The 55208-nt window shown below is 70.9% G+C and carries 49 protein-coding genes (1 of these 49 only partly in view); 39 read left to right on the forward strand and 10 right to left on the reverse strand.

The features are described 5' to 3' along the window. Positions 1-821 carry the 3' portion of a hypothetical protein gene (locus ACIHIX_RS15790; RefSeq protein ID WP_399955421.1) on the forward strand. 868 nt of this gene lie to the left of the window's left edge, so 821 of the gene's 1689 nt are visible here — the last part of the coding sequence; its start codon lies beyond the left edge, outside the window; it ends in the stop codon at positions 819-821. Position 822: 1 nt separating this feature from the next. Here ACIHIX_RS15790 and ACIHIX_RS15795 read toward each other — a convergent pair whose 3' ends face one another. Further along, positions 823-2148, reverse strand: a complete 1326-nt coding sequence (locus ACIHIX_RS15795; protein ID WP_399955424.1) for a hypothetical protein — start codon at positions 2146-2148, stop codon at positions 823-825. 128 nt (positions 2149-2276) lie between these two features. On the opposite strand from ACIHIX_RS15795, the gene ACIHIX_RS15800 reads away from it, so the two are divergent. The 9 genes from ACIHIX_RS15800 to ACIHIX_RS15840 all read left to right on the forward strand — a co-directional run bounded on the left by ACIHIX_RS15800 (position 2277) and on the right by ACIHIX_RS15840 (position 12120). After that, positions 2277-3101, forward strand: coding sequence for an SDR family NAD(P)-dependent oxidoreductase (locus tag ACIHIX_RS15800; protein ID WP_399955427.1), 825 nt, complete (start codon positions 2277-2279; stop codon positions 3099-3101). A 766-nt stretch (positions 3102-3867) separates the two neighbouring features. Continuing rightward, positions 3868-4755: an amidohydrolase family protein gene (locus tag ACIHIX_RS15805; RefSeq protein WP_399955630.1), complete on the forward strand. Its 888-nt coding sequence runs from the start codon at positions 3868-3870 to the stop codon at positions 4753-4755. Positions 4756-4863: 108 nt separating this feature from the next. Beyond that, positions 4864-6231 carry an FAD-binding oxidoreductase gene (locus ACIHIX_RS15810; RefSeq protein ID WP_399955430.1) on the forward strand — a complete coding sequence of 456 codons (1368 nt, stop codon included), beginning with the start codon at positions 4864-4866 and terminating at the stop codon, positions 6229-6231. Between the two features lie 14 nt (positions 6232-6245). Further along, on the forward strand, positions 6246-7253 hold the full coding sequence (locus ACIHIX_RS15815) for an ABC transporter substrate-binding protein (RefSeq protein ID WP_399955433.1): 1008 nt from the start codon (positions 6246-6248) through the stop codon (positions 7251-7253). A 5-nt stretch (positions 7254-7258) separates the two neighbouring features. Then, positions 7259-8026 (forward strand): ABC transporter permease, encoded by a 768-nt coding sequence (locus ACIHIX_RS15820; protein WP_399955436.1) that lies wholly within the window; start codon positions 7259-7261, stop codon positions 8024-8026. 6 nt (positions 8027-8032) lie between these two features. Beyond that, the gene (locus ACIHIX_RS15825) at positions 8033-8851 is read left to right on the forward strand and encodes an ABC transporter permease (RefSeq protein WP_399955439.1); all 819 of its coding nucleotides are present in this window, start codon (positions 8033-8035) and stop codon (positions 8849-8851) included. After that, a complete protein-coding gene (locus tag ACIHIX_RS15830) occupies positions 8848-9642 on the forward strand; it encodes an ABC transporter ATP-binding protein (RefSeq protein ID WP_399955442.1) in 795 nt (264 codons plus the stop codon). Before ACIHIX_RS15825 ends, ACIHIX_RS15830 begins: the two co-directional genes overlap by 4 nt. Further along, positions 9639-10052, forward strand: coding sequence for a VOC family protein (locus tag ACIHIX_RS15835; protein ID WP_399955445.1), 414 nt, complete (start codon positions 9639-9641; stop codon positions 10050-10052). The genes ACIHIX_RS15830 and ACIHIX_RS15835 overlap by 4 nt, the downstream gene beginning before the upstream one ends. Before the next feature lie 91 nt (positions 10053-10143). Beyond that, positions 10144-12120, forward strand: a complete 1977-nt coding sequence (locus ACIHIX_RS15840) for a hypothetical protein (protein WP_399955448.1) — start codon at positions 10144-10146, stop codon at positions 12118-12120. A gap of 141 nt (positions 12121-12261) precedes the next feature. Here ACIHIX_RS15840 and ACIHIX_RS15845 read toward each other — a convergent pair whose 3' ends face one another. Together ACIHIX_RS15845 and ACIHIX_RS15850 are read right to left on the reverse strand one after the other, a co-directional pair. Next, complete coding sequence (locus ACIHIX_RS15845) at positions 12262-13089, reverse strand: SDR family NAD(P)-dependent oxidoreductase (RefSeq protein ID WP_399955449.1); 828 nt, start codon at positions 13087-13089, stop codon at positions 12262-12264. After that, positions 13086-13808, reverse strand: coding sequence for an SDR family NAD(P)-dependent oxidoreductase (locus tag ACIHIX_RS15850; protein ID WP_399955451.1), 723 nt, complete (start codon positions 13806-13808; stop codon positions 13086-13088). The genes ACIHIX_RS15845 and ACIHIX_RS15850 overlap by 4 nt, the downstream gene beginning before the upstream one ends. A gap of 106 nt (positions 13809-13914) precedes the next feature. Between ACIHIX_RS15850 and ACIHIX_RS15855 the strand changes: the two genes are divergently transcribed. Genes ACIHIX_RS15855 through ACIHIX_RS15875 form a run of 5 tightly spaced genes read left to right on the forward strand, consistent with a single transcriptional unit; the run spans position 13915 to position 18836 of the window. Continuing rightward, a complete protein-coding gene (locus ACIHIX_RS15855) occupies positions 13915-14790 on the forward strand; it encodes a fumarylacetoacetate hydrolase family protein (RefSeq protein WP_399955452.1) in 876 nt (291 codons plus the stop codon). A gap of 6 nt (positions 14791-14796) precedes the next feature. Then, positions 14797-15618, forward strand: coding sequence for a fumarylacetoacetate hydrolase family protein (locus ACIHIX_RS15860; RefSeq protein WP_399955454.1), 822 nt, complete (start codon positions 14797-14799; stop codon positions 15616-15618). After that, positions 15615-16835 carry an amidohydrolase family protein gene (locus tag ACIHIX_RS15865; protein WP_399955457.1) on the forward strand — a complete coding sequence of 407 codons (1221 nt, stop codon included), beginning with the start codon at positions 15615-15617 and terminating at the stop codon, positions 16833-16835. Before ACIHIX_RS15860 ends, ACIHIX_RS15865 begins: the two co-directional genes overlap by 4 nt. After that, the gene (locus ACIHIX_RS15870) at positions 16832-18289 is read left to right on the forward strand and encodes a carboxylesterase/lipase family protein (protein WP_399955460.1); all 1458 of its coding nucleotides are present in this window, start codon (positions 16832-16834) and stop codon (positions 18287-18289) included. The genes ACIHIX_RS15865 and ACIHIX_RS15870 overlap by 4 nt, the downstream gene beginning before the upstream one ends. 55 nt (positions 18290-18344) lie before the next feature. Then, on the forward strand, positions 18345-18836 hold the full coding sequence (locus ACIHIX_RS15875) for a carboxymuconolactone decarboxylase family protein (protein WP_399955463.1): 492 nt from the start codon (positions 18345-18347) through the stop codon (positions 18834-18836). Here ACIHIX_RS15875 and ACIHIX_RS15880 read toward each other — a convergent pair. Then, positions 18833-19780, reverse strand: coding sequence for an alpha/beta fold hydrolase (locus ACIHIX_RS15880; RefSeq protein WP_399955466.1), 948 nt, complete (start codon positions 19778-19780; stop codon positions 18833-18835). The two genes, ACIHIX_RS15875 and ACIHIX_RS15880, sit on opposite strands and share 4 nt — an antisense overlap. A 175-nt stretch (positions 19781-19955) precedes the next feature. On the opposite strand from ACIHIX_RS15880, the gene ACIHIX_RS15885 reads away from it, so the two are divergent. Next, a complete protein-coding gene (locus ACIHIX_RS15885) occupies positions 19956-20693 on the forward strand; it encodes a GntR family transcriptional regulator (protein ID WP_399955468.1) in 738 nt (245 codons plus the stop codon). 72 nt (positions 20694-20765) lie between these two features. Here ACIHIX_RS15885 and ACIHIX_RS15890 read toward each other — a convergent pair whose 3' ends face one another. Then, positions 20766-21539, reverse strand: a complete 774-nt coding sequence (locus ACIHIX_RS15890) for an SDR family NAD(P)-dependent oxidoreductase (protein ID WP_399955471.1) — start codon at positions 21537-21539, stop codon at positions 20766-20768. A 249-nt stretch (positions 21540-21788) separates the two neighbouring features. Between ACIHIX_RS15890 and ACIHIX_RS15895 the strand changes: the two genes are divergently transcribed. From ACIHIX_RS15895 to ACIHIX_RS15910, 4 genes are all read left to right on the forward strand, one after another. Continuing rightward, positions 21789-23459 (forward strand): cellulase family glycosylhydrolase, encoded by a 1671-nt coding sequence (locus ACIHIX_RS15895; RefSeq protein WP_399955474.1) that lies wholly within the window; start codon positions 21789-21791, stop codon positions 23457-23459. A gap of 113 nt (positions 23460-23572) precedes the next feature. After that, positions 23573-24157, forward strand: coding sequence for an ATP-binding protein (locus tag ACIHIX_RS15900; protein WP_399955476.1), 585 nt, complete (start codon positions 23573-23575; stop codon positions 24155-24157). 29 nt (positions 24158-24186) lie between these two features. Beyond that, complete coding sequence (locus tag ACIHIX_RS15905; RefSeq protein ID WP_399955479.1) at positions 24187-24573, forward strand: BlaI/MecI/CopY family transcriptional regulator; 387 nt, start codon at positions 24187-24189, stop codon at positions 24571-24573. A 6-nt stretch (positions 24574-24579) separates the two neighbouring features. Further along, positions 24580-25512 carry a M56 family metallopeptidase gene (locus ACIHIX_RS15910; RefSeq protein ID WP_399955482.1) on the forward strand — a complete coding sequence of 311 codons (933 nt, stop codon included), beginning with the start codon at positions 24580-24582 and terminating at the stop codon, positions 25510-25512. Positions 25513-25535: 23 nt separating this feature from the next. Here the strand turns inward: ACIHIX_RS15910 and ACIHIX_RS15915 are convergent, their stop codons facing one another. After that, positions 25536-25991 (reverse strand): tellurite resistance TerB family protein, encoded by a 456-nt coding sequence (locus tag ACIHIX_RS15915; RefSeq protein WP_399955485.1) that lies wholly within the window; start codon positions 25989-25991, stop codon positions 25536-25538. Between the two features lie 175 nt (positions 25992-26166). On the opposite strand from ACIHIX_RS15915, the gene ACIHIX_RS15920 reads away from it, so the two are divergent. After that, a complete protein-coding gene (locus tag ACIHIX_RS15920; protein ID WP_399955488.1) occupies positions 26167-27495 on the forward strand; it encodes a hemolysin family protein in 1329 nt (442 codons plus the stop codon). Then, positions 27492-28511, forward strand: coding sequence for a hemolysin family protein (locus tag ACIHIX_RS15925; protein WP_399955491.1), 1020 nt, complete (start codon positions 27492-27494; stop codon positions 28509-28511). Before ACIHIX_RS15920 ends, ACIHIX_RS15925 begins: the two co-directional genes overlap by 4 nt. A 5-nt stretch (positions 28512-28516) precedes the next feature. Here the strand turns inward: ACIHIX_RS15925 and ACIHIX_RS15930 are convergent, their stop codons facing one another. Beyond that, complete coding sequence (locus ACIHIX_RS15930; protein ID WP_399955494.1) at positions 28517-29374, reverse strand: fructosamine kinase family protein; 858 nt, start codon at positions 29372-29374, stop codon at positions 28517-28519. A gap of 56 nt (positions 29375-29430) precedes the next feature. Beyond that, positions 29431-30687: an MFS transporter gene (locus ACIHIX_RS15935; protein WP_399955497.1), complete on the reverse strand. Its 1257-nt coding sequence runs from the start codon at positions 30685-30687 to the stop codon at positions 29431-29433. Positions 30688-30767: 80 nt separating this feature from the next. Here ACIHIX_RS15935 and ACIHIX_RS15940 point away from each other — a divergent pair, with 80 nt between their 5' ends. The 6 genes from ACIHIX_RS15940 (at position 30768) to ACIHIX_RS15965 (ending at position 36163) form a co-directional block, all read left to right on the forward strand. After that, on the forward strand, positions 30768-31367 hold the full coding sequence (locus tag ACIHIX_RS15940) for a YciI family protein (RefSeq protein WP_399955500.1): 600 nt from the start codon (positions 30768-30770) through the stop codon (positions 31365-31367). A 146-nt stretch (positions 31368-31513) separates the two neighbouring features. Next, positions 31514-32599, forward strand: coding sequence for an S-(hydroxymethyl)mycothiol dehydrogenase (locus ACIHIX_RS15945; protein WP_399955503.1), 1086 nt, complete (start codon positions 31514-31516; stop codon positions 32597-32599). After that, positions 32599-33228: an MBL fold metallo-hydrolase gene (locus tag ACIHIX_RS15950; RefSeq protein WP_399955506.1), complete on the forward strand. Its 630-nt coding sequence runs from the start codon at positions 32599-32601 to the stop codon at positions 33226-33228. Before ACIHIX_RS15945 ends, ACIHIX_RS15950 begins: the two co-directional genes overlap by 1 nt. 196 nt (positions 33229-33424) lie before the next feature. After that, on the forward strand, positions 33425-33787 hold the full coding sequence (locus ACIHIX_RS15955; RefSeq protein ID WP_399955510.1) for a bifunctional 3-phenylpropionate/cinnamic acid dioxygenase ferredoxin subunit: 363 nt from the start codon (positions 33425-33427) through the stop codon (positions 33785-33787). Next, a complete protein-coding gene (locus ACIHIX_RS15960) occupies positions 33784-34941 on the forward strand; it encodes an NAD(P)/FAD-dependent oxidoreductase (protein ID WP_399955513.1) in 1158 nt (385 codons plus the stop codon). The genes ACIHIX_RS15955 and ACIHIX_RS15960 overlap by 4 nt, the downstream gene beginning before the upstream one ends. Before the next feature lie 91 nt (positions 34942-35032). Further along, on the forward strand, positions 35033-36163 hold the full coding sequence (locus tag ACIHIX_RS15965; RefSeq protein ID WP_399955516.1) for an aromatic ring-hydroxylating dioxygenase subunit alpha: 1131 nt from the start codon (positions 35033-35035) through the stop codon (positions 36161-36163). Positions 36164-36175: 12 nt separating this feature from the next. On the opposite strand, the gene ACIHIX_RS15970 is transcribed toward ACIHIX_RS15965, so the two are convergent. Further along, a complete protein-coding gene (locus ACIHIX_RS15970) occupies positions 36176-36973 on the reverse strand; it encodes an IclR family transcriptional regulator (protein ID WP_399955518.1) in 798 nt (265 codons plus the stop codon). 151 nt (positions 36974-37124) lie between these two features. Here ACIHIX_RS15970 and betA point away from each other — a divergent pair, with 151 nt between their 5' ends. Continuing rightward, on the forward strand, positions 37125-38801 hold the full coding sequence (gene betA / locus ACIHIX_RS15975) for a choline dehydrogenase (RefSeq protein WP_399955521.1): 1677 nt from the start codon (positions 37125-37127) through the stop codon (positions 38799-38801). A gap of 3 nt (positions 38802-38804) precedes the next feature. Further along, a complete protein-coding gene (locus ACIHIX_RS15980) occupies positions 38805-39641 on the forward strand; it encodes a 5,10-methylenetetrahydrofolate reductase (RefSeq protein ID WP_399955524.1) in 837 nt (278 codons plus the stop codon). Positions 39642-39751: 110 nt separating this feature from the next. Here the strand turns inward: ACIHIX_RS15980 and purU are convergent, their stop codons facing one another. Further along, entirely contained in the window at positions 39752-40633 is an 882-nt protein-coding gene (gene purU, locus ACIHIX_RS15985) for a formyltetrahydrofolate deformylase (RefSeq protein ID WP_399955527.1), read from the reverse strand. 218 nt (positions 40634-40851) lie between these two features. Between purU and ACIHIX_RS15990 the strand changes: the two genes are divergently transcribed. The 9 genes from ACIHIX_RS15990 to ACIHIX_RS16030 all read left to right on the forward strand — a co-directional run bounded on the left by ACIHIX_RS15990 (position 40852) and on the right by ACIHIX_RS16030 (position 55056). Beyond that, positions 40852-42321 carry an aldehyde dehydrogenase family protein gene (locus ACIHIX_RS15990; protein ID WP_399955529.1) on the forward strand — a complete coding sequence of 490 codons (1470 nt, stop codon included), beginning with the start codon at positions 40852-40854 and terminating at the stop codon, positions 42319-42321. Between the two features lie 20 nt (positions 42322-42341). Continuing rightward, a complete protein-coding gene (locus ACIHIX_RS15995; protein ID WP_399955532.1) occupies positions 42342-43427 on the forward strand; it encodes a glycine betaine/L-proline ABC transporter ATP-binding protein in 1086 nt (361 codons plus the stop codon). Next, the gene (locus ACIHIX_RS16000; protein WP_399955535.1) at positions 43427-45427 is read left to right on the forward strand and encodes an ABC transporter permease; all 2001 of its coding nucleotides are present in this window, start codon (positions 43427-43429) and stop codon (positions 45425-45427) included. Before ACIHIX_RS15995 ends, ACIHIX_RS16000 begins: the two co-directional genes overlap by 1 nt. A gap of 13 nt (positions 45428-45440) precedes the next feature. Next, positions 45441-46400, forward strand: a complete 960-nt coding sequence (locus ACIHIX_RS16005; protein ID WP_399955538.1) for an ABC transporter substrate-binding protein — start codon at positions 45441-45443, stop codon at positions 46398-46400. A gap of 181 nt (positions 46401-46581) precedes the next feature. Further along, complete coding sequence (locus ACIHIX_RS16010; protein ID WP_399955541.1) at positions 46582-49020, forward strand: FAD-dependent oxidoreductase; 2439 nt, start codon at positions 46582-46584, stop codon at positions 49018-49020. Positions 49021-49033: 13 nt separating this feature from the next. Continuing rightward, positions 49034-49894, forward strand: a complete 861-nt coding sequence (locus ACIHIX_RS16015) for a bifunctional methylenetetrahydrofolate dehydrogenase/methenyltetrahydrofolate cyclohydrolase (protein ID WP_399955544.1) — start codon at positions 49034-49036, stop codon at positions 49892-49894. A 22-nt stretch (positions 49895-49916) separates the two neighbouring features. Next, entirely contained in the window at positions 49917-51149 is a 1233-nt protein-coding gene (locus ACIHIX_RS16020) for a sarcosine oxidase subunit beta family protein (protein ID WP_399955547.1), read from the forward strand. A 24-nt stretch (positions 51150-51173) separates the two neighbouring features. Continuing rightward, entirely contained in the window at positions 51174-54458 is a 3285-nt protein-coding gene (locus ACIHIX_RS16025) for a sarcosine oxidase subunit alpha family protein (RefSeq protein ID WP_399955550.1), read from the forward strand. Beyond that, complete coding sequence (locus ACIHIX_RS16030; protein WP_399955553.1) at positions 54451-55056, forward strand: sarcosine oxidase subunit gamma; 606 nt, start codon at positions 54451-54453, stop codon at positions 55054-55056. The genes ACIHIX_RS16025 and ACIHIX_RS16030 overlap by 8 nt, the downstream gene beginning before the upstream one ends. Positions 55057-55208 lie beyond the last annotated feature (152 nt).

A 55208-nucleotide genomic window follows, 5' to 3' on the forward strand; every position in this document is an offset into this window, starting at 1 on the left:
ACGGCGCGATGTTCCTCGGCCAGTCCCGCGTCGCCCTGGAGACCGCCGCCGAGCTGGAGGCGTCGATCCCGGAGGACCTGCTGCGGGTGCCGAGCCCGCCCATGGCCGACTGGCTGGAGGGCTTCCTCGCCATGCGGGTCCATGCGCTGATCCGCTTCGGCCGCTGGTCCGACCTTCTCCGACTGCCGCTGCCCGCCGACCCGGAGCTGTACAGCGTGACCACCGCGATGCTCCACTACGCCCGAGGGGTCGCCCTGTCCGCCCTCGGCCGCCTCCCCGAGGCCGAGGCCGAACGCACCGTGTTCCGGGCGGCGGTGGCCCGAGTCCCCGAGACGCGCATGCTGTTCAACAACACCTGCGCCGACATCCTCGCCATCGCCTCCGCGATGCTCGACGGCGAACTCGCCTACCGCGAAGGCGACTTCGACACCGCCTTCATCGCGCTGGAGCGGTCGATCGCACTCGCCGACGCCCTGCCCTACGACGAGCCGTGGGGCTGGATGCAGCCCACCCGGCACGCCTACGGAGCCCTGCTCCTGGAACAGGGGCGGGTCGCGGAGGCCGAGGCGGTCTACCGCGCCGACCTGGGCCTGGACGACACACTGCCCCGCGCCGTGCAGCACCCCGGCAACGTCTGGGCGCTGCACGGCTTCCACGAGTGCCTGGTCCGGCTCGGCAAGGCGGGGGAGGCACGGATCGTCGCCCAGCAGCTGAAGATCGCGGTCGCGCTGGCGGACGTACCGATCGAGGCGTCCTGCTTCTGCCGGCTCGACGTGGTGTCGGGGAACGGAGAAGGGGGCGGGGACGGCTGCTGCGGGTGAGTCAGCGCGGTTCCCGTGCCAACGCCACCAGCTCCTCGTCCGTGAGCAGCCGTCCTTCCTCGGCCATCAACTCCTTCGCCCGGGCCAGCACGTCGTCCACCGTGGCACGGGTGGCCCGCGCACCCGCCTCGGTCAGCTTGTCGGCGAGTGTGTAGGGGCCGCTGTCGGGTGTGAAGGGGACGGTGCGCTCGTTGCCGACCAGTGCCGGTTCCAGGCAGTTGTGCAGCAGGGGGTCGACCTCGGTCTCCTGGGTGATGAGGTCCATGCCGCCCCAGCAGAAGGCGTGGGTGCCGGTGACCGGGTGGTTCCAGGCGGGGTGACAGCCCGTCAGGGCCTCGGCGGTGCGGGCGAGCTCGGTGAGCCGCTCGGTCTTGATGCCGGTCCTCACTCCGTACAACGCCTCGAAGGCGAGCGCGGTGGCCGCGAGGTCGGCGTTGCCCGGGCCGCCGCAGTAGCCGTTGACCGACAGTTCGACTGCCGAGGCGCCGGCGCGGACTGCGGCCACCGCACAGCCCACGGCGAGACCGAAGGTGTTGTGCGGATGCAGGCCCACCTCCACCTCCGGGGCGAACGCGCGGGTGCGGCGCACCAGATGGCCGTACGCCTCCGGGCTCATCGCACCCGGACCGTCGAAAAGGGTGAGCTCCGTGGCTCCGGCCGCGGCGAGCACGGTGACCGTCTCCTGGTGGCTCTCCTCGGTGGCGTACGACACCATCAGCAGCGGCACGACGACGTCGAGGCCGCGCTCGCGGGCGTACGACACGAGGCGCGCCGCGCGCGACAGTACGGCCGCCCGCTCGCGCGGGGTCGCATCGGTGCGCCACTCCTCGCCCCGCCAGGCCTGGGCGTAGACGGGCGCCTGGTAGATCACGGAGGTCTCCCCGAAGCCCTGCACCCACACCTGCACGGCGTCGTAACCCGCGGTGGCGGCACGGTCGATGTCGTCGGGGGAACGCATCAACGGGCACACGACCCGGCACCCGGGGTTCGCGCCCTTGACCAGCTCCACCTCCGACTTGAGGGCCGTTACGTCGCGTCCGCCGAGGCCCGCGGTGACCACCTCCGCCACCCCCGCGCCCACGAGTCGGCGCAGGAACTCCTCCTTCGCGGGCGTGGACGCGACGACACCCGGCAGCGTCTCCACCGAGCGCAGGGTCGCGTCGCGCAGCCGCACCGAGGTCGGCAGTGAACCGACCACGTCCGTACGGCGGTTGAGCGGGCTGACCGACCAGCGGCCCGGCTCGTAGGCGCCGGGAGCGCGGCGCGCGGCCAGCTCGGCACGGAAGCGGGCGATCTCGTCGGGCGTGAACACGAGGGGCTTGTCCATACCGACCATCCAACCTCTGTGTCGACACTAAAGGCAATACGCATGCATCTGGAGCCAAGATATTTACTTTCTGTCGACACCTGGCTAGAACTGTCGACAGTTTCGGCAGTCCGAGCGAGGGAGATCCCGTGAACCAAGACCTGTCCGAGCATCGGCAGGGCCGCCTGGCGGGCCGGATCGCCGTCATCGGCGGCGCCGGCAGCGTCGGCCCGGGCTGGGGCAACGGCCGCGCCACCGCCGTGATCTTCGCCCGGGAGGGCGCCACCGTCTTCCTGACCGACCGGGACAAGGACGCCCTGGAGGTCACCGCACGGCAGATCCGTGAGGAGGGCGGCACCGCCCGCACCGCGGTCCTCGACGTGACCGAACCCGAGGCGGTGGAGGCGTACTTCGCGCAGTGCGAGCGCGAGGCCGGGAGGATCGACGTTCTCGTCAACAACGTCGGCGGATCGCGTGCCGGCGGTGCCGTCGAACTGAGCCTGGCCGACTGGGAGAGCCAGCTGCGCACCAATCTGACCAGCGTCTTCCTGGCCTGCAAACACGTCATCCCCGTCATGCGGCGCGGCGGCGGAGGCGCCATCGTCAACACGGCGTCGGCCTCGGGGCTGCGCTGGACGGGCGCCGCGCAGGTGGCGTACGCGTCGGCCAAGGCCGCGGTCATCCAGCTGTCGAGGGTCACCGCCGTCGAGCACGCGCCCCACAACATCCGCGTCAACACGGTCGTGCCCGGCCAGCTGCACACCCCGATGGTCGAGGCGCGGCTCGCGCACCAGCGCGCGGACGGAGACGTCGACAAACTCCTCGCCCAGCGGCAGGCCCGTATCCCGCTCGGCTTCATGGGCGACGGCCGGGACACCGCGTACGCGGCGCTCTACCTCGCCTCCACCGAGGCCCGCTTCGTGACCGGCACGGAGATCGTCGTAGACGGCGGAATGACGGCCCGCTGTGACTGAACCGACCGCCCACACAACCGAGTCACAGCCGACGCCGGGTGACCCGCCTTCACGGACGCCCTTCGACCTGTCCCCGCAGGTGGAGCCCTCCTCGGACGGCTCGGCCCCGGGGGCGGGGCCATCGCCCGCCGCCCCGCCCCGGCAGCCCTCGCCCGGCAGCTCACCCCGCCGGTTGGGGCCTGCGCCTGGCGGCCCGTCTTCGCTGGGGGAGTCTGTGTCCGGGCGTCCGTCCCGGGAGGTGGGGGTTTCGCCCGGCTGTCAGTCCCGGCAGGTGGGGCCTGCGTCTGGTGGCCGCTCCCCGCAGGTGGGGCCTGCGTCTGGCGGCCCGTCTTCGCTGGTGGGGTCCTTGTCCGGGTGCCCGTCTTCGCTGGGGGAGTGCGTGTCCGGGTGTCCGTCTCCGGTGGTGGAGTGCGTGTCCAGGTGTCCGTCCCGGGAGGTGGGGGTTTCGCCCGGCTGTCAGTCCCGGCAGGTGGGGCCTGCGTCTGGCGGCCCGTCTTCGCTGGTGGGGTCCTTGTCCGGGTGCTCGTCTTCGCTGGGGGAGTGCGTGTCCGGGTGTCCGTCTTCGCTGGGGGAGTGCGTGTCCGGGTGTCCGTCCCGGCAGGTGGGGGTTTCGCCCGGCTGTCAGTCCCGGCAGGTGGGGCCTGCGTCTGGCGGCCGCTTCCCGCGGGTGGGGTCATCGCCCAGCAGCCCGTCTTCGCGGGTGGGGTCATCGCCCGGCAGTCCGTCTTCGCGGGTGGGGTCATCGCCCCGCAGCCCGTCCCCGCAGGTGGGGCCCTCGCTCGGTTGTCCGCCTCCGCATCCCGCCCCGCGCAGTCCGTCGCTCGCGCTCCCGCGCGGCAGTTGTGACGCCCACTGTCATGTCCTCGGGCCCGCCGACGTCTTCCCGTACGCCGTGGACCGCACCTTCACGCCGGTCGACGCGCCGAAGGGGCAACTGGCCGCCCTGCATGCTCACTTGGGGCTGGAGCGGGCCGTCGTCGTGCAGTCCTCCTGTCACGGGCACGATCATTCCGTGCTGGTGGACGCCCTGCTGGCCGGGGACGGTCGGCTGCGGGGCGTGGCGCTGATCGGTGAGAGCACCACGCGGGGCGAGATCGAGCGCCTGCACGAGGTCGGTGTCCGGGCGTTCCGGCTCAACTTCCTGCCCCATCTGCGGACTCCGCCCACCCGGGCCGAGATCGACTCGGTGCTGCAACGCGTCGACGGTCTCGACTGGGCCGTCCAACTCCACGTCACGGGACGGGAGATCGCGACCCTGGTGGACGTCGTGCGGGCTCTGCCGGGGCGAGTCGTCGTCGACCACATGGGCCGTGTCGACCCCGCCGACGACCAGGCTCTGCGCGGACTCCACGGCCTGCTGGACACCGGGCGGGTCTGGGTGAAGGTCAGCGGCGTCGACCGGATATCGCGTCAGGGCCCGCCGTACGACGACGCCGTGCGTCTGGCCGCCGCCCTGGTGGCTCGGGCGCCCGAGCGTGTGGTGTGGGGAACCGACTATCCGCACGTCAACATCGTCGGCGAAGCCCCCGACGACGGACTGCTCGTCGACCTCGTCGAGCGCATCGCCCCCGACCCCGCGCGGCTTCGGCGCCTGATGGTCGACAACCCGGCCGAACTCTTTGATTTCCCTCCCGTGCCTGAGGGCGGGCCATGAATCTACGAGTGTCGGCAGAGATGCCAGGTATTTCGCTGTCACATCCCTTGAAGCCCCAAAGTGTCGACAGTAGTGTCCCGACTCGAACCCCATGTGAGGAGAACGGCCATGCCTGAGCTGTCCCGGGACAGGCTCCTCCGTCGCGGCGAGCCGGCGTACGAACAGGCCCGTCTCGACGCCGTCTGGAACGCCCGCAAGCCCGACCGTCACCCCGAGGTCATCGTCCTCGCCCACAACGAGCGGGACGTCGTGTCGGCCGTACGACTCGCCCGCAGCGAACGCCTCCCGATCGGCATCCGCTCCGGCGGCCACAGCTGGGTCGGCAACGGCGTCCGCGACGGCGGCATGCTGCTGGACCTGTCACGACTCCAGGACATCACCGTCGACCCCACGACCCGCACGGCGACCGCACAGCCCGCGGTGAAGGGCCCGGCGCTCCTCGACCAACTCGCCCCGCACGGCCTGTTCCTCCCCACCGGTCATGCCCCGACCGTCGGTATCGGTGGCTTCATCCTCGGTGGCGGCTACGGCTGGAACTCCCGCCGCCTCGGCCCCGCCTGTCTCAGCATCCGCGCCGTGGACGTCGTCCTCGCCGACGGCACCCTGGTGCACGCCACCGACGACACCCACCCCGACCTCCTGTGGGCGGCCCGCGGAAGCGGCCCCGGCTTCTTCGGCGTCGTCACCCGCTTCCACCTCGACCTGCACGACCTGCCACGGCGCATCCTGCGCACCGCCCACACCTATCCGCTCGACCTCCTCGACGAGGTGCTGACCTGGTCGTACGACACTCTCGAACTGCTCCCACCCGCCGTCGAGTTCTCGGCGAAGGTGGGGTTCTCCCCGTGGCTCGACCGGCAGACCGTCTCCGTCACGGCCACGGCCTTCTGCGACACCGACGACAACCCGCTCGCCCCGCTGGAGGACGCGCCGTTCCGCGACCGGGCGATCCGGGAGCTGGTCGCGCAGGAGACCACCATGGCCGAGCTCTACGACTACGCCGACCGCATGACCCCGCCCGACCTGCGCTGGGCCCTCGACGGCATCTGGACCGACGAGCCGGTCGACAAGGTTCTCGACGCGGCCCGCCCGCTGTTCGACACCATCCCGGACACCACCAGTCATGTGCTGTGGATGCTGTGGGGCGGCCACCCCGAGCGCGCGAACGCCTGCTGGTCCAGCCAGGCCAAGCTCTACCTCTCGCCCAACGCCGGCTGGACCGACCCCGCCGAGGACCTCGCCCACGAGGACTGGGCGCACGGGCGACTCGCGGAGATCCAGCACCTGTCCAGGGGCCTTCAGTTCTCCGACAACAACCTCGCCGACCGCTTCGACCACGGACTCAGCCCGGCGAACGCCGTACGCCTGGAGGAGATCCGGGCCGCCTACGACCCCGAGGGACTGTTCCGGACCTATATGGCCCCGCGGGAATCCACCACCGCCTACGCCGCCGCGGGACACGCGCGGAACCACTGAAGGAGAGCCGTTCCATGGACACCACCAGAAACCCGCGGCGCCGCACCCTGCTCACCCTCACCGCCCTGGCCACCGTCGCCTCCCTCACCGCCACCGGCTGCGGCGGCGACTCCGCGACCGCCACCACGGCCGACGGCAAGGCCGAGGTGACCGTCCTGCGCTCCAACGGCGCCATCTTCGAGCCGCTCTACATCGCCCAGCAGCAGGGCTACTTCAAGGACGCCGGCCTCTCCGTCACCATCAAGGCGGGCGCCCAGGACACCTCGCAGAACGCTCCGTCCGTCCTCAACGGCGAGGCCCAGTTCGCCATGACGGACAGCTCCGGCTTCCTCAAGGGCGCCGCCCAGGACATGCCGATACGGATCGTCACCGGGCTCCAGTCGGCGACCACGAAGACCGACCCCACGGACGGTCTGCTGGTGAAGAAGGACAGCGAGATCAAGTCCTTCGCCGACCTGGAGGGCAGGACGGTCGGCATCTCCGCGCTCGGCGGCACCATCCAGTTCATCTGCGAGTACCTGGTCCAGAAGGCCGGCGGCGACCCGAAGAAGGTCAAGTTCGTCGCTCTGCCGACCACGTCGCTCACCGACGCCGCCACCTCCGGCAAGACCGACGCGGTCTTCTCCTTCGGCCCCTTCTACTTCGCCGGCCTCGACAGCGGACTGCGCTCCATCGGCAACGGCATGAACGACGTGCCCGGCATGGTCCAGGGCCTGCTCTTCTCCAGCCAGGAGTACCTGGCCGAGAACGAGGACACCGCGAAGAAGTTCATCGACGCCGTCGCCAAGGCCATCACCTACGCCAACGCCAACCCCGCTGCGGTGAAGGCGATCGACAAGAAGTACACCCAGGTCCCGGCCGACTTCATCGACGCCCACGACACCAACTACTACGACAAGACCCTCAACACGACCGTGATGCGCACCGTCATCACGAAGATGCACGCGTTCGATCTCCTCGACAAGGAGCCCGAGGACGACGCCCTCTACTGGGACCAGGCCCCCACCACGGCCGGGGAGTAGCGCTCATGGCCAAGGTACGGCTGCTGCAACTCGGCGCGCTGGTCGCCGTGTTGCTGCTGTGGGCGCTGATCGCCGCGGTCGGCGTGGTCAGTTCGACCGCGCTGCCGGGCCCGGCGTCGGTGGCCGCCGCCCTCGGTGACCTCCTCGGCAGCGGCGCCTTCTGGCAGGCGATGGGGGAGACCCTGCGCGGCGCGGTCACCGGACTCCTCGTGGCCATCGCCGTGGGCATCCCGGTGGGGCTGGTCACCGGCGTCTGTGCGGCGGCGGAGGAATCGTCCCGGCTGCTCATGGAGATCCTCCGCTCCTTCCCGGTGATCGCGCTCCTGCCGGTGTTCCTGCTGGTCCTCGGCTCGACCCCGGGCATGAAGGCGACGGTCGTCTTCATCGCCTGCGTCTTCCCGGTGCTGCTCCAGGCCCAGTACGGGGCGCGCAGCGTGAGCCAGGCCGTACACGAGACCGTGCGCGGCTACCGCATCCCCCGGATGCTGCGGATGCGCCGGGTCGTCCTGCCGGCCGCGGCCCCGTCCATCATGACGGGGCTGCGCCTCGCGGCGACCACCTCGGTGCTGGTCTCCATCGGCGTCGAGGTGCTCACCACGCTGCCCGGCATGGGCCACATGATCATGGAGTCCCAGCAGGCGGGCGCCTCCGCCAAGGCGTACGCCTACATCCTGACCGCCGGCGGCATCGGCTACACGATCACCCTGCTCGCCCAGACCGCGGAACGCCGCCTGCTGCGCTGGCGGCCGCCCGCCCACGCCGGAGAGGAGTAGCAGGCCATGCCATGGAAATCGATTCTGCGCCAACTGTGGCTGCCGGCCCTGGTGTTCGTCGTCCTCCTCGTCGCCACCGCGGGCAGCACCAGCTTCTACTTCCCGCCCCTCACCGAGGTCCTCGCCGCCCTGTGGCACGAACTCGCGCACGGCGGCCTCGTCGAGGACCTGCTGTTCAGCCTGCGCAACATCGTGCTCGGCCTCGCTCTCGCGACCGCGGTGGGGGTGGGAGCGGGGCTGGTCATCGGAGAGGTCCGCGCCCTGCGCCTGGCCACGGGCCCCCTGCTCGACTTCGCCCGCGCCACCCCCACCGTGGGCTTCGTGCCCGTCATCATCCTCACCCTGGGCATCGGCTCCGGACCGAAGGTCTTCCTGATCTTCCTCGGTTCCGTGTGGCCCATCCTGCTCAACACCATCAGCGGCGTACGGTCCATCGGCCCCGCCGTGCACGAGACCGCCCGCGGCTACCGCATCCCCTGGCCACTGAGGTTCCGCCGGGTGATCCTGCCGGGCGCCCTGCCCCAGATCCTCGCCGGCGTCCGCGTCGCCCTGTCCATCGCCGTCGTCCTCATGGTCGTCAGCGAGATCTACGGATCACCGATCGGGCTCGGCAACTTCATCCTCCAGAGCGGCTCCAGCTTCCACGTCGCCGAGACCTGGGCCGGAACCCTCCTGATCGGCATCGTCGGCTACGCCCTCAGCGTGCTGCTCCTGCTGGTCGAACACCGTCTCCTGGGCTGGTACCACCAGCGCGCCCCGCGTGAACGCGCCCCGCGGACGCCGCCCGCCACGAGTAGCGAGAAGAGCAACGGAGTCGTCGTATGACCCGCGGATCGAGCCTGTACGTCGAGGACCTCTCCATGAGCTTCGGGGCGCACCGGGTGCTGGACGGGCTGTCCCTGCGCGTGGACCCGGGGGAGGCGGTGTGCCTGGTCGGACCGTCCGGCGCGGGCAAGACCACGCTCCTGCGCTGCCTGGCCGGTCTCACCCCACCGACCGGGGGCCGGGTCCGCTACGGCGACCAGCCGCTCACCGCACCGCATGCCGACATCGCCGTGGTCTCCCAGGACTACCGCGGCTCCCTGCTGCCGTGGCTGCGCGTCTGGGACAACGTCGCCTTCCCGCTCCAGGGCCGGGGCGTGAAGAAGACGGTCCGCAGGCGCCGGGCGCTGGAGTGTCTGGAGGCGGTCGGCCTCCAGGACGTCGGCGAGAAGTACCCGTGGCAGCTGTCCGGCGGTATGCAGCAGCGGGTGGCGATCGCGCGCGGTCTGGCGTACGACGCCCCGGTGCTGCTGATGGACGAACCGTTCGGCTCGGTCGACGCCCAGTCCCGCTTCGACCTGGAGGACCTCACCCTGCAACTGCGCCGACGGCTCGGCATCACGGTCGTCGTGGTCACCCATGACATCGACGAGGCCGTCTACCTGGGCGACCGTGTCATCGTCCTCGGCGGGAAACCCACCGCCGTCCTCGACAACCTCGTCATCCCCCTCGGCGACGCCCGCGACCAGCTGACGACCCGGGCCGACCCCCGCTTCGCCGAACTCCGCACCCGGGTGCTCGCACGGATCCGCGGCGAGAAGGTGCCGGCCGGCCCGGAAGCGGCCCGCCAGTGAGGCTGGACCACATAGGGATCTCCGTCCCCGACCTGGAGGCCGCCACCCGCTGGTACCGCACCGCCCTGCACCTCACCGAGGAGCGCGCGTTCTCCGTCCCCGGCACCGGCCTGCGCGGTGTGATGCTCCGTCATGCCGGCGGTTACCGCGTTGAGTTGCTGCACCGGCCGGACGCCGAGCCGGGCCTGATGGCCGACGGCCCGCTGGAGGCGGCGGGCACGCTCGGCTACGGCCACCTGTGCCTGAGTGTCGACACCGCCGCCGAGGTCGACACCGAGTTCGCCCGGCTCGTCGCCGCGGGCGCGGCCGTACGGATGCGCCCGCGCCCGGCGCCCCGCCCGGACGCCCGTATGGCGTTCGTCGCCGACCCGTTCGGCAATCTCATCGAGCTGATCAACCGGGCCCCCTGACCGTCCGGTTCAGCTACCCCTCACCCGGCCGACCGCCACCCCTCTCGGCGGTCAGCCATGCCTGAAAACCACTGAGAACAAGGGAGTTCACGTGACAAGCACCGGCACGCAAGGCCCCGAGGTCACCTACCGGGCCCGTCCCCGCGCGCTGCTCGTGGCGGTCGCCGCCGCCATGGCACCCACGCTCGTCGCCCCCGCGAGTGCGCACGCCGCGTCGAAGGCCGGGAACCGCATCACCGTCGGCTCCGGGGAGACCCTGGAACTGACCGGGACGACCACCGCGTCCCGCCTCACCATCGCCGAGGGCGGCGTCATCGCCGTCCCCGACGGCTACCGCCTCACCCTCACCGTCAACGGCGTGGAGACCGGCGCCCGGCTCGCCGAACTCACCGACGGCTACGGGGGAGCGGCCACCGCGATCGCCGCCGGCACCTACCGCGGCACGATCGTCCTGAGCGTCGCCGAGGCCAACGACCTCGCCTACAGCGACCTCACCTTCCCCTTCCGGCAGGCGATCTACGTCGACGCCGACGGGGTCGACGAGTCCAAGTCGGTCCCCTCCGAGGTACGCGGCGGCAAGGTCACCGACACCGCCGCCACCAACATCCAACTCCTCTCCAACGGCGAGGCGTTCAACGGCGTCTACGTCACCGGCGGCGGCACCTACACGCTCACCGACCCGAAGATCGCCTTCGCCGGCAACGGCCGCTGCGACTTCATCGGCTACGGCGCCTGCGTCGTCGGCACCGGAGCGGGCACCACCCTCGTCCTGGACGGCGCCACCATCAGCAACGAGGGCGTGGTCCGCACCGCGGTCGTCGCCGACGCCACCGCCCATGTCATCGTCAAGAACTCCACCCTGCACTGCGCCGACGGCATCGTCCCCGACGAGTACCCGACCGCGGGCACCGGCGACACCCGCTACATGATCACCGTGCCCTGGATGCTGGGCCTGTCCGGCAACGTCCGCACCACCAACCTGCTGGGCACGAGCACCAAGGCGTCGTACATCAACTCCACCATCTCCTCGGAGAAATGGGGCGCGCTCTCGGTCGACGGCGGCAGCTACTGCACCCTCACCGCCATCAACTCCACCATCGCCAACACCGGCGGCCAGGGCTACGGCAGTTACGCCATCGGCAACGTCACCGAACACTTCCTCGGCTGCACCTTCGACGTCGGCGACTACGCCCTCATCCACTGGGGCGCCTCGGCCCACTACGGCGACAGCACGAAGGCCGCGGTGGCCGCGCTCAACACCTCACTGGAACTCGGCCTGACCACAGCCGAGTTGAACAAGCTGCCGGTGCGGTCCACCGAGGTGACCGCCGGACGCTTCATGGTCCTGTGGTACGCGGCGGGCTCGGTCACCATCGACGGCGGCACCCAGGTCAACACGGGCGAGACGGCGTTCATGTGCAAGGCGGTCGCGGGCTCGGTCACGGTGGACGGCTCCGACGGGGCGGCCATCAACTCCGGCAACGGCGTGATCTTCCAGCTCATGGACACCGACCGCCCCAGCAGCGTCTCGGTCTCGGGCAAGCCGTGGAAGACGGAGACCATCGGCACGTACACCGAGCCCACCGGCTCCCCGACCAGGTCCTCGACCTGGGTCACCACCAGCGCCCAGTCCACCGACGCGAAGGGCACCTTCACCGACATCGACCTCAAGGGCGACTTCTACAACTCCGTCTGGGGCGGCGGCATCGGAAGCCTCCAGGGCCAGAACCTGAACCTCACGTTCACGGGCTCGGCGGTACAGGGCGTCATCTCGGCGACGACGGCCAGGCACAGCGTCTCGACGATCACCTCGGCGGAATACCGTGAGATCAGCGAGGTCACCAACACCCCGAGCGCGGTGGTCAACAACGGCGTCCTGGTGACGCTGGGCGCCGGCTCCACCTGGACGGTGAGGGGAACGTCGTACCTGAGCGCCCTGACCCTGGCATCGGACGCGACGGTGACGGCCCCGTCGGGCAAGACGGTCACCCTGACGGTGAACGGCACGGCGACGCCCATCACCCCGGGCACCAGCTACACGGGAGCACTGACCCTGACGGTGGCGTGACAGACGACAGACAACCGGTCCCCGGGACGCGAACCATCTCCCGGGGGCCGGAACCTGTTGAGAAGGGGCGAGCAGCCGGCCCAAGGGGCGCGGGGAACTGCGCGACCAGCCCCCACGGACCCGCAGCCGAACCCGAACCCGCTAGGCCCCAATCATGTTGTAGCCACCATCGGCCACCAGGAACCCACCAGTGATGTGCTGCGCATCCTCCGTCGCAAGAAACAACGCAGCCCCCGCCAACTCCGCAGGCCCAGGAATCCGCCCCATCGGCGTGGCGTCGCGCAACACCTCGCCCCGCCCACCCTTCCAGTCCTCCCGCCCGAGCGTCGCCTCCGTCTCGATGAACCCCGGCGCGAACACGTTCACCCGCACCGCCGGCGCGAACGCATGGGCATACGACTTGGTCAGCCCGATGATCCCGTACTTGGCGGCGGCGTACTGAGGCGCCCGCGCGCTACCGCGCACGACGACGGTGGACCCCACGTTGACGATCGCACCCCCGCCCTCCTGCTCCAGCATCCGCGCCCCGAACTCATGCGTGCACAGCAGCGTGCCCTTCACGTCCACGGCGAGGACGTGATCGATGGACTCCTCGGTGATGTCCCGCCAGGACATCTGCTCGCGGGCCACATCACCGACGTTGTTGACGGCCACGTCGAGCCGCCCGAAGTGCGCCCACACCTCGTCGGCCAGCCGCTTGATCTGCTCGTGCTCGGCGATGTCGGCCTGCACGACGAGCGCCGTGCGGCCGAGCGCGGCGACGCGTTCGGCGGTCGCATCGGCGCCCGCACGGGACCGCCGGTAGTGGACGGCGACGTCGGCGCCCTCCTGCGCGGCCCGTACGGCGATCTCGGCACCGAATCCGGTACCGGCACCGGTGACGAGGACGGTCTTGCCGGCGAAGCGGCCGGGGACGGGGGTCATACGGGCTCCGATCGTGAAGTCGTCCGCTGCGAAAGGGATGTTCATACGAGAGTCCGGCCACCGTCGACGTACAGGACCTGCCCGGTGACGAACGCCGACTCGGCGGAGGCGAGGAAGAGCACCGGCCCGGTGAGGTCCTCGGGGCGGCCCAGCCGCCCGGCCGGGACGAGCCCCTCCACCGAGGCGCGCATGCCGGGGTTCGCGAGGTACTCGCGGGTGAGGTCGGTCTCGGTGTAGCCGGGTGCGACCGCGTTGACGGTCACGCCGTGCGGCGCCCATTCCCGGGCCATGACCCGCAGCAGCTGGTTGACCCCGCCCTTGGTCGCGGCGTACGGCGCGTGGTGCTGGTGGGCGAGCAGGCCGGAGACGGAGGAGAGGTAGACGATCCGCCCGTGACCGCCGGACACCATGACCGCACCGACCGCCTTGCCCAAATGGAAGGCGCTCGTGAGGTTGACGGCGATGAGCCGCTCCCACACCTCGTCCGGCGTCTCCAGTACCGGACGACGGTCGTTGACGCCGATCGCGTGCACGAACACATCGATTCCGCCGAGGAGTTGACGGGCCTCGGCGACGGCTGCGCGGCAGGCGTCCGAGGAGGTCAGATCCGCGGCGATGCCGTTCTCCGGGAGCCGTTCCCTGTCGACGTCGAGGACGACCACCGAGGCGCCCGCCGAGCCCAGCTCCGAGGCGATCACCGCCCCGATCCCGCCCGCACCGGCGACCAGCGCCCGGGTGCCTGTGAAGTCCCATGTAGTGCGCATGCTCGGGAACTTAGGCCACAGTCATGAATTGTGTCCACACTTGGCGCAGCTATTGACGATCAAAGACGTCCTGGGCAGGCTGAGTGTCGACAGTTAAGGAGGTCTGATGAAGCTGGTGACATTCGACGAGGGGCTCGTCGGCCGGATCGACGGCGACACGGTCGTCGAGCTGGACGTGCCCTCGACCCGGGCGTTCTTCGAACGTGAGGGCCAAGTGAGCGAGACGGGGCGGACGTTCGCGCTCGGTGAGGTGCGGCTGCGGGCGCCGATCGTGCCGAAGAAGTTCTTCCACACGGCCGGCAACTTCCGTGAGCACCACGAGGACCTGGTCCGTGTCGACTGGTCCCACCCGGTCAACAAGGGCATCGTCTTCTTCCAGAACGTCGACGCTGTCATCGGCCCGGACGAGCCGATCGTGTACCCGGCGCACCTGACCCGGGAACTCGACTACGAACTCGAACTCGCTGTGATCATCGGCCGGCCCGGCAGGTTCTTCAGCGCGGAGCAGGCGGTCGAGCACATCGTCGGATACCTCGTCTTCAACGACATCACCGCACGGGACATCCAGCGCAAGGAGATGGAGTCCGGCGTCTTCTCCTTCTCCAAGGCCATCGAGACGTTCTGCCCGATCGGCCCGTACATCGTCACCGCCGACGAGATCGACGATCCCCACGACCTCGACATGGAGCTGCGGGTCAACGGCGACGTCCGCCAGAAGTCCAACACCGCCCGCATGTCGGTGTCGATCCCGCAACTGGTCGCCTACCACTCCCCGCAGACCTACAGCGCGGGCGACATCATCACCACCGGCACGATCGCCGGCGTCGCCGCGAGCACCGAGGACCCCTTCGCGAACTACCTCAAGCCCGGGGACGTCGTCGAGGCCGAGATCGAGGGCCTCGGGGTGCTGCGCAACCCGGTGGTCTCCTGGTACGACGCATACGGCGAGGACGAGCCGCCCGCCGAGCAGTGGACGGTCTGAGAGCCCATGCGCATCGCACAACTCGACTGCCGCCCCGTGCTGTTGACCGAGGACGGCGTCATCGACGTCCCCGTCGACCTGGCGGCCGACCTCTTCGCCCGCTGGGACGACCTGCGCGAGTGGTCCGCCCACGCCACGGGCGCCCGCCCCTACGACCCCTGCGACCTCCAGGCTCCGGTCCCGGCCCCCCGCCAGATCTTCGCCGTCGCCCTCAACTACCGCCCCCACACGGCCGAGGCCGGCTACGAGGAACCCACCGCACCCCTCGTCTTCACCAAGTTCCCCACCTGCCTCACCGGGCCGTACGCCACGGTCGAACTCCCGCCGGGCCATGTCGACTGGGAGCTCGAACTCGTCGCCGTCATCGGCCACGAGGCACGGAACATCCCGGTCCAGAAGGGCTGGGAGCCGGTCGTCGCCCTGACCGTCGGCCAGGACCTGTCCGAGCGGCTCGCCCAACTCGCGGGCCGCCCCGCCCAGTTCTCCCTCGCCAAGTCGCACCCCGGCTTCGGCCCCCTCGGGCCCGCCCTCGTCAGCCTCGACGAGGTCGACGACCCGGACGACCTGGAGCTGACCTGCGAGCTCAACGGCGAGGTCGTCCAGCACGACCGCACCGGCGACATGATCTTCCCGATTCCCCGACTCGTGTCCTACCTCAGTGAGTTCTGCACCCTGCTGCCCGGCGACCTCATCTTCACGGGCACCCCGGCCGGGGTCGGCAACCGGCGCTCGCCCCAGCGGTTCCTCACTCCGGACGACGAACTCGTCAGCCGGATCGGCGGGGTGGGGGAGATGCGGCACACCTTCCGGAGGCGCGCGACCCGATGACCCGTACCCTCTTCACCGACGTCCGCGTCTTCGACGGCACCGGACGGAACCCCTTCCCGGCCGAGGTCCTCGTCGACGGCAACCGCATCACCGCCGTCACCGACCGCCTCCCGCGCGATCTGCGCGCCGACGTCCGGGTGATCGACGGAGCCGGCGGCACCCTGCTGCCCGGGCTGGTCGACGCCCACGCCCACCTCGGCTTCGGCTCCACCGTGGAACACCGCTCCCCGCGGCGCGACGAACCCGACGCGGAGAAGGCCCTGCTCGTCGCCCACGCCGGGCGCGTCCTGCTCGACCACGGCATCACCAGCGCCTACTCCGGCGGCAACCGGCTCCCCCGTACCGAGACCGCGGCCCGCAAGGCCTTCGCCGAGGGCTGGATGCCAGGACCCCGCCTCAAGGCCGCCTCCTGGGAGGGCAGCGCCGGCATGGTGGAACCCGGGGTCTACGACTTCCCCGGCGTCGACGGACGCGCCTCCGACCCCGAATCGGTCTCCCGCTTCGTCACCGAGATGGCCGAACTCGACGTCGACATCGTCAAGTTGTCGCTGTCCGGCGAGAGCGCCGTCGTCCAGGGCACCTCGCGGATCGTGCAGTTCACCGACGAGGAGGTCGCCGCCGCCGCGCGGGCCGCCGACCGGCACGGCGTCTGGCTCACCGCCCACGCCCATGCCGCCGACTCGATCAAGATGGCCGTACGCCACGGCATCCGGGCCGTCTACCACTGCACCTTCGCCGACGAGGAAACCCTCGACCTCCTAGAAGCGGCCCGCGACCGCCTCTTCGTCGCCCCCACCCCCGGCATCATCCACGCCAACCTCCACGAGGCCGGCGGCGAACCCGAACCCGGCATGGAGGTCGAGGCGACCGCGGCAGCCGTACGCCAGGTGGTACCCGAACTCGTCCGCCGCGGCATCAGGGTGCTCCCCGGCGGCGACTACGGCTTCGCCTGGAACCCGGTCGGCCGCAACCTGAAGGACCTCGAACTCTTCGTCGACTGGTTCGGCTTCACCTCGGCCCAGGCACTGCGCGCCGCGACCTTCCACGGCGGCCAGATCATGGGCATGGGTGACGAACTCGGCCTGATCCGCGAGGGGTTCCTCGCCGACCTCGTGCTCGTCGACGGGGATCCGCTGGCGGACATCGCCCTCCTCCAGGACCGCCACCGGCTGACGGCCGTCATGAAGGACGGTCGGCTGCACAAGGCGCCGGCATGATCAGGGCACGGACGTCCGGCGGGCGGCTGGTGGGGGAGCGGCAGGACGGGGTGGCCGTGTTCAAGGGCATCCCGTTCGCCGCACCGCCCGTCGGTGACCTGCGCTGGCGTCCGCCCCGACCCGCCCGGGGCTGGGACGGCGAGCGCCGTGCGGACACCTTCGGACCCGCGCCCCTCCAGCCGCAACCACCCCGCGACTCGATCATGTACCACACCAACTTCGCCGACCGGCGGGCCCTGGTGATGAGCGAGGACTGCCTCTACCTCAACGTGTGGACCCCGGACACCGGCGGCGGACTGCCGGTGATGGTGTGGATCCACGGCGGCGGCAACCGCTACGGCCACGGCGGCCAGGAGATCCATGACGGCCGGGCGATGGCCCGCCGCGGCCTCGTCGTCGTCACCCTCAACCACCGACTCGGCGCCCTCGGCTTCCTCGCCCACCCGGAACTGGCCGCCGAGGATCCCGAGGGCGCCTCCGGCAACTACGGCCTCCTCGACATCCTCGCCGCCCTCACCTGGGTCCGGGAGAACATCGCGGCCTTCGGTGGGGACGCCGACCGAGTCACCCTCGCCGGCAACTCCGCCGGAGCCGCCCACGTCTGCCACCTCATGGCCGCCCCCGCGGCCCGCCCCCTCTTCCGGGCCGCCCTCGGCCAGAGCGCATCGGGCATCGGACGAGCGGAGGGGCACCTGCCCGAACAGGGGGAGGCGCAGAAGCAGGGGCTGCGCTGGGCCGAACAGTTCGGCGACCGGGACATCGCGGCCCTGCGCCGCACCGACGGAGTGGAACTCGCCCTCGCCGGGCACTTCGGCCCCGTCGTCGACGGCGACTTCCTCATCGAACCCACCGATGACGTCTTCGCCACCGGCCGCCAGCACCCCGTACCCCTCCTGGTCGGCACCAACAGCGACGAGGGGTCGGTGTACTCCACCCTGGACGCCCTGCGGAGCCTCCCCGTGGAACCCGGCACCGACGACCACTACCCCGTACGCGACGGCGCCGAAGCCCGCCGCACGGCACGGCTCCTCACCGGGGAGAGCCGCTTCACGTACCCGGTGTGGCACTGGGCGACAAGCCACCACGCCAAGGCACCGACCTGGCTCTACCGCTTCGAACGCACCCCACCCCTGCCCGCCGATCTGGACCTGGCACCACCACGCGACGGACTGCCCTCCTACGGCGTCCATCACACCGCCGAACTCCCCTACGCGCTCGACACCCTGGACTGCCGGCCCTGGCCCTGGACCCCGACCGACCGCGCACTCGCCCGCACCATGGCGGACACCTGGGCCCGCTTCGTCACGACGGGCGACCCCAACGGCGAGGGCCTGCCGCCCTGGCCCGCCTTCACCGGGACCGAGGCCATGGTCTTCGGCGACACGGTGAGCGCCGGTCAGATGGACCGGATCGAGGCACTGCGGCACCTGGCCCGCTGCCCCCGCCCCCTGTAGCCCCGTGAACCCCGTCAGGCCCATCACACGCGCCAACCCCTTGAAAGGACCCCGCATGGCCCGACTCCCCGACACCGACGGCAACGGCGAGGTCGCCGGCCGCATCCGCGCCCGCCGGGGCGGCGACCTGCATCCCCTCGACCGCATGCTGCTGCACAGCCCTCAGCTCGCCGACGGCTGGAACAGCCTGCTCGGCGCCGTCCGTACCCGGATGGAACTGTCCCCGGCGATACGGGAGTTGGTCGTGCTGCGGATCGCGGTCCTCAACCGCGCCGCCTACGAGTGGACCGCCCACGAACCCGACGCCCGCCGGGCCGGCCTCGCCGACGCCGATCTCACCGAACTGCGCCGCGAGGAACCGGACTTCGACCCCCGGCGTCGACGGGTCATCGCCTACACCGACGCGATGACCCGTGACGTCCAGGTCCCGGACGAGCTGTTCGCCGCGCTGCGCACCGACTTCACCGACGCGGAACTGGTCGAACTGACGGCGACCGTGGCGGCGTACAACATGGTGTCCCGCTTCCTGGTCGCCCTGGACGTCTAGGAACGGGTCCGGTGGCGGCGCAGGAACCGGATCAGGAGCCTGTTCCAGGCGGCCGGCTGCTCCCAGTGCGGGTTGTGGCCGGCCTCGGTGACGACGTGGGTCTCGACGTCGGCGAGGTGCTGGGCGTTGAGCCGCATCACCGACGGCGGGCTGTACAAGTCGGAGTCTCCGGTGATGAGTTGGACGGGCAGGGTGAGGGTCTCCAGCGCCGCCCAGGTGATCGTGTTCGTCGACGACTGCGGGAAGGAGTCGGCGGTTTTCGCCCGCTCGTGGATATCCAGCCAGGCGGCCACCCCGGCCAGGTCGCCGCCCCGGTACGAGGGACCCAGCTCCTTGAACTCGACCGGCATGTCCCCGAACGGATCCGGCTGGAGCGTGGAGGTCAGGTCCTGGTACTCGGCGTCCTGGATGCCCATCACGCTGCCGGACACGGTGAGGCTGAGCAGCCGGTCGCCGTGGGCCAGGGCGTAGTCGAGGGCGACCGGGCCGCCCGCCGCCGAACCGGAGAGATGGAAGGCTCCGAGGCCCAGATGGTCGGCGAGGGTGTCCAGGTCCCCGGACGCGGTGTCGGCCTCCGCCCTGGTCCCGGCCACCGACCCGTACGCGCCCCGGCGCGAGTAGGCGACGACCCGGAAGCCCGCCCCGGCCAGCACCGGCTGCTGGTACGGCCAGCTCTCACCGCTGCCGGACCCCGGGTGCAGCAGCACCACCGGCTCGCCGTCGCCCCCCGTGTCCCAGCACCAAAGGCTGCCACCGCCGGCGACGGGCACCTGGTACTCGGTCACCGGCACCTGCCCGGGCACCGGGACGGGCTCCCACGGCAGCTCGCTCTGCGACGAGGCCGAAGCCGTGCCCTCGACAGCGCCCGTGACGGCGAGCGCGGCGAGGGCGCCCCCGACGACCGCCCGTCGGCTGGGCTCGAAGGGCGTGCGGTCCGGATTCATGTGTCCTCCATAGGTCGTCGTACGACGGTTGGCGTGGCTGAGCGACAGACAGCCGCAGACAGCGCTGTCTGTCGACAGGTGAAGGGGGATCCCCGGAGGGGCTTGCGGAGGGATGAGATAGTGTCGACACCGTTGAACCGGCTGTGAGCCCGTGGCAGGCAGGGAGAGGCGCCCGATGACCGATCAGGACACGCACGAGGTGCTGGAACGCCTCCTGCGGCTGCGGGACCGCCGGGAACCGCTCGTGGCGCAGATCGCGGAATGGGTCGGCGCGGGCATCATCGAGGGCCGCCTCGAACCGGGACAGGACCTCAACAGTGTGGAGCTGTCCCGCCGGTTCGACACCAGCCGTACGCCCGTCCGCGAGGCGCTGATGCTCCTCGAACAGGAGGGCCTCGTCGAGATGAAGGCGCGCCGCCGGCCCCGGGTCGCCGCGCCCTCCCTCCAGGACATCCGGGACATCTACCAGGTCAGACGGCAGCTCCTTGCGATGCTCGCGGGCCTCCTCGTCGAGCGGGCCACCGACGCCGAACTCTCCGAGCTGCGCGCCCGGGTGGAGCGGATGCGCGAGCTGGCCGACTCAGGTGACGTGGACTCCTACTTCTGGGCCCATGTCCAGCTCCAGGAACGGATGACCGAGGTCGTCGGCAACGGCACGCTCAAGCAGATCCTGGACTCACTCGCCCTGCGCACCCTGATGCTGCGCCACCTCAGCCTGACCCGCGCCGGTCGGCTCGCCTACAGCATCGACGACCAGGAACGGCTGCTCCAGGCCTGCGAGGAGCGCGACGGCGAGCTGGCCTCGGCCCTGATCGCGGGGGCGACCGTCCGGGCGCTGCGGGCGGTGGAGGAGCAGCTGGAGCAGGACCCGGCCGTCCGTAAGCCGGCCCGCAAGCGCCGCGCGGAGTCGTGAGGCCCGGCGGCCGGGCCTCCCCGGTGCGCCCGCCGCTGCCGACTCCGGCGCCCAACGATCCCTGAGCGCCGCTCACTTGGCCAGGACCCCGCCGTCGACGGGGAAGTTGCCGCCAGTCACCCACGCGGCCTCGTCCGAGGCCAGATAAAGCGCGCACCACGCGATGTCCTCGGGTGTCCCGGTGCGCCCCAGCGGGATCCGGGCGAGCAGTGTCTCGCGCGCCGCACCCTCGTGCGCCCCCGCCGACTCGGTGGCGGGTGTGCGGACCATGCCGGGGGAGACGGTGTTGGCGCGGATGCCCAACGGTCCGCCCTCCACCGCGAGCTGACGGGTCAGTCCGAGTACGGCGGCCTTGCCCGCGCAGTGCGCCACCATGCCGAAGGTGCCGCTGCCGCGAAAGGCGTTCACCGAGGCGAAGTTGACGATCGAGCCGCCCCCGGACGCCTCCATGTGCGGCCATGCCGCCTGTACGGGCAGGAAGACGACGTCGACCTCGCCGCGCATCGTGGGCGTCCACTGGGCCTCGAAGTCCATGGCGACGGCCGGGGCCATGTGGGGGGCGATGGCGCCCGCCGTCACCAGCGCGTCGATCCGCCCGTGGCGGGCCGCCGCCTCGTCGGCGAACCGGCGGGCGTCCGCGGGTTCGGTCATGTCCAGCGGGGCCAGCACGTCGAGGCCCAGACCGCGTTCGGCCGCCAGCTCGCGGGTCCGCTCCGCCGCCCCCGCGTCGATGTCGCAGCCGACGACGGTCGCGCCCTGTTCGGCGAAGAGCAGTGCGCACCCCTGTCCGATCCCGGCGCCCGCGCCGGTGACGAGGGCGACCTTTCCGGAGAGCCTGCCGGTCACTGGGACCCCCTTCTCAAGGCAGTCGTACGAGACCGCGGTGCGGCTCACCCCCTTCCTAGTGTCGACACTATGGCGGGGTCAAGGGTGATGGCGTTCGTCATTCCCGATAGTGTCGACAGTCTGCGGTGTATTGAGGGGTCTTTGCTCATTCCCTTGACGTGTACCTGGCGCGATGGCTTTTATGGGAGCGCTCCCATACCGCTCTCCTCCCATGCCTGAGTTTCTTGGCGCTCACTCCCAGGAGTCGCAGTGAGAAGAACAAGAAGCACGACAAGAAAGAGCACGACATCGGGCCTCCTCGGCCGCCTGGCGGCAGCCCTCCTCGGGCTCGTCCTGCTCGGCGCGCTCTGGCCCGCCGCCGCCCACGCCCAGGCCGAGCCGCCGGGCATCCAGGCCACCGGCCTCCACATCAGCAACGGCCGGCTGCTCGAAGGCAACGGCAACGATTTCGTGATGCGCGGCGTGAACCACGCCCACACCTGGTACCCGAACGAGACGCAGTCGCTCTCCGACATCAAGGCGCTCGGCGCCAACGCCGTCCGGGTCGTCCTGGCCGACGGCCACCGCTGGACCGCCAACACCGCGGCGGACGTTGCCAACGTTGTCACCCAGTGCAAGGCCAACCGGCTCATCTGCGTCCTGGAGGTGCACGACACCACCGGCTACGGCGAGGACAGCGCGGCCGGCACGCTCGACCAGGCCGCCGACTACTGGATCGGCCTGAAGAGCGTGCTCGCGGGCCAGGAGAACTACATCATCATCAACATCGGCAACGAGCCCTGGGGCAACACCAACCCCGAGGGCTGGACCGACCCCACCATCGCCGCGGTCAAGAAGCTGCGCAACGCCGGGTTCGAGCACACGATCATGGTGGACGCCCCCAACTGGGGCCAGGACTGGCAACAGGTCATGCGCACCAACGCCCAGAGCGTCTACAACGCCGACACGACCGGCAACCTGATCTTCTCGATCCACATGTACAGCGTCTTCGACACCGCCGCGGAGATCACCGACTACCTCAACGCCTTCGTCAACGCCAAACTCCCCATCCTGATCGGTGAGTTCGGGGGTCCGGCCGACCAGTGGGGCGACCCGGACGAGGACACCATGATGGCCACCGCCGAGCAGCTCGACCTCGGGTACCTGGCCTGGTCGTGGAGCGGCAACACCGACCCGATCCTCGACCTCGCGATCGACTTCGACCCCAACCAGCTCAGTTCCTGGGGCCAGCGCATCTTCAACGGCACCAACGGCATCGCCCAGACCGCCAAGGAAGCCACCGTCTACGGCGGTGGCGGTTCCGGCGACACCCAGGCGCCCACGACCCCCGGCACCCCGAGCGCCTCCGCGGTCACGGCCACCTCCGCGGGCCTCACCTGGACCGCCTCCACCGACAACGTGGGCGTCGCCGGTTACGACGTCGTCCGTGTCAGCGGCGGCACCGAGACCAAGGTCGCCGCCTCCACCACCAACTCGGTGACCGTGACCGGGCTTTCGGCGGAGACCGCGTACACCTTCGCCGTCTACGCCCGGGACGCGGCGGGCAACCGCTCGGCCCGCTCGGCGACCGTGAACGTCACGACCGGCAAGGCCCCGGTGCTCAACTGCTCGGTCGGCTACCGGGTCGTGGGGGAGTGGCCGGGCGGCTTCCAGGGCGAGATCACCATCCGCAACACCGGCACCACCGCCATCAACGGCTGGACCCTCGGCTTCTCCTTCGCAGGCGGCCAGACGATCTCCAACATGTGGGGCGGCACCCCGACCCAGAGCGGCGCCGCCGTCAGCGTGACCCCCGCCTCGTACACGTCCACCATCGCCGCCGCCGGCTCGGTCACCGTCGGCTTCATCGGCGCCAAGGGCACGACCAACGCGGCACCGACCGCCTTCACGCTCAACGGCAGCACCTGCGCGACCAGTTGATCCCCCACTCCGGCTGACCACCGGTGCTCCGGGCTGACCGGCGGCGGCATGCGTCCGCCGGTCAGCCGCGTGCCCGGGCAGTTGATGGTCCAGCGCCCCTAAACTGCGCGACCATGCGTCGATACATCCTCACCGGCACCCCCGGTGCCGGAAAGACCTCCCTCCTCCACGGCCTGGCCGACCTCGGCCTCCCGGTCGTGGAGGAGGCGGCCACCGCCGTCATCGCCCAGGCCCAGGCCCGGGGCGAGGACGAGCCATGGACCCGGGCCTCGTTCCTGGACGACATCGTGGGGATGCAGAAGGCACGGCAACTGGCGGCCCCCGCCACCGGCCCGGTGCAGGTGTACGACCGGTCACCGATCTGCACCCACGCCCTGGCCCGGTACCTCGGCCGCCCGATTCCCCCGTCGCTGACCGCGGAGATCGAGCGGATCACGGCCGAGCGCATCTACGAACGCCGGGTGTTCTTCGTCCGCAACCTCGGCTTCTGCGAGCCCACCAGCGCACGCCGCATCAGCTTCGAGGAGTCGCTGGAGTTCGAGAGGATCCACGAGGAGAGCTACCACGCCTTCGGCTACGAGCTCCTGGACATCCCCGCCGCCGCCCTCGCGGACCGGGTCCAGGTGGTGCGTTCGGCCATGGGACCACCCGGGCCTGAGGATCCGGCACCAGGTGTCCTTACGATGGACCGCCCGTGACGTGCGCGGCAGCGGAAGGGAGACAGGGAGTGACGGATCACCGGCGTCCCCGGCGACGGGGGCAGGGCGAGCTGGAGGTACAGGTCCTGTCGGCCCTGCGGACGGCGGACGGACCGGCGACCGCGGGCTGGGTCCAGGAGCGTCTCGGCGGGGATCTGGCCTATACGACGGTGATCACGATCCTGACCAGACTGCTGGCCAAGGGCGCCGTGACCCGCGAACGCGCGGGGCGCTCCTTCGTGTGGACGCCGGTGTCGGACGAGGCGGGGCTCGCCGCGCACCGGATGCGCAGGCTGCTCGACGGCGAGAGCGACCGCGAAGCGGTCCTGGCCAGCTTCGTCACCTCCCTGGAACCCGATGACGAGCGACTGCTGAGGGAGCTGCTGGGGCAGGCGGAGAGCGAAGGGGAAGACTGAGACCTCATGGGGGTGTTCGTCTTTCTGCCGCTGATCCTGCCCCTGACGGCCTGGCCCATCGCGCGGCTGGCCGAGCAGCATCTGCATCCACGCCTCGCCACCCGGCTGCTGACGGCCGTGGCCGGGGTGATGGCGCTGTGCAGCACGGTCTGCCTGGCGCTGCTGATGGTGGTCGGCACCGCACAGCTGCCGGGGAACCCGCTGCCCGACGGCTGGTCTGACCCCGAGGTCCGCGCGGCCGTGCCCTACGACGAGGTGGCCGGGCGGGCCGCCATTCCGGTGCTGCTGGCCGTCGCCCTGGTGTGCGGCCGCGCCCTGTGGCGGCACGGCCGGACACGGCGGCGCGCACACCGGGCGCTGGCCGGGCTGCCGGGCGCGCAGGTGGTCGTACTCTCGGAACGGGAGCCGTACGCGTACGCCCTGCCCGGTGGCGCCCGGGGCCGGATCGTCGTGACGACGGCGCTGCTGGACGGGCTGCGGCCCGCCGAGCGGCGGGCTCTGTTCGCGCACGAGCGGGCCCATCTGGCCGCCCGGCACCACCGGTTCCTGCTGGTCGCGCAACTCGCGGCGCGCGCCAACCCGTTCCTGGGACCGCTGCGCACGGCCGTGGCCTACACGACCGAGCGCTGGGCGGACGAGGAGGCGGCCCGGGCCGTCGGCGACCGGCGCACCGTGGCGCGCGCGATCGGCAGGGCGGCTCTGGTCTCCCGCGGGACTCCGGTGCCCACGCTCGCCGGGTTCGCGCTGCCCGGCCCCGTCCCGCGCCGGGTGGCCGCGCTGCTGCGGCCGGCGCCCGCGCCGCGCAGCTGGCCGTCGATGTTCACGGCGGTGGGCCTCGCCGCCTGGGCGGCCGCCGCCGGGACCGCGGTGTCGGCGATGTCGTCCGCCAACTCCGCGGTGACGATGGTCCTCATCCTGCGCGCGGCGACGCCCCTGTAGCGAGGCGTCGCCGGGCACCGGACTCAGAGGTCGAACTCGTGTGGCGGCAGGTCAAGGGCGAAGCACGCCTCCCGGACGACGGCCTGCTCGGTCTTGTCGAAGTCGCCGTCGGCGCCGCCGATGACGATGCCGATCTGGATGACGGCACGCGCCTCGGCGGGCTTCTTCTTCGCCTTGCCGATCTCCTGGAGCACGCTCACCTTGCCGAACGCGAAGTCGGCGGTGAGCTTGTTCAGGTTCTCGTCGAAGCGCCGCTGAAGGTCCATGGCGTCGAAGTTCTGGAGCACCTCGTTGCCGGCGATCAACTGGGCGACGCGCTGCCGCTCGGACGGATCCACCGTGCCGTCGGCCGCCGCGACCAGTGCGCACATGGCCATGCTGGCATCGCGGAACGCACCGCTCTTGAGGTCGTTCTTCTTCGCCACGAGCTGGGTCTGCATCGTCGACGCGGACTCCTTGATGCGGTCCCACAGGGCCATCGCAACTCCCAAAGGTGTGTCGGGGCCCGGCCCGTCCCGCTGACGGACCGGCACCCCCTAATATCTACAGCAACGTAGAAACTAGCGGCTGGGCCGATAAGTTCCGGCGATCCTGGAAACGACCATTGAAGGAGCACGCTTTGTCCGCCCGACCCACGGACTCCCCGGGACCCGCATGAGTACCACCAGCGCCCTGCTCGGCCTGCTGGCCGTCTTCGTCCTCACCGCCGGCACCGGCTACTTCGTCGCCCAGGAGTTCGCGTACGTCTCCGCGGACCGGCTCGCCCTCGCCCGCGAGGCCGAGACGGGCGACCGCAGGGCCGCTCGTGCGCTGACGGTCCTTGAGCGGCTGTCGTTCATGCTGTCCGGCGCCCAACTCGGCATCACCGTCACCGGCCTCGTCGTCGGCTTCATCGCCGAACCCTCCGTCTCCGCGCTGCTGGAACCCGCCCTGACCGGCGCCGGGGTGCCCGAGGGAGCGGTCGGCGGCATCTCCGTGGTGCTCGCCTTCGTCCTCGCCACCGTCGTCCAGATGGTCCTCGGCGAACTGGCCCCGAAGAACCTCGCCATCGCCGTACCGGAACGCCTGGCGAAGTCGCTCGCGGGCTCTACTCTCGCCTATCTCAAGGTCGTCGGGCCGCTCGTGCACATCTTCGACGGTGCCGCCAACCGGCTGCTGCGCAAGGTCGGCATCGAGCCCGTCGAGGAACTGCACCACGGGGCCACCCTGGAGGAACTCGGCCATCTCATCGGCGAGTCCCACGAACAGGGCGAGCTGCCCAGGGAGACCGCCGCCCTCATCGACCACGCCCTGGAGTTCTCCGAGCGCACCCTCGACGAGGTCATGGTCCCGCGCGTCGACGCCGTCTTCGTCCGCAAGGACGCCACCGCCGCCGAGGCCGTCGACCTGATCGCCAAGCACGGCCACTCCACCTACCCGGTGCTCGGCGACCACCCGGACGACGTCCCGGGCGTCATCGGCGTGCGCGAGCTGATGCGCCTGCCCGCCGCCGCCCTGGCCGCCACCACCGCGGGTGCGCTGGCCCGCCGCCCACTGCTGCTCCCCGACACCCTGCCGCTGCCGGACGCGGTCGAGCAACTGCGCCAGCGGGACGAGGAGTTCGCGGTCGTCCTCGACGAACACGGCGGTGTCGCCGGCATCGTCACCTACGAGGACATCGCCGAGGAACTCGTCGGTGACATCGCCGACGAGACCGACACGGTCATCGAGGTCGCCGTCCCCGACGGGGACGGCTGGCTGGTGGACGCCGGGCGGCGGCTCGACGAGATCGCCGACGTCACCGGCATCGAGCTGCCCGAGGAAGAGGACTACGACACCGTGGCCGGCCTGATCGTGGACCGGCTCGGCCGCTTCCCGGCCATCGGCGACCGGCTCACCGTCGACCTCGCCGGCGGGGGACGGGCCCTGATCGACGTACGCACCCTGGACCGGCATGTACCGGAGCGGGTCCGCATCCAGCAGACGGCTGAGGAATCGGCATGAGCTTCCCGATGGCGGTCTTCGTCACCGTCCTGCTGCTGATCGGCAGCGGGTTCTTCGTCGCCGCCGAGTTCGCGCTGGTCGCCGCCAAACGGCACCGCATGGAGAAGGCGGTGGCCCAGGGCCGGCGCGGCGCCAAGGCGGCACTCGCCGGAATGCGGGAGCTGTCGCTGATGCTGGCCGGCGCCCAACTCGGCATCACTGTCTGCACGCTGGGCCTCGGCTCGGTGTCCAAGCCCGCGATCTCCCATGAACTCGACCCGCTGCTGCACAAGTTGGGTCTGCCCAGCGCCGTCAGCTACGGCATCGCCTTCGCCGTGGCCATGATCGTGGTGGTGTTCCTGCACATGGTGGTCGGCGAGATGGCCCCCAAGTCCTGGGCCATCGCCCACCCCGAGCGCTCCGCGATGCTGCTCTCGCCGCCCTTCCGGGCCGTGGTCAAGGTCGTACGGCCGCTGATCGGCGTCCTCAACCGGATCAGCAACGCGCTCGTACGGCTGTGCCGGGTCACCCCGCGCGACGAGCTCGCCTCGGTCCACAACCGCGAGCAACTCACCCATCTCGTCGAGGAGTCCGAACGCCTCGGCCTGATCAGCGAGACCGACTCGGAGCTGCTCACCCGCTCGCTCGTCGAGCCGGAGACCCCTGTCGTCGAGCTCCAGATCCCGGCTGCCCGGATCACCTCCGTCGCCGGGGACGCGGGCATCGACGACATCCTCCGCCTCGCCGGCGACCACGACCGCACCCGTCTGCTCGTACGCGAGGAGGGCGGCGAGGTGCTCGGCTCGGTCCACGCCCGCGACGCGCTCGTGGCCCGCGCCCGCTCACGCACCACGACGGCCCGCACCCTGGCCCGCCCGGTACCGGAGCTGACCCGGGCGACCACGGTCGCCGACGCGATCGAACTGCTCCGCCGCCACCGCGCCTCCCTCGCGGTGGTACGCGACGAGGCGGGCGTGCTGACGGGGATGGTGACGCTGGACGACCTGCTCGCCCGCTACCTGCAACCGCAGCCGTAGCGAGGTCAGCCGACGGCGTACCGGCGGGCCACGGCGAGGGTCTGCTCGGCGTAGGAGCGGCCGAACAGGACGGTGTGCACCAGCAGTGGGAAGAGCTGGTGCAGCCCCACCCGCTCCCGCCACCCGGCGGCCAATGGCATGGCGTCCTCGTAGCCCTCCAGCACCTCGGAGAGATGGGGGCAGCCGAAGAGCTGGAGCATGGCCAGGTCGGTCTCGCGGTGCCCGCCGTGTGCCGCGGGGTCGATGAGCCAGACCTGTCCGTCGGCGCCCCACAGCACATTGCCGCTCCACAGGTCCCCGTGCAGCCGCGCGGGCCGCTCGGCGGGGCCGGCGAGCTGCCCGACGCGCTCACAGACCCGCTCGATCGGGGCGGCCTCGGCGGCCCGCAGGGTCCCGTCGTCGACCGCGCGGCGCAGATAGGGGAGCACCCGGTACCGGGCGTACCAGTCGGGCCAGTCGTCGCCGGGCACGTTGCTCATCGGGGCGGCGCCGATGTACGCGTCCGTCGGCCCGCCCGGCGGTGGGGCGCCGAAGGCGTCGGCGCCGGTCGCGTGGAGCGCGGCCAGCGCACGGCCGAAGCGCAGCGCCACCGCGGTCTCCGGCCGCCCCTGCGGGACGCACCCGGTGACCAGCCACTGCCGTTCCCGCCCGTGCACCGCCGGCACGCTGATCGCGTCGGCGGCGGCGAGCCACTCCAGCCCCGCGGCCTCGGCACGTGCCGCCGCAGCGCTTCCGGCGTCCTTGACGACCACCGGTCCCTCGGCGAGGGCGACTTCGGTGACCGCCCCGGTGAGCCGCCGCGACGACACCGCGGACCGCCCGATGAGCCGGGCCGCCACGGCTTCGGGCCCGTCACCGCTCATACGTCGCACTCCGCGTCCGGCACCATGACGACCCCCCTCGTGTCCGGCCCACGAGTCTAGGAACCGGCGCCCTCCAGGGCGTCCGCCGTCGCCCGGCCCGCCGGGTGACGCAGGGTCCGGACCTGCGGTGAGAGCAGCGCCCCCGCGGTGGCCAGCACCACCAGGGCCGAGCAGCCGGCCAGCGCGGGGCCGATGCCCACGGCCGCGGCGACGGGCCCGGCGACGAGCAGGCCGAGCGGGGCGAGCGTGAGGGAGCCGAACCAGTCGTAGGAACTGACCCGCGACAACAGGTGCTCGGGGATCTCACGTTGCACGGTGGTGGCCCACAGCACGCCGAAGACGTCACTGGCGACCCCGGCGGTGAACATGGCCGCGGCGATCGTCCACACCGGGGCCCGCGCGCTCAGCAGCGCGATCGGTACGGCGGCCGGGAACATGCACAGCACGGCCACCAGAAGCGGGCGGCGCACCCGCACCCGGGCGGCCAGCCCCGCCCCGCCGATCGTGCCGACGGCCTGGGCGGCCACCACGACGGACCACGCGCGTGCCCCGCCGAGGTGCCGCTCGGCCATGAGCGGCCCGAGGACGCCGACATCGGCGTTGAGCGCGGCGACGACGACCGCGCTCTGCGCGACGACGACCCACAGCCACTGTCGGGAGGCGAACTCCCGCCATCCTTCGCGTAGTTCGGACCATCCGGAGGTCCTGCCGCGTGGCCGGGCCGCCACCGGGAGGCGGGCCGTGAGAGCGGCGCTGACCGCGAAGGACGCGGCGTTGAGCGCGAGTGCCCATCCGGCGCCGACGAGGGCCACCGTCACCCCGGACAGTGCGAGCCCCAGCAGCAGGGAGGCGTTGGTGCCCATCCGCAGCAGACCGTTGGCCTGTTGCAGGCGCGCTGTCGGGACCAGCAGCGGCACCAGGCCGTCCATCGCGGGGGCGAACAGCGCGGTGGCGGTCCCGGCGGCGACCGCCAGCAGACACATGCCCGCGAGTGGAGCGTGCCCGCTCAGCACCATCACGGCCAGGCCCGCGTAGGCCAAGGCGCCCAGGACGTCCGCCAGGACCATCAGCCGCGAGCGTGACATCCGGTCCGCGATCACGCCGCCCACCAGGACGAACACCAGCTGGGGCAACGCCTGACAGGCCAGCACCAGCGAGAGGCGTCCCGCACTCGCCCCGGGCAGCGCGAGCACCGCGAAGGCCAGTGCCACCCGGGCGAAGCCGTTGCCGAGGACGGAGACGACCCGGGCCGAGAGCAGCAGGAGGAACCGTTGGTCACGCCACAACGGCGAAGGGGGCGAAGGGCGTGTCATGGCCACGGACACTAGAAGATCGATACGGGGTGGCGATCCGAACCGGCCATCTCGTACGGACGACCTTGTTGAGGAGTGACATGGAGTACTTCGTCTACTGCCGTGACCGGGCGGATTCCCTCGATCTGCGCAGGGAACTGACCGAGGCGCACTGGACGTTCATGGACGGCTATGCCGAGGAGCTGATCGCTCGGGGACCCACGTTCCCGGCCGAGGGCGACGGGGTGAGCGGCAGCATGCACATCGTCGAGCTGCCCGACGCGGCCGCCGCCCGGACGTTCGCGTTCGAGGAGCCCAACTACAAGGCGGGCGTCTACCGGGACGTGCTGATCCGTCGGTGGCGGAACACGCTGGGCCGCACCATGTGGGAGTACAAGGGAGCGACGGCCGGATTCGGCCGGTTCCTGATCCTCGCGCAGGGCGGGGCGGACGCGACCGCGGATCTGGGGCTGCTGGACGCGGCGCAGCGGCGGTATCTCGAAGACGGCTACCGCGACCGCCTGATCGCTTACGGGCCGCTGCTGGACGAGGACGGTGTCACCTGGCTGGGCACCGCCTTGCTGGTCGAGCTCGCCGACCGGGCCGCCGCCGAGGCGCTGATGGCGGCCGAGCCGTACGCCCGGGCGGGGCTGTACGAGAGCGTCGAGATCCACGACTGGGAGTTCGGGGGGCGCCGGTAGGACTGCGGGGGCGACGGCGGTGTATTCGGCGGATCCGAGTCCTTGACCCCGGGTCGGCGCTCCACGATGCTGTGTTGCGGCACATGAGATGAGTGCCGTAATGAGCAACAGTCTGCCTTGAGTCTCGTATCAGCCGAGGAGTGGCCATGTCGCACCAGGTCCGTGCTGTCGTCGCGCGGGGGAAGGGTGCCCCCGTCAGCCTGGAAACGATCATCGTGCCCGACCCGGGGCCCGGTGAGGCGCTGGTGAAGGTCGAGGCCTGCGGGGTGTGCCACACCGACCTGCACTACCGCGAGGGCGGCATCAGCGACGACTTCCCCTTCCTGCTGGGGCACGAGGCGGCGGGTGTCGTCGAGTCGGTGGGGGAGGGCGTCACCGATGTCGCGCCCGGTGACTTCGTGATCCTCAACTGGCGTGCGGTGTGCGGGCAGTGTCGGGCGTGTCTGCGCGGTCGGCCGCAGTACTGCTTCAACACGCACAACGCCCAGCAGAGGATGACGTTGACGGACGGCACCGAGCTGTCGCCCGCCCTCGGTATCGGGGCGTTCGCCGAGAAGACGCTGGTCGCGGCCGGCCAGTGCACCAAGGTCGACCCGGCCGCGTCCGCCGCCGCGGTCGGCCTGCTCGGGTGCGGGGTGATGGCCGGGATCGGTGCCGCGATCAACACCGGCAACGTCGGCCGCGGTGACACGGTCGCCGTCATCGGCTGCGGCGGCGTCGGCGACGCGGCCGTCACCGGGGCGAACCTCGCGGGCGCGGCGCGGATCATCGCGGTGGACATCGACGACCGCAAGCTGGCGACGGCGAGGAAGCTGGGCGCGACCCACACGGTGAACTCGCGCGACACCGACGCGGTCGAGGCGATCCGCGAGCTGACCGGCGGCTTCGGCGCCGACGTCGTCATCGAGGCGGTGGGCCGCCCGGAGACCTACAAGCAGGCCTTCTATGCCCGTGACCTCGCCGGCACCGTCGTCCTCGTCGGCGTACCCACCCCGGACATGAAGCTGGAACTGCCGCTGCTGGACGTCTTCGGCCGGGGCGGCGCCCTGAAGTCCTCCTGGTACGGCGACTGCCTGCCCAGCCGCGACTTCCCCATGCTCGTCGACCTCTATCTCCAGGGCCGGCTCGACCTGGACGCCTTCGTCACGGAGACCATCGCGCTGGACGAGGTGGAGAAGGCGTTCGAGCGGATGCACGACGGCGACGTCCTGCGCTCGGTGGTGGTGCTCTGATGGCCGCCCGCATCGAACGCCTCATCACCTCGGGGACGTTCTCGCTGGACGGCGGCACCTGGGACGTCGACAACAACGTGTGGATCGTCGGCGACGACACCGAGGCGATCGTCATCGACGCCGCCCATGACGCCGACGCGATCGTCGAGGCCCTCGCCGGACGCCGGCTCACGGCGATCGTGTGCACCCACGCCCACAACGACCACATCGACGCCGCGCCCGAACTCGCCGAGCGCACCGGAGCACCGGTCCTCCTGCATCCGGACGACCTGCCGCTGTGGAAACAGACCCATCCCGACCGGGCACCGGACGCCGAACTGGCCGACGGCCAGGGGCTCGCGGTGGCCGGCGTCGAGCTGACCGTGCTGCACACACCAGGACACGCTCCCGGGGCGGTCTGCCTCCATGCCCCCGCTCTGCGGGCCCTCTTCAGCGGCGACACGCTGTTCGCCGGCGGGCCGGGGGCCACCGGGCGGTCGTACAGCCACTTTCCGACCATCGTCGAGTCGATCCGGGACCGGCTGCTCGTGCTGCCGGGCGACACGGTCGTGCACACCGGACATGGCGACACCACCACCGTCGGTGCCGAGGCTCCGCACCTCCAGGAGTGGATCGACCGCGGCTTCTGAACCCCCGTCCGCACGCTGTCGTACAGCGCCCGTTCCGCCTGTTTCCGCAGGTGGTTCGGGCGCTTCGAGCTGCCTGGAGACAAGCCGTGAGAACCGTTGGAACCAGGCCTTGGGACGCCTTGACAACGGTTCAGAGCGGCCCGCAGACTGGCGTTGCGCTTACCGCAATCCGTTTCGCTATACGCACCGAGGTGTCATGATGATTCCCGCGTGCCGTCTCGCGGATCTGCCGCGAGGCGAGGCCATGAGGCTCGACATCGATCCGCCGGTCTCGGTCTTCCACACCGACGACGGCGAGATCTTCGCCATCGACGACACCTGCACCCACCAGGACGCCTCGCTCGCCGACGGCTGGCTGGAGGGCTGTGAGGTGGAATGCCCGCTGCACGCCTCCAAGTTCGACCTGCGCACCGGCGCGGTCGACGCCCCGCCGGCCAAGCTCCCGGTGCGGACCCACGAGGTCGCCGTCGAGGACGGCATGATCTACGTACGGCTCTCCGCCGACGCCCCCAACCTGCCGCCCTGCGTGGCCGCCCGGCTCGCCGGGGGTCCCGCGTGAGGACGGTGGCCGTGGTCGGCGCCTCGCTGGCCGGACTGTCGGCGGCACGCTCGCTGCGCAAGCAGGGCTACGACGGCCGGCTGGTCGTCGTCGGCGACGAGCTCCACCGCCCGTACGACCGGCCCCCGTTGTCCAAGGAGTTCCTGGCCGGCACCCTCGGCGAGGCGGACCTGGCCCTGGAGACGGACGACGAGCAACTGGACGTCGAGTGGCTGCTCGGCGCCCGCGCCACCGGGCTCGACCGCACCGAGCGGGCGGTCCGGCTCGCCGACGGCCGCGCCCTGCGCGCCGACGGCATCGTCATCGCGACCGGGGCCGCCGCGCGCGGCCTGCCCGGCAGCGAAGGCCTGGCCGGGGTGCACACCCTGCGCACCCTGGACGACGCCCGCGCCCTGCGCGACGAACTGGCGGCCGGCGGACGGCTGGTGGTGATCGGCGGCGGCTTCATCGGCGCCGAGGTCGCCTCCACCGCGTACGCCCTCGGGCTCGACGTGACGGTGGTCGAGGCGGCCCCGACACCGCTCGCCGGACCGCTCGGCGAGACCATGGGCGCCGTCGTCTCCGGCCTCCACACCGACCACGGTGTACGGCTGTTGTGCGGGGTCGGGGTCAAGGGGCTCGGCGGGGAGCGCCGGGTCGACGCCGTCCTGCTGGAGGACGGTCGCAGTCTCCCCGCGGACATCGTCGTCGTCGGGGTGGGCGCCCGGCCCTGCGTCGAGTGGCTGGAGGGATCCGGCGTGGCGCTCGACAACGGCGTCAAGTGCGGGGCCGACGGCCGCACCAGCCTGGCCGGCGTGGTCGCGGTCGGCGACTGCGCCAACTGGTACGACCCCCGCGCGGGCGCCCACCGCCGCGTCGAGCACTGGACCGGCGCGCTGGAACGCCCGGCCGCGGCCGTGGCCACCCTGCTCGCGGGCGGCGCGGTCGAGCCGGGCACGCCCAGGCCGCCGTACTTCTGGTCGGACCAGTACGGCGTGCGGATCCAGTTCGCCGGTCACGCGGCCGGCGCCGACAGCGTGACGGTCGAACAGGGCACCGCGGACGACCGCGACGTCCTGGCCGTCTACCGGCGGGCCGGGCAGCCGGTCGCCGTCCTCGGGCTGAACCAGCCGCGGCTGTTCACCCGCTGGCGCAAGCAGCTCGCGACGGCTTGACGCCTCTTCTCACCCCCATACCTACGCCGTCCGGAGTCGCTGTAGCCGGCGCGTGAATGACCGATCCACGACGTTCTCCGAGGAGTGCACCGTGACCTCGACCAGCCTGCCGGACAGCCTGATCGCCACCCTCCCCGGCTCCTCCTACACCGATCCCGGGATCTTCGCCCAGGAACAGGAGCGCATATTCGAGACCATGTGGTTCTGCGTCGCCCGCTCCTCGGAGCTGGCCAGACCCGGCGCGTTCCGCACGGTCGACGTGGGCCGCGAGAGCATTCTCGTCACGCGCTCGCGCGACCAGTCGATCCGCGCGTACTTCAACGTGTGCCGGCACCGCGGGGCCAAGCTCTGCACGGAGGAGACCGGCGAGGTCAAACGGGCCTTCCAATGCCCGTACCACGCCTGGACCTACGACCTGAACGGCAAGCTCGTCGCCGCGCCCAACCTGACCAAGATGCCCGACGTCGGCCGCACCGAGTACGGCCTGGTGAGCGTGGCCGTCCGGGAATGGCTCGGCTATGTGTGGGTGTGCCTCGCGGAGAACCCGCCCTCCTTCGAGGACGACGTCATCGGCGAGATCGTCGGCCGGCTCGGTGACGTGGAGTCGATCGAGCACTACGACATCGACCATCTCTCCGTGGGCAAGCGGATCGTCTACGACGTCAAGGCGAACTGGAAGCTCATCATCGAGAACTTCATGGAGTGCTACCACTGCGCCACCATCCACCCCGAACTCACCGAGGTGCTCCCGGAGTTCGCGGACGGTTACGCGGCCCAGTACTACGTGGGGCACGGCGCCGAGTTCGGCGAGGAGGTGCAGGGGTTCACCGTCGACGGCTCGGAGGGCCTGGACCGGATTCCGGGCGTCGCCGACGACCAGGACCGCCGCTACTACGCGATCACGGTCAGGCCGCAGGTGTTCATCAACCTCGTCCCCGACCATGTGATCTTCCATCGCATGTACCCGGTGGCCGTCGACCGCACGATCGTCGAGTGCGACTGGCTCTATCTGCCGCACGTGGTGGAGAGCGGCAAGGACGTCAGCCGGTCCGTCGAGCTCTTCGACCGGGTCAACCGGCAGGACTTCGAGGCGTGCGAGCGCACCCAGCCCGGGATGAGCTCCCGCATGTACGCCAAGGGCGGTGTCCTGGTGCCCAGCGAGCACCACATCGGGGCCTTCCACGACTGGGTCAACGAGCGCCTGGGCAACCCCCAGGGGTGACCGCGGGCCGGTTCAGCCCAGGTAGCCCATGCGGTGGCTGATCTCCTCCGCGCCCTTCAGCAGCACCGGGGAGAGCTCGTGCAGCCGCTCCTCGGTGAAGCGGTACGACGGGCCGGAGGCGCTGAGCGCGGCGATCACGTCGCCGTCCCGGTTGCGGATCGGGGCGGCCATGGCGTGCAGGCCGATCTCCAGCTCCTCAAGCGTCCAGGCGTAACCGCGCTCGCGGGCCTCGGCGAGGTTCTTCTCCAGCTTCGTCTTCGCGGTGATGGTGCGCGGGGTGACCTTCTTCAGGCCGGCCTCGGCGAGCAGGTCGGCACGGTCCTGGGTGGGCAGATGCGCCAGCAGGATCTTCCCGCTGGACGTGGCGTGCAGCGGGGTCAGCTGGCCGACCCAGTTGTGCGCGGTGATGGCTCCCGGACCGCGCACCTGGTACAGGTTGATCGCGTAGTGCTCCTGCATGACGGCGATGTTCACCGTCTCGCCGATCTCCTCGGCGAGGCGCTCGCACACCGGGCGGCCCTGCTGGGTGATGTCGATGCGTCCGGTGACCGCGCCGGCCAGCCGGACGATGCCGAAGCCGAGCCGGTACTTGCCGCGCTCGCCGGCCTGCTCGACCAGACCTCGGGCCTCCAGGGCGCCCAGCAGGCGGAAGGCGGTGGACTTGTGGACGTCGATCTCGGCCGCTACCTCACTGACGCCCGCCTCGCCGCGCTGGGCGAGGATCTCCATGACGCTGATGGCGCGGTCCACGGACTGGACCCCGCCGGCTTGTGAGTTCGACGTTTCTGAGTCAGTGCTGTAGTTGCTCACAGTGAAACTATACGCGTAGTAAACAACACCACTGCAAGTAACGACGGCGAAACCAAACCCCTCTAAGTTGCGTGGTTCGCAACCTAGTGCGTATAGCGATACTGGTACTAGCATGCCTCGCGTATCTACGGCGCGAGCGAGACGAGGCACCATGGCTCCCCTGCAATACGACTTCGTCATCGTCGGTGGCGGTTCGGCCGGCAGTGCGCTGGCCAACCGGCTCTCCGCGGACCCGGCGAACCGGGTGCTGGTCCTGGAGGCCGGCCGCTCGGACTACCCGTGGGACGTCTTCATCCACATGCCCGCGGCGCTGACCTACCCGATCGGCAGCCGGTTCTACGACTGGAAGTACGAGTCCGAGCCCGAGCCCCACATGGGCGGCCGGCGCGTCTACCACGCCCGCGGCAAGGTCCTCGGCGGCTCCAGCAGCATCAACGGCATGATCTTCCAGCGCGGCAACCCCATGGACTACGAGCGCTGGGCCGCCGACCCCGGCATGGAGACCTGGGACTACGCGCACTGTCTGCCGTACTTCAAGCGCATGGAGAACTGTCTGGCCGCCGACCCCGACGACGAGTTCCGCGGCCACGACGGCCCCCTCGTCCTGGAACGCGGCCCCGCCACCAACCCGCTCTTCACCGCCTTCCAGAAGGCCACCGAGGAAGCCGGCTACGCCCCCACCGACGACGTCAACGGCTACCGGCAGGAGGGCTTCGCCAAGTTCGACCGCAACGTCCACCGCGGACGACGGCTGTCGGCCTCCAAGGCGTACCTCAAGCCCGTCAGGAAGCGGCCCAACCTCACGGTGAAGACCCGGGCCCTGGTCACCCGTGTCCTCTTCGAGGGCAAGAAGGCCGTCGGCGTGGAGTACCAGCGCGGCAAGGGAGCCCCCCAGCAGGTCCGCGCCAGGGAAGTCGTCCTGTGCGGCGGCGCCATCAACTCCCCGCAGCTGCTCCAGCTCTCCGGCGTCGGCAACGCGGAGGAACTGAGCGCCCTCGGCATCGAGGTCGTGCACGATCTCCCGGGCGTCGGCGAGAACATGCAGGACCACCTGGAGGTCTACATCCAGTACGCCTGCAAGCAGCCCGTCTCCATGCAGCCGTACCTGGCGAAGTGGCGCGCTCCCTTCATCGGCCTTCAGTGGCTCTTCCGCAGGGGCCCGGCGGCCACCAACCACTTCGAGGCGGGTGGCTTCGCGCGCAGCAACGAGGACGTGGACTACCCCAACCTGATGTTCCACTTCCTGCCCATCGCGGTCCGCTACGACGGTTCCGTACCGGCCGGCGGCCATGGCTACCAGGTGCACGTCGGGCCCATGTACTCCGACGCGATCGGCTCGGTCAAGATCAAGAGCAAGGACCCGCGCGAACACCCCGCACTGCGCTTCAACTACCTCTCCACGGAACAGGACCGGCGCGAGTGGGTCGAGGCGATCCGGGTCGCCCGCAAGCTGCTCAACCAGCCGGCCCTCGCCCCCTACAACGACGGGGAGGTCTCGCCCGGACCCTCCGTCGAGACGGACGAGGAGATCCTGAGCTGGGTCGCCAAGGACGGCGAGACCGCCCTGCATCCGTCCTGCACCTGCAAGATGGGGCCCGCCACCGACGACATGGCCGTCGTCGACCCGACCAGCATGCGGGTGCACGGGGTGGAGGGCCTGCGCGTCGTCGACGCCTCGGTCATGCCGTACGTCACCAACGGCAACATCTACGCCCCGGTGATGATGGTCGCCGAGAAGGCCGCCGACCTGATCCTCGGCAAGGAGCCGCTCGCGCCGTCCAAGGCCGCCTTCTACCGCCACCGTGACGCCCAGAAGCAGGCCGGGTAGACGTTGGGTGCCGTCGGACTCCGGGCGCTGCTGGACAGCGTCCGCTACGAGGTGCTGCCCGCGAAGGCGACCGAGGACAAGGTCCTCGCCCATGTCCCGCGCGATGTCGTCGTCACCGTGACGGCGTCCCCGGTGAAGGGCCTGGAGCCCACGCTCGCCCTCGCCGAGCGGCTCGCCGGGCACGGTTACCGGGTCGTCCCGCACGTGCCCGCGCGGCTGCTGCGGGACGAGGTGCATCTGAAGGAGGTCGCCTCCCGGCTCCGGGAGGCCGCGGTGGACGACGTGTTCGTCCCGGCCGGCGACGCGGACCCGCCCGCCGGGCCCTACGAAGGGGCGCTGCCCGTGCTGCGCAAGCTCAGCGAACTGGGCGACCCGTTCACCCACGTCGGCATCACCGGCTACCCCGAGAGCCACCCCCTCATCCACGACGACCTCACCATCCAGGCCATGTGGGACAAGCGGGAGCACGCCACGTACCTCGTGAGCAACCTCTGCTTCGACCCACGGGTCCTCGGGGAGTGGATCGCGCGCGTACGGGGCCGGGACGTGACCCTGCCCGTGCACGTGGGGGTCGCCGGTCCCGTGCAGCGGGCGAAGCTGCTGGCGATGGCCGCGAAGATCGGGGTGGGGGAGTCGACGCGGTTCCTGACCAAGCACGCGTCCTGGTTCGTGCGCTTCGCGGCGCCCGGCGGCTACTCGCCGGAGAAGCTGCTCACCCGCGCAGAGGAGGCGCTCACCCGGCCCTCCGCGGGGGTGGCGGGGCTGCACCTGTTCACCTTCAACCAGATCGCCGAGACGGAGGCGTGGCGGCGGGCGCTGCTGGAGCGGCTGGGCGGCTGAAAGGTTTCCGTACGCGAAGCCGTACATGGAGCCGTACATGAAGCCGTATACAAAGGGGACGGGCCGGATCTCCGGTCCGTCCCCTTTGCGGGCGTCGTCGCCGGCGTCGCTCAGCGGAAGACCACCGTGCGGTTGCCGTCCACCATGACGCGGCTCTCGCTGTGCCACTTCACCGCGTGCGCGAGGACCTGCGCCTCCACGTCCCGCCCGACCGTGACCAGTTCGGCCGGGTCGAGGGAGTGGTCCACCCGGACCACGTCCTGCTCGATGATCTGGCCCTCGTCCAGGTCCGGCGTCACATAGTGCGCCGTCGCGCCCACCAGCTTCACCCCGCGGTCGTAGGCCTGCTCGTAGGGTCTGGCCCCCTTGAAACTGGGGAGGAAGGAGTGGTGGATGTTGATGGCGCGGCCTTCGAGCTGCTTGCAGAGGTCGTCGGAGAGGATCTGCATGTAGCGGGCCAGGACGACGAGGTCGACGTTCAACTCCGTTACCAGTTCCAGCAGTCGGGCCTCCGCCTCGGCCTTGGTGTCCCTGGTGACCGGGACGTGGTGGAAGGGGATGCCGTAGGTGTCGGCCAGCTGCTCGAAGTCCCGGTGGTTGGAGACGATCGCGGGGATCTCGATGTTCAGCGCGCCGGTGCGCCGGCGGAAGAGCAGGTCGTTCAGGCAGTGGCCGAACCTCGACACCATGATGAGCGTCCGGGTCGGGGTCGACGCGTCCCGCAGGCTCCAGGTGATGCGGTGGGCCTGGGCGACGGGGCCGAACCGGTAACGCAGGTTTTCCAGATCCGCGTCCGGGTCCGAAACGTCGAAGTGGACCCTCATGAAGAAACGGCCCTGGAGCCGGTCGTCGAACTGCTGGCTCTCCAGGATGTTGCCCGAGTTCCGTACGAGGAAGCCGCTCACCGCGTGGACCAGACCGGCGTGGTCGGGGCAGGACAGGGTGAGCACGTACTCGCGACCGGGCCGGGGCCTGGGGGACGGGGTGGACACATCAGCCTCCGACGGTGCGTATTGCACAACAAGGTGAGCGATACGCAACATGGTTGGCGTCAAAGGGGCCCTCGGTCAAGAGATCGCGACCCATTGGGCCCGGTGCCGAATCGTCATCGGCGAACCCCTTGACGTATGTCTGCACATTCGCCAGGGTGTTCCACCACAAGCAATCGGGTGCACGATGCGCAACGAACTTCCCTTGAAAGGCTCGGCGCGTGGCAGACCTGTATGTGGATGGTGAATGGCGGGACCCGGTGTCCGGTGGGCACCGGGACATCCGATGTCCCGCCGACGGCTCCCTGGTGGCGGCCGTATCGGAAGGAACACGTCCGGACGCGGAGGCGGCGATCGCCGCGGCCCGCCGCGCCTTCGACGAGGGCCCCTGGCCGCGCACCCCCGAACCGGAGCGCGGAGCACTGCTGCTGCGCACCGCCGACCTGATCGAGCGCGACGCCAAGGAGTTCGCCCGCGCCGAGTCCCTGGACACCGGCAAGCGGCTCGTGGAGAGCGAGTACGACATCGCCGACGTCGTCTCCTGCTTCCGCTACTACGGCGGACTGGCGGGCACCGACGCCGGGCGCGTCATCGACACCGGCCGGGACGACGCCGTAAGTCGCGTCGTCTACGAGCCGGTTGGGGTGTGCGGGCTGATCACCCCCTGGAACTACCCGCTGCTGCAAGCCAGTTGGAAGGTCGCCCCGGCGCTGCTCGCCGGCAACGCGATCGTTCTCAAGCCCAGCGAACTCACCCCCTCCACCTCCGTCCTGCTGATGAGGGCGCTGGAGGAGGCCGGACTGCCGGCCGGCGCCGCCAACCTCGTCCTGGGCACCGGACCCGAGGTCGGCGCGCCGCTCTCCGAGGACCCGGCGGTCGACCTGGTCTCCTTCACCGGCGGTGTGGAGACCGGCAAGCGCATCATGGCCACCGCCGCCGCGACCGTGAAGAAGGTCGCGCTGGAACTCGGCGGCAAGAACCCCAACGTGGTCTTCGCCGACGCCGACTTCGAGACGGCCGTCGACTTCGCCCTCACCGCGGTCTTCCTGCACTCGGGCCAGGTCTGCTCGGCCGGCGCCCGCCTCATCGTCGAGGACTCCCTGCACGACCGCCTCGTCGACGAGATCGTCCGGCGCGCCCGGCAGATCCGGCTCGGCGGCCCCTTCGACCCCGAGGCCGAGACCGGCGCGCTGATCTCCGCCCAGCACCTGGCCAAGGTCGAGGCGTACGTCGCCGCGGGCCTCGCCGAGGGCGCGGTCCTGCGCTGTGGCGGCGAGCGCCCCACCGACCCGGCGCTGGCGGGCGGCCACTACTACCCGCCGACCGTCCTCGACGCGTGCACCCAGGACATGCGGGTCGTGCACGAGGAGTCCTTCGGGCCGGTGCTGACCGTCGAGCGCTTCACCGACGAGGACGACGCCGTCCGGATCGCCAACGACACCGAGTACGGACTCGCGGGCGCCGTGTGGACGCAGGACGCCGGGAAGGCCCAGCGGGTCGCCCGCCGACTGCGCCACGGCACCGTGTGGATCAACGACTACCACCCCTATGTGCCGCAGGCGGAATGGGGTGGCTTCGGGCACTCGGGCGTGGGCCGGGAGCTGGGACCGACCGGCCTGAACGAGTACCGAGAGCCCAAACACATCTGGCAGAACATCCAACCCCGGCCGCAGCACTGGTTCCGCGGCTGAACGCCGAAAAGAGGTCGATCGTGACCACACAGACCGAGGTGCCGCAGCGGCGCGGCACGCCCCAGGACTCGGGCTCCACCCCGGTCATCTCCGTGCGCAGGCTGTGGAAGGTGTTCGGACCCAAGGCCGACCAGGTCCCGGACTCCGAGGAGTTGTGCGGCCTGTCCCGCCGCGAGCTCATGGACCGCACCGGATGCACCGCCGCCGTACGCGACGTCCACTTCGACGTCTCGCCCGGCGAGGTGTTCGTCGTCATGGGGCTGTCCGGCTCCGGGAAGTCCACGCTGGTGCGCTGTCTGACCCGGCTGATCGAACCCACCGCGGGCGAGATCGTCTTCGAGGGGGAGGACATCCGCCAGGCCGACGCGGCACGTCTGCGCGATCTGCGCCGGCGCAAGTTCTCCATGGTCTTCCAGCACTTCGGTCTGCTGCCCCACCGTCGCGTCGTCGACAACGTGGCGTTCGGCCTGGAGATCCGCGGCATGGGCCGGGGGGAGCGGATCAAGCGGGCCCAGGAGGTCGTCGAACTCGTCGGCCTCGCCGGCTACGAGAACTCCTACCCCGACCAGCTCTCCGGCGGTATGCAGCAACGCGTGGGCCTGGCCCGGGCGTTGGCGGGCGACCCCGACGTCCTCTTCTTCGACGAGCCGTTCTCGGCGCTCGACCCCCTCATCCGCCGGGACATGCAGAACGAGGTCATCCGGCTGCACCACGAGGTCGGCAAGACCATGGTGTTCATCACCCACGACCTCTCCGAGGCCCTCAAGCTGGGCGACCGCATCCTCATCATGCGCGACGGCAAGATGGTCCAGTGCGGCACCGGCGACGAACTCGTCGGCGCCCCCGCGGACGACTACGTACGGGAGTTCGTGAAGGACGTGCCGCGCGGCGACGTCCTCACCCTGCGCTGGATCATGCGGGCCCCCGAGGACGGCGACGAGCTCGACGGCCCCGAACTGGGCCCGGACGTCGTGGTGAAGGAGGCCACCCGGGCCGTGCTCGCCGCCGACCGGCCGGTCAAGGTCGTCGAGAACGGCAAACTGCTCGGCATCGTCGGCGACGAGGAGATCCTCGCCGTCGTCGCCGGGCAGGAAGGCGACGCGTGATGACCGTCGTCATGGAGAAGCCCGAGAAGACCGGGACGGTCGAGAAGGCCCCGCCGGTCAAGGCCGAGCGGCGCGTCAGCAGGTCCATGGTGATCGCCGCGATCCTCGTCGTCTGGCTGCTGCTCTTCTTCGTGCTGCGCGGCAAGCAGACCCTCACGCTGGCCGCGGCCGACCTGACCGATCTGCACCGCTGGTTCAACGACGTCAACGACTCCATCGGCGCGGACCGCAACTCCAACCCTCTCTTCCTGTACTTCTTCAACGAGATCCGCCTGGTCATCGACTCCGTGGTGACCTTCGTGCAGGACCTCATCTCGCAGCCCTCCGGCGACCGGCCCCTCCCGCAGATCGGCTGGCTCGGCGTGGTCGGCATCGCCGGCTTCGTCTCCTGGGCCGTCGGCAACTGGCGGGTCGCGCTGCTCGCGGTGGCCGGCTTCACCTTCCTCGGCCTCCAGGGCCTGTGGCAGGAGAGCATGGACACCCTCGCGCTCACCGTCTCCGCGGTGGGCGTGGCCCTGCTGTTCGCGATCCCGCTGGGCGTCTGGGCGGGGCTGTCCGACCGGTTCAACCGGATCATGACGCCCTTCCTGGACTTCATGCAGACGATGCCGACCTTCGTCTACCTCGCCCCGCTGACCCTGTTCTTCCTCATCGGCCCGGCCTCCGCCACCATCGCCACCCTGATCTACGCGGCACCGCCCTCGATCCGTATCACCGCGCACGCCATCCGCTCCGTACCGCACACCACGGTCGAGGCGGCCGACTCGCTCGGCGCGACCCGACGGCAGTCCCTGACCAAGGTGCTGCTGCCGATGTCCAAGCGGACCGTCGTCATGGGCGTCAACCAGACCATCATGGCCGCCCTCGCCATGGTCACCATCGCCGCCCTGATCGACGCGCCGGGTCTCGGCAAGACCGTGCTCCAGGCCCTTCAGTCGCTCGATGTCGGCACCGCCTTCAACGCGGGTCTGGCCATCGTCGTCATGGCCATCGTGCTCGACCGGGTGACGACCGCGGCGGCCGGACGCGAGGAGGCGGCCCGGCGCTCCAAGAACCGGTTGCTGGCCTGGCGGCGCCCGCTGCTGGGCGCGGGCGCGGTGGCCACCGCCGTCCTCGTCTACCTCTCGCACACCTACCTGTGGGCGGCGGAGTTCCCGGGCGAAGGAGACACGGGCACCGCCATCCGCAGCGCGGCGGACAACGTCACCACCTGGGCGCAGGACAATCTGTCGGGCCTCACCAACGCGTTCCGTGATGCCATCACCAACGGTCTACTCAATCCCTTCCAGTCGCTGCTCACCGACTCCCCGTGGTGGCTCGTCGGCGCGGCCCTGGTCGGGATCGGCGCCGTCCTCGGCGGCTGGCGGGCCGGGGTCACCACGGCGGTGTGCGTGGGCCTGCTCGTCGGCACCGGCGTCTGGTCGGACAGCATGACGACACTGGCGTCCACCGCCGTCGCCACCGTGCTCGTGATGCTGCTCGGCATCGTCTTCGGCGTCTGGATGGGCCGCAGTGCCCTGGTGGACCGGGTGCTGCGGCCGACGCTGGACGCGGCCCAGGTGATGCCGCCGTTCGTCTATCTCGTGCCGTTCCTCGCGCTGTTCGGCGCGACCCGCTTCACCGCGATCGTCGCCGCCGTCGTCTACGCCGCCCCCGTCGCCATGAAGATCATCGCGGACGGGGTGCGGAACGTGCCCGCCACCACCGTGGAGGCCGCCACCTCCGCGGGCTGCAACACCTGGCAGATCATCACCAAGGTCCAGCTGCCGATGGCCCGCAGCGCACTGACCCTCGCCACCAACCAGGGCCTCATCTACGTGCTGTCGATGGTCGTGGTGGGCGGCCTGGTGGGCGCGGGCGCCCTCGGCTACGACGTCGTGGCCGGCTTCTCCCAGGGACAGCTGTACGGCAAGGGCCTGGCGGCCGGGCTCGCCATCGTGCTGCTCGGCGTCATGTTCGACCGGATCACTCAGGCGGCGGCTCGCCGCACCAGCGCATAAGGAGCACCACACCATGGCAAGACACTGGCGAGCCGGAGCGGCCGGCGCAGCGGTCCTGGGCCTGGCCCTCACCGCCTGCGGCGGCGCGAAGGTCGGCGACGACAGCGCCGGTTCGGGCGAGTCCGGCAAGTGCGGCACCTTCAACCTCGCGGTCAACCCGTGGGTGGGCTACGAGGCGGACGCGGCCGTCGTCGCGTACGTCGCGGAGAACGACCTGAAGTGCAAGGTCAACTCCAAGGACCTCAAGGAGGAGATCGCCTGGCAGGGCTTCGGCACCGGCGAGGTGGACGCCGTCCTGGAGAACTGGGGCCATCCCGATCTGAAGAAGAAGTACATCACCGACCAGAAGACCGCCGTGGAGGCCGGTTCCACCGGCAACAAGGGCATCATCGGCTGGTACGTGCCGCCGTGGCTGGCGAAGGCCCACCCCGACATCCTCGACTACAAGAACCTCGACAAGTACGCGGCGAAGTTCAAGACCTCCGAGTCGGGTGGCAAGGGCCAGCTCCTGGACGGCGACCCCTCGTACGTCACCAATGACGAGGCGCTGGTGAAGAACCTGAAGCTCGACTTCAAGGTGGTGTACGCGGGCAGTGAGACCGCGCTCATCCAGGCCTTCCGCAAGGCGGAGAAGAACAAGGAATGGGTGATCGGCTACTTCTACGAGCCGCAGTGGTTCCTGTCCGAGGTGCCGCTGAAGAAGGTCGCGCTGCCGGCCTACAAGGACGGCTGTGACGCCGACGCGGAGAAGGTCGCCTGCGACTATCCCGAGTACGACCTGGACAAGATAGTCAGCGCAAAGTTCGCCAAGTCCGGCAGCCCCGCCTATGACCTGGTGAAGAACTTCAACTGGACCAACGACGACCAGAACACCGTCGCGAAGTACATCGCCGTGGACAAGATGACGCCCGAGGCGGCGGCGAAGAAGTGGGTCGAGGCCAACCGCGCCAAGGTGGACGCCTGGATCAAGTAACTCCTTGACGGATGCCCGGTGGGCGGCGCGCGGGACGTGCGCCGCCCACCGGGCATTCCTGTTTTCCGAGGGGTGTTCTCGCACGTCACCGGGCTCTTGACACCCACCTGCGCGACAGGCACATTGAGTTGCGCAACCTGAATCACGTTGCGTAGAAAGCAACTGAACCGGAGGTGCGGCAATGGCGGGACCCCGAGTGGTCGTCATCGGAGCGGGCGTCGTCGGCGCGGCCGTTGCGGACGAGCTCTCCGAGCGTGGCTGGACCGAGGTGACCGTGGTCGACCAGGGCCCGCTCCCGGCGACCGGCGGCTCCACCTCGCACGCCCCGGGCCTGGTCTTCCAGACGAACTCCTCCAAGACCATGACCGAGTTGGCCCGGTACACCGTCGAGAAGTTCAGCTCCCTCGACGTCGACGGCAAGCCCTGTTTCCTCCAGGTCGGCGGCCTCGAAGTGGCCACCACCCCCGAACGCCTCGCCGAACTGCACCGCCGGCACGGCTGGATCACCGCCTGGGGCATCGATTCCCGGCTGCTGACCCCCGAGGAGTGCGTCGAGCAGCACCCCCTGGTCAACCCGGACCGGGTCCTCGGCGGCCTCCTGGTCCCCACCGACGGCCTCGCCAAGGCCGTCCTCGCCGTCGAGGCCCAGATCCGCCGCGCCACCGAGCGCGGGGTGCGGTTCCTCGCCCGCCACGAGGTCCTCGACATCCTGCGGACCGACGGCGAGGTGACCGGCGTCCGCACCGACCACGGCGATCTGGAAGCCGACATCGTCGTGTGCTGCGCCGGCATCTGGGGCCCGCGGATCGCCCGCATGGTCGGCCTGAACCTCCCGCTGACCCCCCTCGCCCACCAGCTCGCCTGGACCGGCCCCGTCCCGGCCCTCGCGGGCCAGACCGAGGAAGCGGTCCGCCCGATCCTGCGCCACCAGGACGCCGACCTCTACTACCGCGACCGCTACGACGGCATCGGCATCGGCTACTACGGCCACCGCCCCATGCCCATCTCCGCCGACGACATCCGCGCCTTCGACGAGAACGCCGAGATGCCCTCGGTCCTGAAGTTCACCGAGGAGGACTTCGACCCCGCCTGGACCGAGACGCAGTCCCTGCTTCCGTCGACGCGCGAGGCGAAGATCGAGGAGGGCATCAACGGCCTCTTCTCCTTCACCACCGACAACTTCCCGCTCCTCGGCGAGTCCCCCGACGTCAAGGGCTTCTGGGTCGCCGAGGCCGTCTGGGTCACCCACTCCGCGGGCGTCGGCCGAGCGATGGCCGAGTGGCTGGTCGACGGCCACTGCTCGACCTTCGACCTGCACGAGTGCGACCTCAACCGCTTCGAGCCGCACCAGCTCTCCCCGGAGTACGTCCTGGCCCGCGACTGCCAGAACTTCGTCGAGGTCTACGACATCCTCCACCCCCTCCAGCCCTCCGGGAAGCCGCGCCCGATCCGCACCAGCCCCTTCCACACCCGCCAGCAGGAACACGGCGCCTTCTTCCTGGAGGCGAACGGCTGGGAACGCCCCCAGTGGTACGAGGCCAACGCGGGCCTGGTGGAAGGCCGTTCGATCCCCACCCCGAACGACTGGGCCGCCCAGTACTGGTCACCGATCGTCGGCGCCGAAGCCCAGGCCACCCGCGAGACCGTCGCGATGTACGACATGACGGCCCTCAAGCGCCTGGAGGTCACCGGCCCCGGCGCCGGCGCCTTCCTGGAGCGGCTGTGCACCGGCAAGGTCGCCAAGTCCGTCGGCTCCGTGACCTACACCCTGCTCCTCGACCACGACGGCGGCATCCGCAGCGACGTCACCGTGGCCCGCCTCGCCCGAGACCAGTTCCAGGTCGGCGCCAACGGCAACCTCGACCTCGACTGGTTCACCCGCCACCTCCCCGCCGACGGCACCGTCCAGGTCCGCGACATCACCCCCGGCACCTGCTGCGTCGGCCTGTGGGGCCCGCTCGCCCGCAAGGTCCTCCAGCCGCTGACGGACGAGGACTTCAGCAACGAGGGCCTCAAGTACTTCCGCGCCAAGCGCGCCTACATCGGCAGCGTCCCCGTCACCGCGATGCGCCTGTCCTACGTCGGTGAACTCGGCTGGGAGCTCTACACCACCGCCGACCAGGGCCAGAAACTCTGGGACACCCTGTGGCAGGCGGCGAAGCCGCTCGGCGGAGTCATCGCCGGCCGCGGCGCCTTCAACAGCCTCCGCCTGGAGAAGGGTTACCGCTCCTTCGGCACCGACATGACCTACGAGCACGACCCCTACGAGGCCGGCGTCGGCTTCGCCGTCAAGCTCGACAAGGACGACTTCATCGGCAAGGCCGCCCTGGAGCGCCGCAAGGCCGACGTACGGCGCAGGCTCACCTGCCTCACCATCGAGGACCCGCGCTCGGTCGTTCTCGGCAAGGAACCGGTCTACGCCGGCGACCGCGCCGTCGGCTACGTCACCAGCGCCGCCTACGGCTACACCATCGGCAAGGGCATCGCCTACGCCTGGCTCCCGGCCGAACTCACCACCCCCGGCACGGCCCTGCACATCGGCTACTTCGACCAGCGCGTGGAGGCGACCGTCACCGAGGAGCCCCTGTTCGACCCGACCATGTCCCGCCTCCGTGGCTGACCGAGGGAAGACGATGACTGCGCAGCTGCTCGACGGCAAGGCGACCGCCTCCGTCATCCGCCGCGAACTCACCGAGCGCGTGGCCAAGTCGACCGCCACCACCGGCCGCCCGCCCGGCCTCGGCACCGTCCTCGTCGGCGACGACCCCGGCAGCCACGCCTACGTCGGCGGAAAGCACCGCGACTGCGCCCAGGTCGGCATCGCCTCCATCCGCCGCGACCTGCCCGCCGACGCCACCCAGCAGCAGGTCGAGGACGTCGTCGACGAACTCAACGCCGACCCCGCCTGCACCGGCTACATCGTCCAACTCCCGCTCCCGAAGCAGCTGGACGCCAATGCCGTACTGGAACGCATGGACCCGGCCAAGGACGCCGACGGCCTGCACCCCGTCAACCTCGGCCGCCTGGTCCTCGGCGTCGACGCCCCCCTCCCGTGCACCCCGCGCGGCATCGTCGAACTCCTGCGCCGCCACGACGTCCCCCTCGCCGGCGCCCGCGTCTGCGTGATCGGCCGCGGCATCACGGTCGGCCGCCCCATCGGCCTGCTCCTCACCCGCCGCTCCGAGAACGCCACGGTCACCCTCTGCCACACCGGCACCAAGGGCCTCGCCTGGCATGTACGCGAGGCGGACATCGTCATCGCGGCCGCGGGCTCACCCGGACTGATCACCGCCGACATGCTGCGCCCCGGCGCTGCGGTCCTCGACGTCGGCATCACCCGCACCGAGCAGGGCCTGGTCGGCGACATCCACCCGGACGCCCGGCAGGTGGCCGGGTGGGTCGCACCGATGCCGGGCGGGGTCGGCCCCATGACCCGGGCGATGCTGCTCGCCAACGTGGTCGAGGCCGCCGAGAGGAACGCGAACACCGTATGAACGTGCCGAACGGAGACATCCGATGAGCCCCCGCACCCCCGGCGCCGAACTCCCCGAGCACCCCGACCGGCTGTGGCGCAACCCCGCCCCCCAGCGGTCGTACGACGTCGTCATCGTCGGCGGCGGCGGACACGGCCTGGCCACCGCGCACTACCTGGCGAAGAACCACGGCATCACCAACGTCGCCGTACTGGAGAAGGGCTGGCTCGCGGGCGGCAACATGGCCCGCAACACCACGATCATCCGCTCCAACTACCTCTGGGACGAGAGCGCGGGCATCTACGAGCACGCGCTGAAACTCTGGGAGGGCCTGGCGGACGACCTCGACTACCCCATCCTCTTCAGCCAGCGCGGCGTCCTCAACCTCGCCCACAGCCTCCAGGACGTCCGCGACAGCGTGCGACGCGTCGAGGCCAACCGCCTCAACGGCGTGGACGCGGAGTGGCTCGACGCCGACGGCGTGCGCGAGGTCTGCCCGATCGTCAACACCTCCCCGGACGTGCGCTACCCCGTCCTCGGCGCCACCTACCAGCCGCGCGCCGGCATCGCCAAACACGACCACGTCGCCTGGGGCCTCGCCCGCTCGGCGGACGCGGCCGGCATCGACATCATCCAGAACTGCGAGGTCACAGGGCTGGACGTGGTCGGCGGCAAGGTGGTCGGCGTCCAGACCTCACTCGGCCCGATCGCGGCCGGCAAGGTCGCCCTGTGCTCGGCGGGCCACACCTCGGTCCTGGCCGCCATGGCGGGCATCGAACTCCCGCTCCAGAGCCATCCGTTGCAGGCCCTGGTCTCCGAACTCCTGGAACCCGTCCACCCCACGGTGGTCATGTCCAACGCGGTCCACGTGTACGTGTCACAGGCCCACAAGGGCGAGTTGGTGATGGGCGCGGGCATCGACGCCTACAACTCCTACACCCAGCGCGGCGCCTTCCACATCATCGAAGAGCAGATGTCCGCGGCCCTGGAGCTCTTCCCCGTCTTCGCCCGCGCCCACGTCCTGCGCACCTGGGGCGGCATCGTCGACGTCAGCCCCGACGCCTCCCCGATCGTCGGCCTGAGCCCGGTCCAGAACCTCTACCTGAACTGCGGCTGGGGCACCGGCGGCTTCAAGGCGACGCCCGGAGTGGGCTGGGTCTACGCCCACACCATCGCCCACGACACCCCCCACCCCCTCAACGCCCCCTTCTCGCTCGACCGTTTCACCACCGGCGCGCTCGTCGACGAGCACGGCGCGGCCGCGGTGGCCCACTAGGGATCCTCAAGGGAGCCGAACGACATGCTGCTCATCCCCTGCCCGTGGTGCGGACCGCGCGACGAGGCCGAGTTCCACTACGGCGGCCAGGCCCACGTCCCCTACCCGGAGACCCCCGCCTCCCTCTCCGACGAGGAATGGGCCCGCTACCTCTTCTTCCGCGACAACCCGAAGGGCCCCTTCGCCGAACGCTGGACCCATGCCGCGGGCTGCCGCCGCTGGTTCAACGCGATCCGGGACACGTCGACGAACGAGGTACTGGCGGTGTACAGGGCGGGAGAAGAACGTCCCGCGCCTGGTGAACCGCGACCGGCAACTCCAGCCCGTCCGGCACCTCTCAACGCCGGCGCATCTCTTTCAGCCCGTCCGGCGTTTGAGGACGAGGCCCCTTCAGGGCCGACGGGGGCCCAGGGGGCGGAGCCCCCTGGGAGCGGGGTCGAAGGGGCGGCAGCCCCTGGGGATGGGACGGGTAGGGGCGGCGGGGGCGAGAACCCGCCCTTCAGGCACCCCACCCGCGGCCGAATCGACCGCGAACACCCCCTCGCCTTCACCTTCGACGGCATCGAATACCACGCCAACCAGGGCGACACCCTCGCCTCCGCCCTCCTCGCCAACGGCGTCATCGAGGCCGGAACCAGCATCAAACTCGGCCGCCCCCGAGGCATCTTCTCGGCCGGAGTCGAAGAACCCAACGCGGTCGTCCAGATAGAGGCCCCGTTCCCCGAACCGATGCTCCCCGCCCCGTCCATCGAGCTCTACGACGGCCTCGTCGCCACCAGCCTCCCCGGCCAGGGCCGCCTCGCCACGGAACCCGACCCGGCCCGCTACGACGCCGTACACGCCCACTGCGACCTCCTGATCGTCGGCGCGGGCCCCGCCGGCCTCGCCGCCGCGACCGCCGCCGCCCGTACCGGCGCCCGCGTCATCCTCGCCGACGACCAGCCCGAACCCGGCGGCAGCCTCCTCAGCACGGCCGAGCACCTCGACTGGGTCGCGCGGACCGCCGAAGAACTCGACACGGCCCCTGACGTCCGCGTCCTGCGCCGCACCACCGTCTTCGGCTACTACGACGACAACCACCTCCTCGCCGTGGAACGCCGCACGAACCACCTCGGCGCCGCCGCCCCCACCGACGTCTCCCGCGAACGCGTCTGGCGCATCCGCGCCCGCCGGGTCGTCCTCGCCACCGGCGCCCACGAACGCTCCCTGGCCTTCGCGGACAACGACCGCCCCGGCGTGATGCTGGCCGCCTCCGCCCGCGCCTACGTCAACCGCTACGGCGTCCTGCCCGGCCGTCACGCGGTGGTGTTCACGACCAACGACAGCGCCTACGCCGCCGCCCTGGACCTCACCGCCGCCGGCGTCGACGTCACGGCGATCGTCGACACCCGCCCCGAACCGGGGGAGTGGGCCGAGCGCGCACGGGCGGCCGGCATCGAGGTACTGCCCGGCCACGCCGTCACGGGTACGGAAGGCGACCCCCGCCTGACCGCGGTGACCGTCGCCCCGTACGGCGAGACCACAGGCCGACGCGAGTTCGCCGCCGACCTGCTCCTCGTCTCCGGCGGCTGGAACCCGGTCGCGCACCTCTACAGCCAGGCGGGCGGCAGACTCCGCCACGACGCCGACCTCGGCACCTTCGTCCCGGACGCCTGCCGCCAGGCCGTCGAGGTCGCGGGCGGCGCGAGCGGCGTGTTCGACGTCGCCCGCGTCCTCGCCCAGGGCGCGGCGGCGGGCGCCCGCGCGATCGAGGCGGAGGGATACACCCCGCGGCCGCCCAGCCTGCCGCAACCGGCCGCCCGACCGAGGCCCACCCCGGCCATGCAGGTCTTCACCGTCCCCGGCCGCGAAGGCGCCCCGCGCTTCGTCGACCTCCAGCGCGACGTCACCGTCGACGACCTGACCCGTGCCACCGGCGCCGGCATGCGCTCGGTCGAGCACACCAAGCGCTACACGACCGCGGGCACCGCCAACGACCAGGGCAAGACCTCGGGTGTCCTGGCCAGTGGTGTCGTCGCCGAACTCCTCGGCGTGGACATCTCGGCGCTCGGCACGACCACCTTCCGCCCGCCCTACACACCGGTCTCCTTCGCCGCCCTCGCAGGACGTGACCGCGGCGCGCTGAGCGACCCGGTCCGCACCACGGCCCTGCACGAGTGGCACATCGAGCACGGCGCCCTCTTCGAGAACGTGGGTCAGTGGAAGCGCCCCTGGTACTACCCGCGGGCCGGCGAGGACATGGAGGCCGCCGTCCTGCGCGAGTGCGCCGCCACCCGCGAGAGCGTCGGCTTCATGGACGCCTCCACCCTCGGCAAGATCGACGTCCAGGGCCCGGACGCCGGCGCCTTCCTCGACCTGCTGTACACCAACATGATGAGCACCCTGAAGGTCGGCATGATCCGCTACGGCGTCATGTGCCGCCCCGACGGCATGGTCTTCGACGACGGCACCGTCATCCGCGTGGACCGGGACCGCTACCTGGTCACCACGACGACCGGCAACGCCGCCGCCGTACTCGACTGGATGGAGGAGTGGCTCCAGACGGAGTGGCCGGAGCTGAAGGTCCACTGCACGTCCGTCACCGAACAGTGGGCCACCGTCGCCCTGGTCGGCCCGAAGTCCCGCGCGGTCCTCGGCTCACTCGCGCCCCAACTGGCCGTGGCCAACGAGGACTTCCCGTTCATGGCCTGGCGCGAGACGACCGTCGCCGGCATCGAGGCACGGGTGTGCCGGATCAGCTTCTCCGGCGAACTCGCCTACGAGATCAACGTGTCGCCGTGGGCGGCCCGCGCCCTCTGGGAGGCGCTGTACGAGGCCGGTGCCCCGTACGGCATCACCCCCTACGGTACCGAGACGATGCACGTCCTGCGCGCCGAGAAGGGCTATCCGATCATCGGCCAGGACACCGACGGCACCGTCACCCCGCAGGATCTGGGCATGAGTTGGGCCGTCTCGAAGAAGAAGCCCGACTTCATCGGCAGGCGCTCCTTCGCCCGCGCCGACACGGTCCGCGCCGACCGCAAGCACCTGGTCGGCCTGCTCCCCGAGGACCCGGCGACCTTCCTCCCGGAAGGCACCCACCTGATCACCGACAGCGTCCTTTCGGCCCCGCCGGTCCCGATGCTCGGCCATGTCACCAGCAGCTACCGCAGCGCCGCCCTCGGCCGGACCTTCGCCCTCGCCCTGATCAAGGGCGGTCGCGACCGCATCGGCGAGCGCCTGTACGCCCCCGTCGGCGACCGGCTGGTCGCGGTGACCGTCGCGAGCCCCGTCCTCTACGACCCCGAAGGAGCCCGCCGCGATGGCTGAGACCACCCTGACCGCCGCCCCGCTCCGCAGCCCGCTGGCCCCGGCCGCGGACCGCTTCGCCGCCGCGACCCGGACGTCCGGGGGCGCGATACGGCTGGCCGAACTCCCTTTCCTGACCCAGCTGAACGTCCGTCTCGACGCCAAGGGCGCGGCGGCGGAGGCCGTAGGACTGGCCCTCGACCTCCAACTGCCCCTCCAGCCCAACACCGCGGTCCGCGCGGGGGAGTTGACCGCCCTCTGGCTCGGCCCGGACGAATGGCTGCTGGTCGCCCCGCCCGGCTCCGCCGGGGACCTGGAGAGCCGCGTCCGGGAGGCGGCCGGCGACGAACTCGTCTCCGTGATCGACGTCTCCGCCCAGCGCACCACGCTCCTCGTCACCGGCCCCGGCGCCCGCGACCTGCTGGCTCACGGCTGCGCGCTGGACCTCCACCCGCGCGCCTTCGGCGCCGGACGCTGCGCCCAGACGACCCTCGGCCGCACCCAGGTCGTCCTGGTCGCCCGGGGCGAACCCCGGGCCGGGTTCTGGGTGTTGGTCCGCTCGTCCTTCGCCGGCTATCTAGCGGACTGGCTGCTCGACGCGGCGACGGAATACGTGTGAACGCACCGGCGGCCCGGTCCGTGGGAACCCAACGGACCGGGCCGCCGTCGCGTCCGGGTTCAGCACTCGATGATGTTCACCGCGAGTCCGCCGCGGGCGGTCTCCTTGTACTTGACGCTCATGTCGGCGCCGGTCTCCTTCATGGTCTTGAT

This window comes from Streptomyces sp. NPDC051913, assembly GCF_044593635.1.
In the GTDB taxonomy this organism is placed as follows: domain Bacteria; phylum Actinomycetota; class Actinomycetes; order Streptomycetales; family Streptomycetaceae; genus Streptomyces.

Excerpts from the sequence above, each read along its gene's own strand:
- ACIHIX_RS15795 (WP_399955424.1), bottom strand. The coding sequence starts at position 2,148 with ATGGACAAGCCCCTCGTGTTCACGCCCGACGAGATCGCCCGCTTCCGT.
- ACIHIX_RS15810 (WP_399955430.1), top strand. The coding sequence starts at position 4,864 with ATGCCTGAGCTGTCCCGGGACAGGCTCCTCCGTCGCGGCGAGCCGGCG.
- ACIHIX_RS15815 (WP_399955433.1), top strand. The coding sequence starts at position 6,246 with ATGGACACCACCAGAAACCCGCGGCGCCGCACCCTGCTCACCCTCACC.
- ACIHIX_RS15820 (WP_399955436.1), top strand. The coding sequence starts at position 7,259 with ATGGCCAAGGTACGGCTGCTGCAACTCGGCGCGCTGGTCGCCGTGTTG.
- ACIHIX_RS15825 (WP_399955439.1), top strand. The coding sequence starts at position 8,033 with ATGCCATGGAAATCGATTCTGCGCCAACTGTGGCTGCCGGCCCTGGTG.
- ACIHIX_RS15830 (WP_399955442.1), top strand. The coding sequence starts at position 8,848 with ATGACCCGCGGATCGAGCCTGTACGTCGAGGACCTCTCCATGAGCTTC.
- ACIHIX_RS15845 (WP_399955449.1), bottom strand. The coding sequence starts at position 13,089 with ATGAACATCCCTTTCGCAGCGGACGACTTCACGATCGGAGCCCGTATG.
- ACIHIX_RS15850 (WP_399955451.1), bottom strand. The coding sequence starts at position 13,808 with ATGCGCACTACATGGGACTTCACAGGCACCCGGGCGCTGGTCGCCGGT.
- ACIHIX_RS15855 (WP_399955452.1), top strand. The coding sequence starts at position 13,915 with ATGAAGCTGGTGACATTCGACGAGGGGCTCGTCGGCCGGATCGACGGC.
- ACIHIX_RS15860 (WP_399955454.1), top strand. The coding sequence starts at position 14,797 with ATGCGCATCGCACAACTCGACTGCCGCCCCGTGCTGTTGACCGAGGAC.
- ACIHIX_RS15865 (WP_399955457.1), top strand. The coding sequence starts at position 15,615 with ATGACCCGTACCCTCTTCACCGACGTCCGCGTCTTCGACGGCACCGGA.
- ACIHIX_RS15870 (WP_399955460.1), top strand. The coding sequence starts at position 16,832 with ATGATCAGGGCACGGACGTCCGGCGGGCGGCTGGTGGGGGAGCGGCAG.
- ACIHIX_RS15875 (WP_399955463.1), top strand. The coding sequence starts at position 18,345 with ATGGCCCGACTCCCCGACACCGACGGCAACGGCGAGGTCGCCGGCCGC.
- ACIHIX_RS15880 (WP_399955466.1), bottom strand. The coding sequence starts at position 19,780 with ATGAATCCGGACCGCACGCCCTTCGAGCCCAGCCGACGGGCGGTCGTC.
- ACIHIX_RS15885 (WP_399955468.1), top strand. The coding sequence starts at position 19,956 with ATGACCGATCAGGACACGCACGAGGTGCTGGAACGCCTCCTGCGGCTG.
- ACIHIX_RS15900 (WP_399955476.1), top strand. The coding sequence starts at position 23,573 with ATGCGTCGATACATCCTCACCGGCACCCCCGGTGCCGGAAAGACCTCC.
- ACIHIX_RS15910 (WP_399955482.1), top strand. The coding sequence starts at position 24,580 with ATGGGGGTGTTCGTCTTTCTGCCGCTGATCCTGCCCCTGACGGCCTGG.
- ACIHIX_RS15915 (WP_399955485.1), bottom strand. The coding sequence starts at position 25,991 with ATGGCCCTGTGGGACCGCATCAAGGAGTCCGCGTCGACGATGCAGACC.
- ACIHIX_RS15920 (WP_399955488.1), top strand. The coding sequence starts at position 26,167 with ATGAGTACCACCAGCGCCCTGCTCGGCCTGCTGGCCGTCTTCGTCCTC.
- ACIHIX_RS15925 (WP_399955491.1), top strand. The coding sequence starts at position 27,492 with ATGAGCTTCCCGATGGCGGTCTTCGTCACCGTCCTGCTGCTGATCGGC.
- ACIHIX_RS15930 (WP_399955494.1), bottom strand. The coding sequence starts at position 29,374 with ATGAGCGGTGACGGGCCCGAAGCCGTGGCGGCCCGGCTCATCGGGCGG.
- ACIHIX_RS15935 (WP_399955497.1), bottom strand. The coding sequence starts at position 30,687 with ATGACACGCCCTTCGCCCCCTTCGCCGTTGTGGCGTGACCAACGGTTC.
- ACIHIX_RS15940 (WP_399955500.1), top strand. The coding sequence starts at position 30,768 with ATGGAGTACTTCGTCTACTGCCGTGACCGGGCGGATTCCCTCGATCTG.
- ACIHIX_RS15945 (WP_399955503.1), top strand. The coding sequence starts at position 31,514 with ATGTCGCACCAGGTCCGTGCTGTCGTCGCGCGGGGGAAGGGTGCCCCC.
- ACIHIX_RS15950 (WP_399955506.1), top strand. The coding sequence starts at position 32,599 with ATGGCCGCCCGCATCGAACGCCTCATCACCTCGGGGACGTTCTCGCTG.
- ACIHIX_RS15955 (WP_399955510.1), top strand. The coding sequence starts at position 33,425 with ATGATGATTCCCGCGTGCCGTCTCGCGGATCTGCCGCGAGGCGAGGCC.
- betA (WP_399955521.1), top strand. The coding sequence starts at position 37,125 with ATGGCTCCCCTGCAATACGACTTCGTCATCGTCGGTGGCGGTTCGGCC.
- ACIHIX_RS16000 (WP_399955535.1), top strand. The coding sequence starts at position 43,427 with ATGACCGTCGTCATGGAGAAGCCCGAGAAGACCGGGACGGTCGAGAAG.
- ACIHIX_RS16005 (WP_399955538.1), top strand. The coding sequence starts at position 45,441 with ATGGCAAGACACTGGCGAGCCGGAGCGGCCGGCGCAGCGGTCCTGGGC.
- ACIHIX_RS16010 (WP_399955541.1), top strand. The coding sequence starts at position 46,582 with ATGGCGGGACCCCGAGTGGTCGTCATCGGAGCGGGCGTCGTCGGCGCG.
- ACIHIX_RS16015 (WP_399955544.1), top strand. The coding sequence starts at position 49,034 with ATGACTGCGCAGCTGCTCGACGGCAAGGCGACCGCCTCCGTCATCCGC.
- ACIHIX_RS16020 (WP_399955547.1), top strand. The coding sequence starts at position 49,917 with ATGAGCCCCCGCACCCCCGGCGCCGAACTCCCCGAGCACCCCGACCGG.
- ACIHIX_RS16025 (WP_399955550.1), top strand. The coding sequence starts at position 51,174 with ATGCTGCTCATCCCCTGCCCGTGGTGCGGACCGCGCGACGAGGCCGAG.
- ACIHIX_RS16030 (WP_399955553.1), top strand. The coding sequence starts at position 54,451 with ATGGCTGAGACCACCCTGACCGCCGCCCCGCTCCGCAGCCCGCTGGCC.